Origin of the sequence: Gordonia gummivorans, assembly GCF_022513585.1 — a bacterium.
Lineage (GTDB): Bacteria > Actinomycetota > Actinomycetes > Mycobacteriales > Mycobacteriaceae > Gordonia.
The window spans coordinates 1-52349 of sequence record NZ_JAKWBF010000035.1 but is presented as its reverse complement, the minus strand read 5'-3'; the positions used below and the strand labels follow the sequence as shown (position 1 = coordinate 52349).

47 protein-coding genes are annotated in these 52349 nt (G+C 67.1%); 30 read left to right on the top strand and 17 right to left on the bottom strand.

Annotation, left to right across the window (positions count from 1 at the left end; translation table 11 throughout):
• Nucleotides 1-205: 205 nt before the first annotated feature.
• Nucleotides 206-826 (bottom strand): TetR/AcrR family transcriptional regulator, encoded by a 621-nt coding sequence (locus MKW15_RS20835; protein WP_240861641.1) that lies wholly within the window; start codon nucleotides 824-826, stop codon nucleotides 206-208.
• 88 nt (nucleotides 827-914) lie between these two features.
• Here MKW15_RS20835 and MKW15_RS20830 point away from each other — a divergent pair, with 88 nt between their 5' ends.
• Complete coding sequence (locus MKW15_RS20830) at nucleotides 915-1463, top strand: ester cyclase (protein ID WP_240861639.1); 549 nt, start codon at nucleotides 915-917, stop codon at nucleotides 1461-1463.
• On the opposite strand, the gene MKW15_RS20825 is transcribed toward MKW15_RS20830, so the two are convergent.
• Nucleotides 1450-2091 (bottom strand): cysteine hydrolase family protein, encoded by a 642-nt coding sequence (locus MKW15_RS20825; RefSeq protein ID WP_240861635.1) that lies wholly within the window; start codon nucleotides 2089-2091, stop codon nucleotides 1450-1452. The genes MKW15_RS20830 and MKW15_RS20825 overlap by 14 nt on opposite strands.
• 76 nt (nucleotides 2092-2167) lie before the next feature.
• Between MKW15_RS20825 and malQ the strand changes: the two genes are divergently transcribed.
• Complete coding sequence (gene malQ, locus MKW15_RS20820) at nucleotides 2168-4291, top strand: 4-alpha-glucanotransferase (protein ID WP_240861633.1); 2124 nt, start codon at nucleotides 2168-2170, stop codon at nucleotides 4289-4291.
• 10 nt (nucleotides 4292-4301) lie between these two features.
• Here the strand turns inward: malQ and MKW15_RS20815 are convergent, their stop codons facing one another.
• On the bottom strand, nucleotides 4302-5483 hold the full coding sequence (locus tag MKW15_RS20815; protein ID WP_240861632.1) for an MFS transporter: 1182 nt from the start codon (nucleotides 5481-5483) through the stop codon (nucleotides 4302-4304).
• A 71-nt stretch (nucleotides 5484-5554) separates the two neighbouring features.
• Between MKW15_RS20815 and MKW15_RS20810 the strand changes: the two genes are divergently transcribed.
• The 3 genes from MKW15_RS20810 to MKW15_RS20800 all read left to right on the top strand — a co-directional run bounded on the left by MKW15_RS20810 (nucleotide 5555) and on the right by MKW15_RS20800 (nucleotide 9360).
• The gene (locus tag MKW15_RS20810) at nucleotides 5555-6748 is read left to right on the top strand and encodes an ATP-grasp domain-containing protein (protein ID WP_240861631.1); all 1194 of its coding nucleotides are present in this window, start codon (nucleotides 5555-5557) and stop codon (nucleotides 6746-6748) included.
• Between the two features lie 91 nt (nucleotides 6749-6839).
• Nucleotides 6840-8327: a flavin-containing monooxygenase gene (locus MKW15_RS20805; RefSeq protein WP_240861629.1), complete on the top strand. Its 1488-nt coding sequence runs from the start codon at nucleotides 6840-6842 to the stop codon at nucleotides 8325-8327.
• A 10-nt stretch (nucleotides 8328-8337) separates the two neighbouring features.
• Nucleotides 8338-9360, top strand: coding sequence for a zinc-binding alcohol dehydrogenase family protein (locus tag MKW15_RS20800; protein ID WP_240861628.1), 1023 nt, complete (start codon nucleotides 8338-8340; stop codon nucleotides 9358-9360).
• A gap of 3 nt (nucleotides 9361-9363) precedes the next feature.
• Here MKW15_RS20800 and MKW15_RS20795 read toward each other — a convergent pair whose 3' ends face one another.
• The 3 genes from MKW15_RS20795 to ybaK form a co-directional block, all read right to left on the bottom strand.
• Nucleotides 9364-9810: an SRPBCC family protein gene (locus MKW15_RS20795; RefSeq protein WP_240861626.1), complete on the bottom strand. Its 447-nt coding sequence runs from the start codon at nucleotides 9808-9810 to the stop codon at nucleotides 9364-9366.
• Between the two features lie 92 nt (nucleotides 9811-9902).
• On the bottom strand, nucleotides 9903-10658 hold the full coding sequence (locus MKW15_RS20790) for an SOS response-associated peptidase (RefSeq protein ID WP_240861624.1): 756 nt from the start codon (nucleotides 10656-10658) through the stop codon (nucleotides 9903-9905).
• Between the two features lie 32 nt (nucleotides 10659-10690).
• The gene (gene ybaK / locus MKW15_RS20785) at nucleotides 10691-11188 is read right to left on the bottom strand and encodes a Cys-tRNA(Pro) deacylase (RefSeq protein ID WP_240861622.1); all 498 of its coding nucleotides are present in this window, start codon (nucleotides 11186-11188) and stop codon (nucleotides 10691-10693) included.
• Between the two features lie 73 nt (nucleotides 11189-11261).
• Between ybaK and MKW15_RS20780 the strand changes: the two genes are divergently transcribed.
• Both MKW15_RS20780 and rsrA read left to right on the top strand, forming a co-directional pair.
• The gene (locus MKW15_RS20780; RefSeq protein WP_374247701.1) at nucleotides 11262-12107 is read left to right on the top strand and encodes a sigma-70 family RNA polymerase sigma factor; all 846 of its coding nucleotides are present in this window, start codon (nucleotides 11262-11264) and stop codon (nucleotides 12105-12107) included.
• Complete coding sequence (gene rsrA, locus MKW15_RS20775; RefSeq protein WP_240861619.1) at nucleotides 12104-12442, top strand: mycothiol system anti-sigma-R factor; 339 nt, start codon at nucleotides 12104-12106, stop codon at nucleotides 12440-12442. The genes MKW15_RS20780 and rsrA overlap by 4 nt, the downstream gene beginning before the upstream one ends.
• A 104-nt stretch (nucleotides 12443-12546) precedes the next feature.
• On the opposite strand, the gene MKW15_RS24695 is transcribed toward rsrA, so the two are convergent.
• Nucleotides 12547-12621, bottom strand: a complete 75-nt coding sequence (locus MKW15_RS24695) for a 50S ribosomal protein bL37 (protein WP_374247711.1) — start codon at nucleotides 12619-12621, stop codon at nucleotides 12547-12549.
• Between the two features lie 96 nt (nucleotides 12622-12717).
• Here MKW15_RS24695 and MKW15_RS20770 point away from each other — a divergent pair, with 96 nt between their 5' ends.
• Nucleotides 12718-12939, top strand: a complete 222-nt coding sequence (locus tag MKW15_RS20770; protein ID WP_240861617.1) for a biotin/lipoyl-binding carrier protein — start codon at nucleotides 12718-12720, stop codon at nucleotides 12937-12939.
• 24 nt (nucleotides 12940-12963) lie between these two features.
• Complete coding sequence (locus MKW15_RS20765; RefSeq protein WP_240861615.1) at nucleotides 12964-14469, top strand: sensor histidine kinase; 1506 nt, start codon at nucleotides 12964-12966, stop codon at nucleotides 14467-14469.
• Between the two features lie 71 nt (nucleotides 14470-14540).
• Here the strand turns inward: MKW15_RS20765 and MKW15_RS20760 are convergent, their stop codons facing one another.
• Nucleotides 14541-14795, bottom strand: a complete 255-nt coding sequence (locus tag MKW15_RS20760; RefSeq protein WP_005170735.1) for a WhiB family transcriptional regulator — start codon at nucleotides 14793-14795, stop codon at nucleotides 14541-14543.
• A gap of 420 nt (nucleotides 14796-15215) precedes the next feature.
• Here MKW15_RS20760 and MKW15_RS20755 point away from each other — a divergent pair, with 420 nt between their 5' ends.
• Nucleotides 15216-16337: an MFS transporter gene (locus MKW15_RS20755; RefSeq protein ID WP_240861648.1), complete on the top strand. Its 1122-nt coding sequence runs from the start codon at nucleotides 15216-15218 to the stop codon at nucleotides 16335-16337.
• Here MKW15_RS20755 and MKW15_RS20750 read toward each other — a convergent pair.
• Complete coding sequence (locus MKW15_RS20750; protein ID WP_240861646.1) at nucleotides 16271-17224, bottom strand: diacylglycerol/lipid kinase family protein; 954 nt, start codon at nucleotides 17222-17224, stop codon at nucleotides 16271-16273. The two genes, MKW15_RS20755 and MKW15_RS20750, sit on opposite strands and share 67 nt — an antisense overlap.
• 68 nt (nucleotides 17225-17292) lie before the next feature.
• On the opposite strand from MKW15_RS20750, the gene MKW15_RS20745 reads away from it, so the two are divergent.
• Entirely contained in the window at nucleotides 17293-17733 is a 441-nt protein-coding gene (locus MKW15_RS20745) for a hypothetical protein (RefSeq protein WP_240861613.1), read from the top strand.
• Between the two features lie 56 nt (nucleotides 17734-17789).
• Nucleotides 17790-18581: a ParA family protein gene (locus MKW15_RS20740; RefSeq protein WP_240861610.1), complete on the top strand. Its 792-nt coding sequence runs from the start codon at nucleotides 17790-17792 to the stop codon at nucleotides 18579-18581.
• A 118-nt stretch (nucleotides 18582-18699) separates the two neighbouring features.
• Here the strand turns inward: MKW15_RS20740 and MKW15_RS20735 are convergent, their stop codons facing one another.
• Entirely contained in the window at nucleotides 18700-19962 is a 1263-nt protein-coding gene (locus MKW15_RS20735; RefSeq protein ID WP_240861607.1) for an Rv3212 family protein, read from the bottom strand.
• Between the two features lie 43 nt (nucleotides 19963-20005).
• Nucleotides 20006-21664, bottom strand: a complete 1659-nt coding sequence (locus tag MKW15_RS20730; RefSeq protein WP_240861605.1) for a DEAD/DEAH box helicase — start codon at nucleotides 21662-21664, stop codon at nucleotides 20006-20008.
• A gap of 203 nt (nucleotides 21665-21867) precedes the next feature.
• Here MKW15_RS20730 and MKW15_RS20725 point away from each other — a divergent pair, with 203 nt between their 5' ends.
• On the top strand, nucleotides 21868-22587 hold the full coding sequence (locus MKW15_RS20725) for a ferritin-like fold-containing protein (RefSeq protein ID WP_240861601.1): 720 nt from the start codon (nucleotides 21868-21870) through the stop codon (nucleotides 22585-22587).
• Nucleotides 22588-22694: 107 nt separating this feature from the next.
• A complete protein-coding gene (locus MKW15_RS20720; RefSeq protein ID WP_240861599.1) occupies nucleotides 22695-22925 on the top strand; it encodes a DUF3107 domain-containing protein in 231 nt (76 codons plus the stop codon).
• 15 nt (nucleotides 22926-22940) lie between these two features.
• Here the strand turns inward: MKW15_RS20720 and MKW15_RS20715 are convergent, their stop codons facing one another.
• Complete coding sequence (locus MKW15_RS20715; protein ID WP_240861597.1) at nucleotides 22941-23597, bottom strand: TetR/AcrR family transcriptional regulator; 657 nt, start codon at nucleotides 23595-23597, stop codon at nucleotides 22941-22943.
• A gap of 66 nt (nucleotides 23598-23663) precedes the next feature.
• On the opposite strand from MKW15_RS20715, the gene MKW15_RS20710 reads away from it, so the two are divergent.
• The 8 genes from MKW15_RS20710 (at nucleotide 23664) to MKW15_RS20675 (ending at nucleotide 33540) form a co-directional block, all read left to right on the top strand.
• Nucleotides 23664-24701: a DUF3152 domain-containing protein gene (locus MKW15_RS20710; RefSeq protein WP_374247690.1), complete on the top strand. Its 1038-nt coding sequence runs from the start codon at nucleotides 23664-23666 to the stop codon at nucleotides 24699-24701.
• Between the two features lie 58 nt (nucleotides 24702-24759).
• Nucleotides 24760-25971, top strand: a complete 1212-nt coding sequence (gene moeZ / locus MKW15_RS20705; RefSeq protein ID WP_240861645.1) for an adenylyltransferase/sulfurtransferase MoeZ — start codon at nucleotides 24760-24762, stop codon at nucleotides 25969-25971.
• 58 nt (nucleotides 25972-26029) lie between these two features.
• A complete protein-coding gene (locus MKW15_RS20700; protein ID WP_240861593.1) occupies nucleotides 26030-26884 on the top strand; it encodes a TIGR02569 family protein in 855 nt (284 codons plus the stop codon).
• Between the two features lie 216 nt (nucleotides 26885-27100).
• Complete coding sequence (locus MKW15_RS20695) at nucleotides 27101-28558, top strand: MFS transporter (protein WP_240861587.1); 1458 nt, start codon at nucleotides 27101-27103, stop codon at nucleotides 28556-28558.
• Between the two features lie 53 nt (nucleotides 28559-28611).
• Entirely contained in the window at nucleotides 28612-31176 is a 2565-nt protein-coding gene (nirB, locus tag MKW15_RS20690) for a nitrite reductase large subunit NirB (RefSeq protein ID WP_308221077.1), read from the top strand.
• Entirely contained in the window at nucleotides 31173-31601 is a 429-nt protein-coding gene (locus MKW15_RS20685) for a nitrite reductase (NAD(P)H) small subunit (RefSeq protein ID WP_240861585.1), read from the top strand. The genes nirB and MKW15_RS20685 overlap by 4 nt, the downstream gene beginning before the upstream one ends.
• Nucleotides 31598-32794 carry a uroporphyrinogen-III synthase gene (locus tag MKW15_RS20680; RefSeq protein WP_240861583.1) on the top strand — a complete coding sequence of 399 codons (1197 nt, stop codon included), beginning with the start codon at nucleotides 31598-31600 and terminating at the stop codon, nucleotides 32792-32794. Before MKW15_RS20685 ends, MKW15_RS20680 begins: the two co-directional genes overlap by 4 nt.
• Nucleotides 32791-33540, top strand: coding sequence for a sirohydrochlorin chelatase (locus tag MKW15_RS20675; RefSeq protein WP_240861580.1), 750 nt, complete (start codon nucleotides 32791-32793; stop codon nucleotides 33538-33540). The genes MKW15_RS20680 and MKW15_RS20675 overlap by 4 nt, the downstream gene beginning before the upstream one ends.
• Before the next feature lie 295 nt (nucleotides 33541-33835).
• Here the strand turns inward: MKW15_RS20675 and MKW15_RS20670 are convergent, their stop codons facing one another.
• Together MKW15_RS20670 and MKW15_RS20665 are read right to left on the bottom strand one after the other, a co-directional pair.
• On the bottom strand, nucleotides 33836-34141 hold the full coding sequence (locus MKW15_RS20670) for an MGMT family protein (RefSeq protein WP_240861578.1): 306 nt from the start codon (nucleotides 34139-34141) through the stop codon (nucleotides 33836-33838).
• Between the two features lie 16 nt (nucleotides 34142-34157).
• Nucleotides 34158-34949 carry an alpha/beta fold hydrolase gene (locus tag MKW15_RS20665; RefSeq protein WP_240861575.1) on the bottom strand — a complete coding sequence of 264 codons (792 nt, stop codon included), beginning with the start codon at nucleotides 34947-34949 and terminating at the stop codon, nucleotides 34158-34160.
• Nucleotides 34950-35009: 60 nt separating this feature from the next.
• Here MKW15_RS20665 and MKW15_RS20660 point away from each other — a divergent pair, with 60 nt between their 5' ends.
• From MKW15_RS20660 to MKW15_RS20630, 7 genes are all read left to right on the top strand, one after another.
• Entirely contained in the window at nucleotides 35010-38396 is a 3387-nt protein-coding gene (locus MKW15_RS20660; protein ID WP_240861574.1) for an ATP-dependent helicase, read from the top strand.
• A complete protein-coding gene (locus tag MKW15_RS20655) occupies nucleotides 38389-41739 on the top strand; it encodes an ATP-dependent helicase (RefSeq protein ID WP_240861573.1) in 3351 nt (1116 codons plus the stop codon). The genes MKW15_RS20660 and MKW15_RS20655 overlap by 8 nt, the downstream gene beginning before the upstream one ends.
• A gap of 55 nt (nucleotides 41740-41794) precedes the next feature.
• The gene (locus tag MKW15_RS20650) at nucleotides 41795-42862 is read left to right on the top strand and encodes a potassium channel family protein (protein WP_240861570.1); all 1068 of its coding nucleotides are present in this window, start codon (nucleotides 41795-41797) and stop codon (nucleotides 42860-42862) included.
• Between the two features lie 7 nt (nucleotides 42863-42869).
• Nucleotides 42870-43805, top strand: a complete 936-nt coding sequence (gene nudC / locus MKW15_RS20645) for an NAD(+) diphosphatase (RefSeq protein WP_240861567.1) — start codon at nucleotides 42870-42872, stop codon at nucleotides 43803-43805.
• 39 nt (nucleotides 43806-43844) lie between these two features.
• Nucleotides 43845-44129 carry a mycoredoxin gene (locus tag MKW15_RS20640; protein ID WP_240861564.1) on the top strand — a complete coding sequence of 95 codons (285 nt, stop codon included), beginning with the start codon at nucleotides 43845-43847 and terminating at the stop codon, nucleotides 44127-44129.
• Between the two features lie 184 nt (nucleotides 44130-44313).
• Nucleotides 44314-46467, top strand: a complete 2154-nt coding sequence (locus tag MKW15_RS20635) for an ATP-dependent DNA helicase UvrD2 (protein WP_240861562.1) — start codon at nucleotides 44314-44316, stop codon at nucleotides 46465-46467.
• Nucleotides 46468-47002: 535 nt separating this feature from the next.
• On the top strand, nucleotides 47003-47293 hold the full coding sequence (locus tag MKW15_RS20630) for a WhiB family transcriptional regulator (RefSeq protein ID WP_240861559.1): 291 nt from the start codon (nucleotides 47003-47005) through the stop codon (nucleotides 47291-47293).
• Between the two features lie 81 nt (nucleotides 47294-47374).
• Here the strand turns inward: MKW15_RS20630 and MKW15_RS20625 are convergent, their stop codons facing one another.
• The 3 genes from MKW15_RS20625 to MKW15_RS20615 all read right to left on the bottom strand — a co-directional run bounded on the left by MKW15_RS20625 (nucleotide 47375) and on the right by MKW15_RS20615 (nucleotide 51058).
• Nucleotides 47375-48688 (bottom strand): ABC1 kinase family protein, encoded by a 1314-nt coding sequence (locus tag MKW15_RS20625; RefSeq protein ID WP_240861554.1) that lies wholly within the window; start codon nucleotides 48686-48688, stop codon nucleotides 47375-47377.
• Nucleotides 48685-49614 (bottom strand): hypothetical protein, encoded by a 930-nt coding sequence (locus tag MKW15_RS20620; RefSeq protein ID WP_240861552.1) that lies wholly within the window; start codon nucleotides 49612-49614, stop codon nucleotides 48685-48687. The genes MKW15_RS20625 and MKW15_RS20620 overlap by 4 nt, the downstream gene beginning before the upstream one ends.
• A 79-nt stretch (nucleotides 49615-49693) precedes the next feature.
• Nucleotides 49694-51058 carry a zinc-dependent metalloprotease gene (locus MKW15_RS20615; RefSeq protein ID WP_240861550.1) on the bottom strand — a complete coding sequence of 455 codons (1365 nt, stop codon included), beginning with the start codon at nucleotides 51056-51058 and terminating at the stop codon, nucleotides 49694-49696.
• A gap of 111 nt (nucleotides 51059-51169) precedes the next feature.
• Between MKW15_RS20615 and MKW15_RS20610 the strand changes: the two genes are divergently transcribed.
• The gene (locus MKW15_RS20610) at nucleotides 51170-52237 is read left to right on the top strand and encodes a YlbL family protein (RefSeq protein WP_240861547.1); all 1068 of its coding nucleotides are present in this window, start codon (nucleotides 51170-51172) and stop codon (nucleotides 52235-52237) included.
• Nucleotides 52238-52349 lie beyond the last annotated feature (112 nt).

Here is a 52349-nt window from a genome sequence, read left to right as displayed (position 1 = left end):
AATCTAGGGGAAGAACTTCTTCCCCCAAATTCCAAGTCGTCCCCGCGAAAACTCGTGGGGAGGACTCCAAGGGTAGGGGAAGAAGTTCTTCCCCTACTTTTGGTGTCCGACCGGCACCAATGCGTCGCCGCCGCCCGCTCCCTGAGCCGGTGGGGCTTCGAGGCTCACGTCGGCCGGTAGTAGGGGCACCGGCCGCATGTGTGGTTCAGGGCAACAGCGCATGACACAGCATGTCGGCCAGCCAGGTGGCGATGTCATCGGCGGTCCAGCCTCGATCACGCAGTAGCCAGCGCGGCTCGTTGGAATTCAGCACCCACAGGATGTCGGTGGCCTTCTCGACGTCGAGATCGGCTCGTAGCCAACCCTTCTCGTGCAACGTCTGCACCCACATCGCGCTACCGTTGCGCCGTTCCTGATCGATAGTGTGGGCAAATGAGGAGAGCGCGGCGTCGGTGTCGCGTGCGCTCAGGACGACGCGGAGGAGGGGGTCGATGCGAGTTCCGATGCTTTGCGCGAGCTTTGCGTAGGCGAGGACCATCTCGTCGGGACTCGTCGCGTTGAAGACGGCGAGGGCCTCGGGTCGTTGTGCGAGCGGCACGTCCTCGTCGTCGCCCACGAGTGCGGTGTCGTAGACCGCCTTGAGTAGTCCGGCCTTGCCGGCGAAGGATTTGTAGATCGTCTCCTGCGACACCTGGGCTTCGTGTGCGACGTGCCGGATCGTGGTGCCGCCGAACCCGTTGTCGAGGAACGACGTTCGGGCGGCGGTGAGCACGCGTGCGCGTGTTGCGCGAGCCGCTTCGGTTCGCGAGCTGTTGTCGTAGGCCACATGTTCTCCTCGTCAAAGGGTTGTGCGAGATTTGGATACAGTTTACTGTAGTAATTAAATCCAGTTCACTGTATCGAAAGGTTTCATCATGTCCGCCACCCTGACTCATGCCGATCTCGCGCATCTCGCCGAACGTGCGATCCACGCCGTACTCTGGGGTTCGATCGCCGACCTCGCCGAGATCAACCACCCCGACGCCGTCAATCGCGAGGCGATCGCGGAACCGCCGGCGACCCGAGGGACCGGCCCGGTTGCGTTCTTCGCAACCGGGGAGTGGCTGCGCGCAGGATTCAGCGATCTCGCGTGGACCACCGAGAACTCGGTCGTCGAGGGCGATCTCGTCGTCATCCACGGCACCATGTCCGGGCGGCAGACCGGGGACTTCGTCGTCTGGACACCGGAGGGCACTGTCGAACGCGCCTTCGCGCCGACCGGTGCGTCATTCACCGTGCGGCAGGCTCACTTCCAGCGCGTCGTCGACGGTCTCGTCGTCGAGCACTGGGCTGTTCGAGATGACCAGGGAATGGCGATGCAACTCGGCTGGGTTCCGCCCAGTCCCTGGTTCCTCTGGCGCTGCTACCTGGCGACCAGGCGTGCCCGACGCGTCGCGCGGTCGGCGTCGGTCACTGGTGAGTGACCACCGGTGTGCGTCCGAGGGCATCGGCCACCTGCGCCGATTCGACCGGTTCGGAGAACATCGGGTAGTCGAAGCTGATCGCGTTGTCGTGCTCGGCCACCGATGTCGCCGCCGTGCAATCGGTCAGCGTGAGCACGCGGTAGCCGTTCTCGTAGCCGGTGCGCATCGTCGATTCGACACAGCAGTTGGTGAGGAATCCGCCCAGGATGATGGTGTCGATGCCCTTGCTGCGCAGGATGAAGTCCAGATTGGTGCTGGCGAAGGTGTCGAGGCCGCGCTTGCCCTCGACGAGGATGTCGCCGTCCGCGGGTGTGAGATCGTCGACGATCGCGGCTCCCCAGGTGCCCTTCACGAAAGCGTTGCCGTCGACGACGCCCTTGAGGATTCCGTACGGATGGCGCGTCAGTTCGCCATAGCCGGGGGCAAAGGTGATCGGAACGTGCATGATCGTGACACCCGCCGACCGGGCCCTGTCCACGAGGGAAACGGTGTTGGCGAGCATGCCGGTCTTGTCCATCACCTCGGCGACCGCGTCGTGCAGAACGCCGCCGTCGCTGGTGAATTCGTTCTGGTATTCGATGAGGACCAGGGCGGTGGTCGCGGGATTGAGCGTCAGTGAATCGGCCATGAATCCAGTGTGACCCAGATATCTCGACTCGATGGCAAGTCGCGCGGATCCACCGAAATCCTGAGACGATGCTGACGTGGATGAGCGGCTGATCGAACTGGCCCATCGTTGGGGCATTGCCACCGAATACGTCGGCTGGGACGAGCAGACGCATGACGTCAGCGAGCGGACCCTGGTGTCGACGCTTCGTGCTCTCGGCGTCGACGCCGAAAGCCCAACGGCGATCGAGGCCGCGCTGGTGGCGATCGATGAGCGGGAGTGGCGGGAGTTCCTGCCGCCGGTCGTCGTGGTCGTCGAGGGCGGCGGCACGTTCTGTGTGCATGTGCCGCATGGGGATCCGGTCCAGGTACACGTCACCACCGAGTCCGGTGAGCAACGAGTTCCCGAGCAACTCGACATCTGGGTGAATCCCCGCGAGATCGACGGCGCACTCGTCGGCCGCGCGACCTTTGCGGTGCCCGGCGATCTCGAGCCGGGATATCACCGGATCAAGGCACTCAATCCGAGCAGCACCGAGGCTGCGAGCTGCTCGCTCATCGTGACGCCGCGCCGCCTCGCCACCGCCGACCGACTGCTCGGCCATCAGCGATGGGGTCTCGCGGTGCAGCTGTACTCGGTGCGGTCGGCGAGTTCGTGGGGTGTCGGAGACTTCGCCGATCTCGCCGGCATCTGCGAGGTCGCGGCCAGCAGCTACGGTGCCGACTTCGTTCAGGTCAACCCATTGCATGCCGCGCAGCCGCAGCCGCCGCTGGAGAACTCGCCGTACCTGCCGACCACTCGCCGGTTCGTCAATCCGCTCTACATCCGCGTCACCGACATCCCGGAGATCGCGGGGCTCCGGAAGAAGCATCGGAGGTGGATCGCGGAGCTCGAACGGGCGTTCTTCGCCGAGGATCTCTCGGCCGACAAGATCAAACGCGACAAGTCCTACCGCGCCAAGATGGAAGCGCTCGAACTCATCTACGCAGTGCCGCTCGGCGGGCGCAGGCGGGCCGCGTTCCGCGCGTTCCGGGAACGGGAGGGCAAGGGGCTCAAGCGGTTCGCTACTTGGTGCGCGTTTGCCGAGCGCTATCCCGAGGACAATCCTCGGTGGCGCAAACAGTTGCGCGACAAGGAATATGTGAAGGCGAAGCGCGAAAAGCTCAAGCGCCGCATTGATTTCTACATGTGGCTGCAGTGGATCTGCGACGACCAGCTCGCGGCCGCGCAACACGCCGCGATCTCGTCGGGGATGAGTATCGGGGTGGTCGCCGACCTCGCCGTCGGGGTCGCACGCCACAGCGCCGACGCCTGGATGCTCGGCGACGTGCTGGCCACTGGCGCGACGGTCGGGGCTCCGCCCGACGGATTCAATCAGCAGGGCCAGGGGTGGGATCAGCCGCCGTGGCATCCGCGGCGGCTCGCCGAGGCGGGCTACGAACCGTATCGAGACATGCTGCGGACCGTGTTGCGCCATGCCGGCGGACTGCGCGTCGACCACATCTTGGGCCTGTTCCGGCTGTGGTGGATTCCCGACGGTGATCGGCCGTCGGCGGGCACCTATGTGCACTACGACCACGACGCACTGATCGGCATCCTCGCGCTCGAGGCGCAGCGTGCCGACGCCGTCGTCATCGGTGAGGACCTCGGCGTGTTCGAGCGTTCGGTGCAGGAGACGCTGGCCGAGCGGGGCGTCCTGGGCACATCGATCCTGTGGTTCGAGCACGGGCCGTACGCCCCGATTCCGCCGGAGGAGTACCGGGAACTGTGCCTGACGTCGGTCACCACTCACGACCTCCCGCCCACGGCGGGTTATCTCGCCGGCGATCACATCGAATTACGTTCTCGGCTGGGCCTTCTGGAGACGGACGAGGAATCCGAACGCGTGCGGGACGAGCGTGACCGCACTGCGATTCTCGAGCTGGCGCGTGCGCGCGGGTTGCTCGATCCGGCAGTTCCCGTCACCGATCCGGCAACCATCAATGCGCTCTACGCGCTGATTGCCGCGAGCCCGTCGGTGCTGTTGTCGGTCGCACTGGTGGATGCCGTGGGGGAGAGACGGATTCAGAATCAACCGGGTACCGATGCCACGCAGTACCCCAACTGGTGCATTCCGCTCGCCGACGACGAGGGCAAGGTTGTCCTGGTGGAAGACCTCATCAGCAATTCGCGGTTCCGTTCGTTGGTGACCGCTTTGGAGAAGGCCGGCGTCGGACGCTGACGGTGCGTCGTTACCGGCGCCGGAACTCGACGACGGTCAAAGCCAGCGCGACGAGTGCGAGAACCGCGACACCGATGTTGAACACCACGCCGACGCTGCGCAGACCCCAGTGGGCGGCGGCGATGCCCTGGCCGACGATGGGGATCGAGATGGCGACATAGGCGACAACGAAGTACGTGGACGTCACCTCGGCCCGACGATGGACCGGGCTCGCGGCGACCACCGCGGCCAGACCCTTGCTGAACGACAACCCCTGCCCGATGCCACACACGATCGCGCCGAGGACGAGCAGTGTCATCGACGCGGCGAGGAGACCGCCGACCATGACTCCCATGCCGACCACCAGCGTCGCGCACCCGGCGACGAGCGCCGACTCGGTGGGGATGCCGCGTCCGACGATCTGGGTGAGCGCCGACGACAAGAACAACAGCGCGACCACACCGCCGGCCACCGCGTGACTGTCGATGCCGATGATGTGCGAGATGAACGAGGGCGTCACACCGGTGAAGGTGCCCATGACCGCGAAACCGGCGAAGGCCGCGATCGCCGCGCGGGTGAACACCGTGCGGACCTCTGCTGGGACCGACAACCGTTGCACCGACAGCCGAGCACCCGGGCGCACGACGACCGGTTCGGGGATGAACCACACTCCGACGAAGGCGACCGCAAGCAGCGCCAGATCGAGCAGGAACGGCGTCCGCAGCGGCGCCGGACCCCATTCGGCGAGCACGCCGGCCACCACCGGACCCAGCCCGAGGCCACCGATATTGGCCGCGGTCGCAACCGCGGGCGCTCGTTGCTGCCACGACGGCGGGGCGAGTTCGATGACTGCTGCGGTCGCGGTGCCGGTGAAGATGCCGGCCGACAGGCCCGACAGCACCCGCCCGAGGATCAACTGCCACTCCGGTCCGGCGGTCAGGAAGACCACCGCACTTGCCGCGGACAGCAGGGCGCCGGCGATGAGCAGCGGCCGACGTCCGACGACGTCGGACCACCGTCCGAATCCGATGAGCGCGGCGATGACTCCGGCGGCGTAGACCGCGAAGATGACCGTCGTGGTGGTGACGCCGAAACCCATCTCGCCGGCGTAGATCGCGTACAGCGGGGTCGGCAGGGTGGTGCCGAGCATGACCACCGCGAACGCGTAGACCGCGGAGAAGAAGGCCAGCCCTCCGGAGGTGTGCATGCTCATGTCCAAGCCCCGGACGCCATGTTGTATTCCAGGCCTCGTCGTATTCCGGATGTCCGATATCGTCGGGGCTTATGACCGACACCGCCCCGAGGGTCCTGGCGACCACGTCGCGAATGCCGTTCGCCGTCGACGAGATTCACAAGCTCGGCGAGACAGGTCGGGACGTCACCGCGGCCGACACCTTCGCTGCGTCCCCGGGCAGCCACTCGCGCGGTGCGAGCCGACATGTGGTGGTCCCGGCGCCCACCCAGCGGACCGCGGAGTTCATCGCGGCGGTCATGGAGGTGATCCGACGCGAACGCATCACGTGGCTGCTGCCGATGTTCGAGGAGGTGTTCTACCTCGCGCGGCATCGTGACCTGCTGCGCGACGCGGGCGGCGAGCACCTCGAACTGTTCTTCCCCGACTTCGACACCTTGGCCAAGGTGCACGACAAGGTGGCGTTCACCCGGTTCTGCCGGGAGTTGGGGTTGTCGGCGGCCGAATCCGCGACGGCGACGACGCGTGACGAACTGCGCGCCGCCACCCAGATGTGGCCGCACTGGTTCGCGCGGGCGGCTTACGGCCGCGGCGGCCTCGACGTGCTCACCAACACCGGACCGCTGGCGGGTGAGTCGTCGATCGACGAGGTCACACCCACGCCCGACGAGCCATGGCTGGTGCAGGAGTACCTGGAGGGCGTCGACCGCTGCAGTTGGAGCGTTGTGCACCACGGCGAAGTGGTCTTGCATTCCTGCTACGAACACCCGCTGACCATCGATGACCGCGGCGGCATCGTCTTCGAGTCCGTCGACTCGCCGGAATCGCTCGCCGCAGCGCAGACAATCGCCCGCGAGCTGAACTGGCACGGCCAGCTCAGCTTCGACTACCTCGTCACCGACGACGGCGTCCACCACATGGTCGAGTGCAATCCGCGTCCGACGGCGGGCTGCACGCTGGCGACATCCGAGGAGTTCGACACCGCGCTGTTCGCACCCAGCGGCCTGGTCGTGGTGCCCGCCGGGCGGAAGAAGATGATCAAGGCCGCGGTCCTGCGTGACGCCCTCAAACACCCTTCGCATCTACGACGAAACCTGGCCGCCGCCAAGGGCGCGAGCGGCGTGTACGACCAGGCCAAGGACCATATGCCGCTGATCTATTCCGCGTTGTCGTTGCAGCACATCCTCGCCTATCGCAAGGTGTTGGGCATCGACCGCAACAAGCGCGAAGAACTCGTCGCCACACAGTTCTTCGACGTGCTGTGGGACGGTTCGCCGATCCCGTGACCGACGGGGTGGCCGAGGTGCCCTCTGGTCCGAATCCGTGACATGGGTTACTGTGTCGTCGAGTAACGGATAGTCGATCAGGAGGACTGCGATGCCTGGCCAGCCGGATCATGACGCGATCATCGTCGGCGCCGGTTTCGGCGGAATCGGCGCGGGCATAGCGCTCAAACGCGAGGGTCTCGACAACCTGGCGATCCTCGAGCGCGAGGACGATCTGGGTGGAACGTGGCACGTCAATCACTACCCCGGACTGGCCGTCGACATCGCGTCGGTGACGTACTCGTTCTCCTTCGAACCGAACCCGGACTGGTCGCGCCTGTTCGCTCCCGGCGCCGAGCTCAAGCAGTACGCCCACCACGTCGCCGACAAGTACGACCTCAAGCGGCACATGGAATTCGGCACCACGGTGACCACCGCACACTGGGACGACGCCGAACACCTGTGGCGGGTCTCGACCGACAGTGGTCCGACGCGTACCGCCCGCTATCTCGTGACCGCGACCGGGTTCCTGTCCCAGCCCTACACCCCCGACTTCCCGGGAATCGGCAGCTTCGCCGGACGCATCATCCACACCACCGCGTGGGAGGACGGCCACGACTTCACCGGCGAACGTGCCGCGGTCATCGGCACTGGTGCGACGGCCGTCCAGCTGATCCCCGAGATCGCCCGAACGGCAACCGAACTCACCGTCTTCCAGCGTACGCCGATCTGGGTGGTACCCAAGGTCGACTTCGCGATCCCACCCGCCGTTCGCTCCCTGTTCCGTCGGATACCGTTGACGCAGAAGACGGCTCGCATGGTCAACACCTCCCTGTTGGAGGCGCTGATGGTGTTCGGTGTGCTGCATTTCAAGCAGGCCAAGCTCGGAAACAGATTCGCCGCACTGCTCGGCAAGGCGCACCTTCGCGCGCAGGTGCGCGACCCGGACCTACGACGAAGGCTCACCCCCGACTACGACTTCGGTTGCAAGCGACCGACGTTCTCCAACACCTACTTCGCGTCGTTCAACAAGCCGAACGTGGCATTGCAGACCGAGTCGATCGTCCGCGTCGAGCCCGACGGCATCGTCACCGCCGAAGGCAAGAAGACCACGATCGACACCCTGGTGCTCGCGACCGGATTCAACCTCTGGGACGTCAACTTCCCCGCTTTCGAGATAGTCGGGCGTGAGGACCGCAATCTGGGACAGTGGTGGCGGGACAACCGCTTTCAGGCCTACGAGGGCATCACCGTACCGAAGTTCCCGAACTTCTTGTCCCTCAACAGTCCCTACTCCTACAGCGGGCTCTCGTACTTCACCACCATCGAAGGGCAGATGCGCCACATCAAGCGGCTCTTCGGTGAACTGCGGCGTCGTGGCACGGACACCTTCGAGGTCACCGAAGCTGCCAACACCGAATTCCTCGACGCGATGACCGACAACCTGCAGTCGTCGGTGTTCTACAGCGGGAACTGCGCGACCTCACGCAGCTACTACTTCAACCAGCACGGCGAGGCGACGCTGCTTCGGCCCACCTCGACTCTGCGCACCCTGCGCGACATGGAGCGATTCCCGCTGAGCGCCTACGAGTATCGGTAGAATCTGGTTCATGCGCGCATGGGCGGTCACCACACCGGGTCCGATCGAGACCGGACCGATCGAGTTGCGTGAGAAACCGGATCCGATCGCACGGGAAGGCGAGCTGCTGGTCCGCGTGCGCGCATGCGGCGTCTGCCGGACAGATCTGCACGTCACCGAGGGCGACCTGCCGGTGCACCGTCCATCGGTGACGCCCGGTCACGAGATCGTCGGCGAGGTGGTCGGTCTCGGCGACGGCGTGACGGATTTCCGGATCGGTGAACGAGTGGGCGTGGCCTGGCTGCACAGCACTGACGGTGTGTGCGCCTATTGCCGACGCGGGTCCGAGAATCTCTGTCCCGCTTCGCGATACACCGGGTGGGACACGGATGGCGGTTATGCTGAACTCGCCACCGTGCCGGCGGAATTCGCCTACCGACTGCCCGACGACATCGACGACGTGGAGATCGCGCCGCTGCTGTGCGCGGGCATCATCGGGTATCGCGCGTTGCTGCGGACCGGGCTGCTCGACGACGGAAATGCCGATCGGGCAGTGCGCCGGCTGGGGATGTACGGCTTCGGTGGCAGCGCCCATCTGTGTGCGCAACTCGCGATCGCACTGGGGATCGAGGTGCATGTGTTCACGCGCGGCGACAAGTCGCAGCAACTCGCCCGCGACCTCGGGGCGGCATCGGTGGGGGAGACCTACGACGATCCACCCACTCCGTTGGACGCCGCGATCACGTTCGCGCCGGTCGGCGAGATCGTGCCGACCGCCATGCGTGGCCTCGACAGGGGTGGCGTCCTCTCCATCGCGGGCATTCATCTGAGCGATATCCCGACGCTGAACTACGAGCGGGAGTTGTTCTACGAGAAGGAAATACGGTCGGTGACTGCGAACACGCGCCACGACGGCACGGAATTTCTGGTGCTCGCCGCCCGACACGGCGTCCGGGCGACGACGCATCCGTATCCGATGAGTTCGGCCCTGCAGGCGCTGATCGACCTCAAGGCCGGGGCGTTCGACGGCGCAGCGGTGCTGGTGCCCGACTGATCGTCAACGTGCAGCCAGCAAGCCCGCTGCCCGCTGCAGGTCGGCCCGCAGCACGGTGGGGGCCAACGCGTTCAGGCCGATCAGCACGGGTGTGAAGAGTCGGGGAACGGTGAGCGTGGCCCGGGCCCGCACCTGGCATCCGTCGTCGTGGGGCCCGACATCCAGGCGGAGTCGGGCATCGACGACATGCCAGTTCCCGATTTCGACCCAATACTGTTGGGGCACACAGTCGATCACCTCGAGCCGCGGAGCGATACCGGGCACCGTCGTCACGTCGACCCAGCTGGTGCCGACGTCTCCGGGCCGGTCGCCCACCGATCGGAGGTCGGTGATCCGACGCAGACTGGATTGCCATTCGGGGCGTCGGACCGGGTCGGTCAGGTAGTCGAAGGTCGCGGCAGCCGAAGCCGGGAATTCGACGACGGTATCGGCGATCTGTCTGCTGCCCATGGGAGCCTTTCGATGTCGTGGTGTTCGACTGACACACAGAACTACCATCTACACACGGGATCCCCTGTGTAGATGGTAGTTCTGTGTGTGCATCACACGGGCTCGAGCAGTTCGGGTCCGTTGTTGGCAACCCGGTTCACGAGCGGTGCGACCTCGCGGATCTCGATGGCCGCCGCGATGTCGGCCGCGGGCGGCGCGAACAGTTCCGACGGGGCCCGGTGATCCGGATCGAGCCAGGCGTCCCACTGTTCGAAAGGCATGATCAGCGGCATCCGATCGTGCACGTCGGTCAGCTTGCCCACCGCGTCGGTGGTGAGAATGGAGCAGCTCAGGAGTGGTGACGAGTCCTCGGCGTCGTCCTTGGGGTGCCACACCGACCACAGTCCGGCCATGAACAACCTGGTTCCGTCGGTCGGTGACATGAAGTACGGGATCTTGGTCGGCTTGCCCTTGTCGTCGGCCGGTTCCTTCTTCCACTCGTACCAACCGTCCATCGGAACCAGGCAGCGTTTGGACCGTACCGACGAGCGGAACGAGCTCTTCTCACCCGCGGTCTCGGCTCGCGCGTTGAACAGCAGCGGCCCCTTGCCGACCTCCTTGGCCCACGGCGGTACAAGTCCCCACCGCATGGCCCGCACCCGCAGTTTCGCGTCGTCCTCGGGTTCGTCATGGTCGTGGCGTTTGACCACGGTCATCACCGTCGTCGTCGGCGCGACGTTGTAGTTTGGGCCGGGGGACCGTGGCGCGGTGTCGAGGTCGGTGGTGTCGGGAGACTCGACCTCGTTGACCGCATCGATCTCCGCAGCCAGCTTCGCCGGGTCGGTGGTCACCGCATAACGTCCGCACATGCCATCTATGCTGCCTGAACGCTCCGACAAACTCAGGACACGACGTCGGCCGTCACCGCGCCGGTGATCGTCACCAGGTCGGCGGGTGCGAGTTCGATCTCGAGGCCGCGTTTGCCCGCGCTGCACAGCACGCGCGAGTGATCCAGTGCCGAGATGTCGATCACGGTGGGCAACGCGCTGCGCTGCCCGACCGGCGACACCCCACCCAGGACATACCCCGTGGTCCTGGTCACGTCGCGTTCGGTGGCCATCGCCGCTTTGGCGCCGCCGAGCGCGGCGGCCGCGGCCTTGAGCGACAGGCGCCGTGGGACGGGGATGACCGCCACGGCCAGGTGATTGCGGGCACCGCTGCCCGACACCTCGATGACCAGTGTCTTCAGAATCTGCTCGGCGTCGACGCCGACCAACTCGGCCAGCGCCGACACCGCCTCGGCGCCGTAGGCGTCGGTGCGTGGATCGTGCGCGTAGCGATGGACGGTGTGGTCGATGCCGGCCCGGGTGAGTGCGGTGATCGCGGGAGTGGACGCCATGACGGAACAATTGCCCGATTCGCGATGTTGTGCAAGAGCGACGACGCAAGTGGCGAAGGAGGGTGATCCGACGATGACAGCATCGGTGATGAACGATCCGGCGGTCGGGACATCGATCCCACCCGTGGTGATTCGTGCGCTGGATGCGCCTGTGGACCCGACGCGACACCGGGTGGAATCCACACCGGTAAACTGGGCCGAGCGTGTCCCCCTGCATTCCATCACCGAAGGGATCGTAGTGGCCGAGTCCCAGTCGACCGATCGTGCTGAAACAAGCGCGGCGCCGCGGCGCGCCGACCCCAACGAGACACCCGAGCAGCTCACCGAGCGCTTCGAGCGCGACGCGCTGCCGCTGCTCGACCAGATGTACGGCGCAGCTCTGCGCATGACGCGCAATCCGGCCGACGCCGAGGACCTCGTTCAGGAGACCTACGTGAAGGCGTTCACCGCGTTCGCGTCGTTCCGTGAGGGCACCAATCTGAAGGCGTGGCTCTACCGGATCCTCACCAACACCTACATCAACGGTTACCGCAAGAAGCAGCGTCAACCTGCGCAGTATCCGACCGACGAGATCACCGACTGGCAGCTGGCCGCGACAGCGGAGCACACCTCGACGGGTTTGCGTTCGGCAGAGATAGAAGCACTCGACGCGCTGCCCGACGACGAGATCAAGGCCGCGCTGCAAGAACTTCCGGAGGAATTCCGGATGGCGGTCTACTACGCGGACGTGGAAGGTCTGCCGTACAAGGAGATCGCCGAGATCATGGACACACCCATCGGCACCGTGATGTCGCGTCTGCACCGTGGGCGTCGTCAGCTGCGTGAACTGCTCGGCGACGTTGCGCGTGAACGCGGTTTCAACCGGTCGAGTCGCAGTGGCGAATCGACCGAGGTATCGGATGCGGGGGTGGCGCGATGAGCGGCGACCGTGATCCTCAGCAGATCCGCGACGCGGCCGACGCCGAATTCGTCGACCTCGACTGCTCGGCGGTGATCGCCGACGTGTGGCTGTTGCTGGACAACGAATGCGACCCCGGCGCACGCGCTCGGCTTCAGGATCATCTCGATGCCTGCCCGGCCTGCCTGGCGCACTACGGCATCGAACAGCAGCTCAAGGCGCTCATCAACCGCAAATGCGGTGGCGAACAGGCACCCTCGGGACTCCGCGAACGACTCCGCGTGGAGATCCGTAAGACCGTCATCGTGCACGAGACCACCGTGCGGACCGACGAACTCGGCGACGCCGACCGCTGACCCAGTACTGACACGACAACGCCCGGGTGGCCGACGCCGTGCTGGCGTTGTGACCGGTCCCGGGCGGGTCCTGACTCGCTGAGCCCCCACACAAGGGGAGAGACTCAGGAGTTGGGGCGCTTGCCGTGGTTGGCGGCGCTCTTCTTACGAGCGCGCTTCTTGCGTCCGCGCTTTCCCATGACGCATCTCCTTCAGTACTGAATAGCGGGCACACCATTGTTTCACGACGGTGGGCGCCGACCCCAATCGGTCTGCGTGTGGGCTAGTTTGAGTGCATGGCAGAAGACGTCGTTGCAGAGATCGTCGCGACCGTGCTCGAGGTCAAGGCCGTGCCCGGCCAGCAGATCGACGTCGGCGACGAATTGATCCTGCTGGAGTCGATGAAGATGGAGATCCCGGTCCTCGCCGAGGAAGCCGGAACCCTGGCCGACGTCAAGGTCAAGGTGGGCGACGTGATCCAGGCGGGCGACATCATCGCCGTCTACGAACAGTCGTAACCCACCTCAGTTCGCCGGCGCCAGATGTCGACACTTGCCGATCTGCTCGCCGAGCACACCACCCTCGCCGACACCGCTGCCGCACACCTGCAGCGGCTGGTGGCCGAGTGGCAGTTGCTCGCCGACCTCTCCTTCGCCGACTTCCTACTGTCGGTGCGCACCGAATCGGGTGACATCGTCACCGTCGCCCAGTGCCGCCCCAACACGGCGTCGACCGTGTTTCCGAGCGACGAAGTGGGCCGCGTCATCGACCCGTCGGTCAACCCGCAGGTTCCGCGCGCCTTCGTCGAGGCACGGATACTGCGCGACGAGGACCCAGCCTGGTTCGGTGCCATGGCAATTCGTCGCGAGGCGGTCCCGGTGGAGTTCGACGGATCGGTCATCGCCGTGCTCACCCGGGCCGTCGACCTGACCCACCCTCGGTTGCCGTCGCCGCTGGAACTGGCGTACCAGGATTGCGCCAACGATCTCTGTCAGATGGTGGCCGACGGCACCTTTCCGGTAGAGGAGGGCAATCCGCGCGGATTGTCGACACCCCGCGCGGGCGACGGGTTCATCCGGCTCGACGAGAGCGGCCTGGTCACCTACACCAGCCCGAATGCGTTGTCGGCCTTCCATCGGATGGGGTGGACAGCCGAACTTCACCACGCGCGGCTCTCGGAAGTGGTCACCGAACTGCTCACCGACGCGTTCGAGGCGGCCGATGTGGCGTCGATGATCGACGTCGCCGCCGGCGCTGCGCTCCCACCGACGGTGCCCTACCGCGATATCGGGATGCGGGTGGAGGCCGACGCGCGACGGGCGACCGTCCTCATCCGAGCGGTGCCGCTACGACCGCGGGGCGAGGTGGCCGGCGCGGTGGTGCTGATCCGCGACGTCACCGAGGTGAAGCGGCGAGATCGGGCGTTGATCAGCAAGGACGCGACGATCCGGGAGATCCATCACCGCGTCAAGAACAACCTGCAATCGGTGTCGGCGCTGCTTCGGCTGCAAGCTCGCCGGACCGCCAACGAGGATGCCCGGTTGGCACTCACCGAGGCGGTACGACGAGTGGCGTCGATCGCGCTGGTGCACGAACTGCTGTCCGGCAGTGTCGACGAGGAGGTCGACCTCGACGAGGCCGTCGACCGGTTGGTGCCGATCCTGGTGGACGTTGCCTCAGGTGACGGTGCCGTCCGGGTGCAGCATCGACACCGGCTCGGTGTCCTCGCGGCCGAGTCGGCGATGCCGTTGGTGATGGTGCTCACCGAACTCATCCAGAACGCGATCGAGCACGGATTCGACGGTTCGCAGGAAGACGCCCTGATCGACATCGTGGTCGACCGGGATGTACGAAATCTGCGAATCGCCGTCCGCGACAACGGCTCCGGGCTACCCGACGGGTTCGATCTGGCCACCTCGGAACACCTCGGACTGCAGATCGTGCAGACCTTGGTGTCGATCGAGTTGAGTGGCGAACTCGGTGTCGGGCCCAACCCGGAGGGTCGGGGCACCGAGGTCGTCATCGTGATCCCCTTGCGCGGGGCATGAAAAAACCCGGCCGGTGGCCGGGTCTCTCATGGCCGCCGGGCTGACTCGTCAGCGCTCGGGGCCGCCGAGCGCTAGACGCTGCTCCGGGTACGCGTGCGTGCGGTACGCCGCTTCAGTGCGCGTCGCTCGTCTTCGCTCATCCCGCCCCAGACACCGGCATCCTGCCCGGACTCCAGCGCCCACGACAGGCATTCGGCGGTGACGGGGCACCGCGCGCAGACGAGCTTCGCATCAGCGATCTGTGCGATGGCCGGTCCACTGGTTCCCACTGGGAAGAACAGCTCCGGATCCTCGTCGCGACAGATGGCCTTGTGACGCCAGTCCATTCCTTCTCCTTCAGGCGCGCCGTTTTTGCGCACCACTCGATACTTGATGAATGCTTGTGTTGGCTGTAACCCCTGGTTCACGCGGGCACACCAAATGTTTCCGCGCTGTTGCTTGTGAATACTTTCACGAATCCAGCCGAAGTCAATGGTGTTGCGTTAACACGTGTGCAATATCACGTCACCGACCTAGCATCTCCAGTTGTGCGGTCAAGTGGGGGGGACTTGCACATGGTCACTCGCCGATGTACTAGTCTACGCTTCTTTGGTTACTTACGTTAAGGGTTTCCGCAGGTCGCCGATGGTGGTTACCATCCTTATATGCGCCATCGATGTTGATCCTCCTCACGACGCCTGAAAATCGCCGCGGTCACCGCGGCGTTGTGCACCGATCTCATCCCGCTGTACCCGGTGTACGCGGTGATGTTCACCGACCGGTCGGTGACCGGAGCTGGGCTGTCGGGTGCGCAGCTTTCCGCGCTGTTCATCATCTGGTCCGCCACCTCGTTTGTGGCCGAGATTCCCAGCGGGGTGCTCGCCGACCGCTTCTCTCGTCGCCGTCTGCTGATCGCGTCACCCCTGGTGACCGGTTGCGGCTTCGCGCTGTGGACCGTCGCGCCGTCGTTTCTGGCCTTCGCTGCGGGATTCGTACTCTGGGGCGTGGGTGGCTCGTTGCGGTCGGGGACCGCGCAGGCGCTGCTCTACGACGAACTCGCGGTACTGGGCGAGGAACGCAGCTACGCGCGGGTGGCCGGCCGCGTGCGGGCGGCCGAGGCGGTCGGTGTCGTGGCCGGTACCGCGTTGGCAGCGCCGCTGCTCGCGCTGGGCGGCTACGCGGCCGCGGGGTGGGCAAGCGTCGGCGCCTGCGTCGTGGCGGCCGGTGCGGCCGCCGCCTTACCGGAGGTGTCTCGCCGGGCTGAGGTTCCCGACGACGAAGATGATGAGACAAGCTGGCGGACAGTGATCCGCGATGCCCGTCGGTACGTGTCTGCGCAGCGGGCGGTGCGTCGGCTGCTCGGGCTGGTGATCGTGCTGACGTGGGTCGCCGCGCTCGACGAGTATCTGCCATTGCTTGCGGAATCTCTTTTGGGACAAGATGATTCGCCGTCGACGATCGCCCTGATGATGCTGGTGGTGTCGGTCGGCGACATCGTCGGTGGACTCGCCGCCGCCCATCGGGTGGCGGTCGGCAAGCTGGGCGCTCCGCTCGCCGTCGCGGCCGCGGCGCTCATCGTCGGCGCATGGTCGGGACACCCGGCGGGCATCGTCGCGGTGGCCGTGGCGTTCGGCGTGTTCGGGTGGGCGCTCGTGATCGCCGACGCGGCGCTGCAGGATCGGTTGTCCTCGGCCTCGCGCGCCACGGTCACCTCGGTGGCCGGCGTCGGGGAGGAAATGGTGGCGATCCTCGCGTTCGGCAGTTGGGCGCTCGGCTCGCAGTGGTGGGGTCCGGCGACGCTGTTCGCGGTCGCCGCGGTGCCTTACTTGGTGGTGTCGGTGGTGCTCGTCGCCAGGGGAGCGACCACGTCGAGGGCGGCGCGTCGGTGACCGAACCGGATGTCGGTGAACGCGCCGATGTAGTCGCCGTCCATCTGCACGTCGATGGGTTCGGCGGCGACAAAACGCACCGCCTCGACATCGTCGTCCCGGAACAGATGCCTGGCCTTGGGGTCGGCCTGGGCCAGCAGTCGGACGGCAAGCGGGATGTTGCGCAGGGCGCCCGACGACGTCGCGACAAAGACACCGAGCCGGCTGTCGAAGCCGGTGTTGGGATTGGTGCGGATCTCGCGTTTGCCGAGATAGGTCCACGGGCTGGTGTTCGACACGAAGCCGAACCGGGCGCCGGTGATCGGGTCCCGGCCGGGGATCTCCACGTCGAAGGTCGCCGAACTGCCCGCGTTGCGCAGGAAGCTGCTGACCGTCGTCCACAGATACCGCATCGGCGTCGCCGCCTTACCGGCGTGGCGCTTGTCCTCCATCGCGTGGACCACCACCGCATCCATACCCATTCCGCAGTTGAACAGGAACCAGCGGTCGGCGGCGTGGCCGAGCCCGATGCGCCGGCACTGCCCGGAATCGATGAGGCCGATGATCTGGCGGGTCGCGGCCAGGGGGTCGGCGTCGATCCCGAGCGTCCGCGCGAACACGTTGGCGCTGCCACCGGGGATGACGGCCAGAGCAGGACGACGGCGGGTGGGGTCGGACGCATTCGGGGGATCCAGCAGGCCGTTGGCCGCCTCGTTCACCGAGCCGTCGCCGCCGTGCACGATCACGACGTCGAACTCCTCGGCCAGCGCACGCTGTGCCAGCTCCCCGGCGTGGCCGCGGTGTGTGGTGTGCTCGACGTCGAGGTGAAAGTGGGCGCTCAGGGTATGGACCAGCGCATCGCGACCCGCCGGACTGGTGGCGGTGGCGAACGGGTTGACGATGAGCATGACGCGCACGACATCCGAGGATATGGGGTAGCGCCAGGCCGTGCGTAATCGATCCCTAGGCTGGACGCGTGAGCAGGGAGCAAGAGCAGCCGGTCGTCGCCGATCCAGGCGACCGTCCACCGACAGCCATTCGGGTGGCGGGGGTGGTGACGGCACTCGAGGGCGCGATCGCCGTGATCGTCGCCGCGGTGTTGGTGATCCGGGGTCTGGCCGGCCATGAGGAGGTCGCGATCAGCGGCTACGGCACGGCCGCGTGGTTCGGGATCATCGGCGGTGGCGTCCTCCTCGGTGGGGTCGCACTGCTGACCGGGCGCCGGTGGGGGCGGGCCATCGCGATGGTCGCGCAGATCCTGCTGCTGCCGGTCGCCTATTACCTGTTCACCAGCCATCAGCCGACCTTCGCGGTGCCGTTGGGGCTGGCCGCCCTCGTGGTCCTCGGATTCTTGTTCAGTCCGGCGTCGGTGCGATGGCTGGCCGGTGAGCTCGGGGGAACCGAGTCGGACGATTAGGCCCCGACTGGCGGCCAATGCGGGCCCTCTCGGCGCCGTGGCCGTACAGTAGTTGCATGACGCGCATCCTCGCGATTGCCAACCAGAAGGGCGGGGTGGCCAAGACCACTACGGTGGAGTCACTCGGGGCCGCTCTCGCCGACCTGGATGTCTCGGTTCTGGTGGTGGATCTCGATCCACAAGGGTGCCTTACGTTCTCGCTGGGCCACGACCCGGATCAACTCGAGACCTCGGTCCACGACGTGCTGCTCGGCGACGCGGAGATCACCGACGTCCTGCTCGACACCGAGGACAACGTGACGCTGCTCCCGGCCACCATCGACCTGGCCGGCGCCGAGGCGCTGCTGCTCATGCGACCGGGTCGGGAGTATGCGCTCAAGCGCGCACTGGCCGAGGTGTCGGAGGACTTCGACGTCATCCTCGTCGACTGCCCGCCGTCGCTGGGGGTGCTCACGCTCAACGGACTCACAGCGGCCGACGAGGTGATCGTGCCGCTGCAATGCGAGACGCTGGCCCACCGTGGCGTCGGGCAACTGTTGCGTACGGTGTCCGAGGTACAGCAGATCACCAATCCGTCGCTCACCATGCTCGGTGCGGTCGCGACGCTCTTCGACGCGCGCACCACCCACAGTCGCGATGTGCTCTCCGATGTGTCCGATCGGTACGACCTCGCGGTGCTGTCCCCGCCGATCCCGCGGACCGTGCGCTTCGCCGAGGCGTCGGCCTCCGGAACGTCGGTGATGCGCGGACGAAAGAACAAGGGCGCCACCGCATATCGCGAACTGGCCGAGAACCTCTGGAAGTACTGGGACGCCGGCCAGCAAGTCCAGACCTTCGACTTGGTCTGACCCACCACCGGGCCCCTGAGTCACGACCGCTCCCGACGCACCGCTCCTCAGGGCGGCGCCTCAGCCATCGGGAGGGGTTGCTTGCTCGGCGGCGATCGGGAGGAGACTCGCAACGGGCTCAGGGAGCCGGGACGAAGGCCTCGATCATGTCACCACGTTGCTCGACGACGACCTGCCCGATCACCCGCAGGCTCACGGTGCCACCGCGGAAGTCTGTGCGGGTCAGCGCGATGGTGCGGATCTCGCGTCCGGTCTCGACGTCGCGGACACTGATCCCCGACGGGCTCGGCAACAGGAGTTGTCGGTCCATCAGTGCTCCCGGGCCCAGTGTGCCGGGGACCTGGTACTTCGGCCGGCCGGTGCCGGCGTCGAGCACGACGGTCGCCTGCCCGGTCCAGTAGGTGACCACCGGGTCGTCGTCGATCGGCACGCTGTCGGCTCGTGGGGTGCGCTCGCCCTTGACGTCGTGGGTCGAGCCGGGGACGCCGTCCTGATTGAACAGCCGGATGCGGGGCGGCGTCGGCGAGCCGGGATTGGTGCTGCCGGCGTCGTAGATGGAGATGGTCGAGGAGTTCATCGCGACGAGGACCGGCGGTGCCTGCAGGGTGTCGATGGTGAGCAGCGACGAACCGTACTCGGTGACCTTCTCCTCCGAGTTCAGCAACGCGCCGAGAACGGTGAGCCGATAGCCCGGTTCCTCGCCACAGTGCTCGATGACCGCGACCCGATCACCGGAGATGGCAGAGGAGAAGAGCCGGCAGTTCGCCCGGCCGGGCTGGACGTCGGGGTTCACCGGGGCGTCGACGCGGCCGTACTCGATTCCGCGGACCAGGTTGGAGCCCCAGGTCTCCAGGCGGGTAGGGCCTTGTGCGACAACGTAACCCGAGTCGCTGACGAGGTGCAGGGTGTTGTCGGCGTCGCTTGACCGGGCGGCCGTGCGACGCCCGGTCTTGCCGTCGAGAGCGGTGACCTCGGAGCAGCCCCGCGAGTTGCGGTACACCGCGAGTACCGAATCGCTGCTGCCCGGCCACACGGCGTCGGTGGTGCAGAGCGCGAGGTCGCGTCGATACGACCACACCTCGTGGCCGGTGAACGGATCGTGCGCGACGACGTCGCCCCCGTCACCGGTGACCACCACGGCGTCGCCGAGCGCGGGGATTCGCGTGGCGGATGAGCGAGCGTGCCAGCCGGCGACGAGGCGGTCGGGGATCGCGGTGGCCGCGGGGACCGTCGGAGCCGCCTTCTCGGCAGCGTCGCTCTCGGTGTGCCGGACCGGGCTCACCGCCCAGGCGATGACCCCGAGCGCCACCACGACCACCACGATGACCGCGGTGACGACAAAATCGATCGGTGTGCGGCGTTCAGGTCTGAGTCGGGCCACGTGTCGTGTCGTCGCTGTGTCGTCGCTGCAGTGGACCGGCCGGCTATTCGGCGGGAGCCGAGGTAGCCGACGCGGCCGAGGCGGGCGAACCGTTCGAGGCTCCGCCGCGTCCGCGCCCACCACGGCGACGACGCCGGCGGCGCGGCCCATCGGAGCCGTCACCCCCGTCGGTTTTCGTGTTGCCGTCGGCCGTCGTGTCGCCGGAGGTCTTTGCGGTGGCGGTCTTCGTGGTTGCGGAGGCCTTCGGGGCGTCTGTCTTCGCGGTGGTGGAGGTCGTGCTGGTGGACGACTCGGCCGGTGCGTCACCGACCGGCTTGCCGCCCCGAGTGCGTCGACGGCTGCGGTTGGCGGTGCGTTCGCGCGGCTTGCGTTCGGTGCGTTCGGTCCGTTCACGCTCGGCAGGCTCGCGTCGCGGAGCCGAGATACGGCCGGTCGCCGACTCCGGGATCGACAGGTCGGAACGCAGATGCTCTGAGGTTGAGTAGGTTTCGGCGGGCTCCGGGATGTCGAGGCCGAGTGCCTTGTCGATCAGTTCCCAGCGGTGCAGCTCATCCCAGTCGACGAGGGTCACCGCGATGCCGGTGCGCCCGGCCCGACCGGTGCGACCGATGCGGTGCACATAATTCTTGTCGTCTTCGGGGATCTGGTAGTTGATCACGTGGGTGACGTCGTCGATGTCGATGCCGCGGGCCGCGACGTCGGTCGCGACCAGGACGTCGATCTCGCCGGACCTGAACTTCTTGAGTGCCTTCTCGCGGGCCACCTGACCGAGGTCGCCGTGCACTGCGCCGACCTTGAACCCGCGTTCGCCGAGATCATCGGCAACCTTCTGCGCGGTCCGCTTGGTGCGGGTGAAGACCATCGTGGCGCCGCGACCGTCGGCCTGCAGGATGCGGGCCACCAACTCGGCCTTGTCCAGTGCGTGCGCGCGGTAGACGAACTGTGTGGTGCGCTCGTGCACGGCCGAATCGTTGGCGTGCTCGGCGCGGATGTGCGTGGGCCGATTCAGGAAGGTGCGGGCCAGGGTGACGATCGGCCCGGGCATGGTCGCCGAGAACAGCATCGTCTGGCGCGGCGTGGGCAGCGCGCTCATGATGCGTTCGATGTCGGGCAGGAAGCCGAGGTCGAGCATTTCGTCGGCCTCGTCGAGCACCAGGATGGCGACCTTGCCGAGGATGAGGTGGCCCTGCTGCGCGAGGTCGAGCAGTCGGCCCGGGGTGCCGACGACGACGTCGACGCCGCTGCGCAGTTCGGCGATCTGCGACTCGTACGGGCGTCCACCGTAGATCGACGTGATCTTCAGCGGACGTACGGTGCCGTCACTCAGGGTGACGTCGGTGAGCTTCTTGGCGGCGACCTCGAAGTCGCCGGTGACCTGCAGACACAGTTCGCGCGTCGGCACGATGATCAGTGCGCGCGGCGTGTTGTCGAGGGCACGCAGGCCCGACTCCTCGGCGTGCGCGAGACGATGCAGCAGCGGGACACCGAAGCCGAATGTCTTGCCCATGCCGGTGCGGGCCTGGCCGATCAGGTCGTCGCCACTGAGTGCGAGCGGGAGTGTCAGCTCCTGGATCGCGAAGGTGTGGGTCTTGCCGTCGTCGGCCAGCGCGGCCACGATGCGGTCGTCCACGCCGAGCTCGGCGAAGGTCGGGGAGGTGTGGGTGTCGTCGACGATGGTTGTCTGCACGTCGGAATCGGTCATGTGCGGTTGTGCCTTTCTGGCTGTCTGTTCCTGCACGCACCAAGGTGTCTGCACGAAACGAGACGGGTCGAAAGTGCGCGCGCAATGTCAGGTGACCGGGGAAATCGTGGACTCCCGCACCGGTACACCGACGACCAGTGTACTTGGTGATCAGCAACACCCGGTGGTTGGTCTGGTTCCGTGGGCGCGCCTACGATCGCCTCATGACGCCCGGAGCCCCCTCCTCCCACTCCCAATCGTCCCAGCCACCATCGTCGAATGCGGTGTCGATCAGCGACATCGATCCGGATCATCCGGCGCTCACCAAACTGTTCGCCGTCCTCCTTGCCGGCGAGTTCGCGGCCTTCTACCGATTGATCGACGAGTCGGCGATGGCACCCGACGTCGAGAGCCGTATCGCGATCGCCAGGATGGCTGCGTCGGAGATCGGCCACTTCGATCAGCTCGCCGAACGGGTGGGTGCCGCCGGCATCGATGCGGCTGCCGCGGTTCGCCGATACCGGTCGGTGTTCGACCAGTATCACCGCGTGACCACACCCAAGACATGGCTGGAGGCGCTGGTCAAGGCGTATGTGGGGGATGGGTTGGCCGCCGACTTCTACAACGAGCTCGCCGGGGTACTGCCGCCGCAGGCCCGTGACCTGGTCGCAGATGTGATGGCAGAGACGGCCAACTCGCAGTTTGCTCGCGAGCAGGTCCGCGCGGCCGTCGACGCCGACCCCAACCTCGCCTCACCGCTGACGTTGTGGGGGCGACGACTCCTCGGTGAGGCGATCACCCACGCCCAATGGGTGCTCGCAGCCGAAGAGGAGGTCACCGACCTGCTGTTCGAAGGGGCGACCTCGCTGCAGGGGGTGGCGAACTTCTTCGATTCGGTCGCCGAGAAGCACGCGCAACGGATGGCCGACCTCGGGTTGGGCTGACGCGATCCGTCGGGGGTTTTCGCTCTGAGCGGAGTGCCTGTCGGTCCCGTCGAGCACTGAACTAGCCTGGTGCGGCAAGCGTTTGAGGAGAACGGAGAAGGGTGGCCATGGCCGTTGAAGTGAAGATCGGCATCACCGACAGCCCACGGGAGCTGACCGTCTTGTCGGCGCTGACCAGCGACAAGGCGTATGCGGCAGTCGAGGCGGCGCTCGGCGGTAAAGAGCAGCTGCTCAGCCTGACCGACGAGAAGGGTGCGCGCTTCTTGATCCCGGTGACCAAGATCGCCTACATCGAGGTCGGTGCGGCAGAGAACCGCCGAGTGGGTTTCGGTAGCTAGACCGGTTCGACCCGGTTAGACCTCAGCCTCGGGCTGGGTTTCCCCGTCGCCCTGCAGTGGGACGTGCGACAGTCCGCCCCACAGCAGGGCGACGGTGGTGTCTACGGCGGTTGCCTTGTCGACCGGGCGTTTCGCCTCCAGCCAGTAGCGTGCGTTGACCTGGCTCGCGCCGACGAGACCGGCGGCGAGCATGCGCGACCGATAGGGATCGAGGCCGGAATCATGCATCACCAGCCCGTACACGGCGTCGACGCACGCCTCGGTGGCGCCCTCGATGCGGCGGATAACCGCTGGATCCATCGCGTCGGAGGAGAAGATCAGCCGGTAGCCGGAGTTGTCCTCATCGATGAAGTTGAAGAACGCCTCCACGGCGGCGCGCACACGCTGACGGTTGTCCGTGGTGGTGCGCAGCGCGGTGTTGACGTCGCTGACGAGTTTCTCCGCATGCGAGTCGACGACCGCGATGTACAGATCCAGTTTGGAAGGAAAGTGCTGGTAGAGCACGGGTTTGCTGACCCCGGCGTGCACTGCGATCTCGTCCATTCCGGCGGAGTGATAACCACGTTCGACAAAGATCTCGCTGGCGGCGTCGAGAAGCTGCATGCGTCGTGCGCTGCGTGGCAGACGGGTGTTACGCCCGGGCACGGCAGACGCATTTGCGGCGGTCGACATGAATGAGAGCGTACTCGTGGGCGCTCGTTACCCGGTATCTGCGGTGTGCTGTGAGAAAGTTGTCTGGTGAGCCGCACAGAGGACGGCGCGCCTGACGCTATGAGTAGTCGGGTTCGTGCCAAGGATGTGGGCCCGAGGTCGTCGGGGCGTCCCAAACCGGATCAGCCGCTGCGTGCGCGTTGGGATCCGACCGACGACAGCGGACGCCCACGCGTCGACCGCGACGGTCAGCCGGAACGCAAGAAGCAGTCCGCGCTGGGCCGCTTCGTGTCGACCTACGGTTGGCGGGCCTATGCCATTCCCGTCCTCCTGGTGCTGACCGTCGTGCTGATCGTGGTGACGGTGCGCGACAGCCGGTCCGAGGCGATGTCCGATCAACAAGGGGTGAGTCCCGCCGCGTCGCGCAACACCGACGTGAGCAAGGAGACCCGTCCCATCGGCGCCCCGGTCGGGGACATCACCGCACCGCTGCCCGCGGGCACCCTGCCCGACGGCGGACCCTACACGCAGAAGGGGCGGGAGACGTTCCGCACGGTGCGTGGCACCGGCCAGCGGGTGGGAACCGGTGGGCAGGAGTACACCTACATGGTCCAGGTCGAGAACGGTCTGCGGCCCTCGGACTACGGCGGCGACCAGATGTTCGCGCGGATGGTCGACACCACGCTGGCCAATCCGCGCAGCTGGATCGGCGACGGCAAGGTGTCGTTCCGCCGGATCGACAGCGGTGAACCCGATCTGCGGATCTCTCTGACCTCGCCGGGCACGGCAAAGGAACTCTGCGGGTATCAGATCAAATTGGAGACGTCGTGCTTCTACCCGCCGAACAAGCGGGTGATCCTCAACGAGGCTCGGTGGGTGCGCGGGGCCCTGTCCTACGAAGGTGACGGACTCGGCTACCGGCAGTACCTGATCAACCACGAGACCGGCCACGGCATCGGTTACGAGGCACACGAACCGTGCAAGCAGGACGGTGCGCTGGCGCCGGTGATGATGCAGCAGTCCTTCGGTGTCGCGAACAAGCAGATCATGGCGCTCGACCCGGGCATGGAGGCCAACCCGACCTACGTGTGCCGTCCCAATCCCTGGCCGTTCCCCAAGCGCTGATCCGGGAATGCCCCGCGGCGACCTGTCGTTGATTCGCGTACAGCCCGAGAACAAACGTATGGAGGCGGACGTGTCCAACAGGGGTTCAGCACCGCAGGGGTCACTTCCCCCGCTGGTGGAACCGGCAGCGGAACTGAGCAACGACGAGGTCGCGCGCTACAGCCGGCATCTCATCATCCCGGACGTCGGGATGGACGGTCAGAAGCGTCTGAAGAACGCACGCGTCCTGGTGATCGGCGCGGGCGGCCTGGGTTCTCCGACACTCCTGTATCTGGCGGCCGCCGGTGTCGGCACCATCGGCATTGTCGAATTCGACGTCGTCGACGAGTCGAATCTGCAGCGTCAGGTCATCCACGGGCAGTCCGACGTCGGGCGTCCCAAGGCCGAGAGTGCGCGCGATTCCATCCTCGAGATCAACCCGTATGTCACGGTGAACATCCACGACCAGCGCCTCGAACCCGAAGGTGCGATCGAGTTGTTCTCGACCTACGACCTGATCCTCGACGGCACCGACAACTTCGCCACCCGCTACCTCGTCAACGACGCGGCGGTCCTCGCGCACAAGCCCTACGTGTGGGGGTCGATCTATCGCTTCGAGGGCCAGGCGTCGGTGTTCTGGGAGGACGCACCCGACGGCCGGGGCATCAACTACCGCGACCTCTATCCGCAGGCGCCGCCACCGGGGATGGTGCCGTCGTGCGCCGAGGGAGGCGTGCTCGGGATTCTGTGCGCATCGATCGGATCGATCATGGGCACCGAGGCGATCAAGCTGATCTGCGGTATCGGCGAGCCGCTGCTCGGCCGGCTGATGGTGTACGACGCACTGGACATGACCTACCGCACCATCAAGATCCGCAAGGATCCGGAGGGTGAGCGGATCACCGGTCTCATCGACTACGACGAGTTCTGTGGCGTGGTGTCCGACGAGGCAGCAGCCGCGGCCGCCGATTCGACCCTGACGGCCGTCGAGCTCAAGCAGAAGCTCGATTCGGGCGACAAGGTCGCGCTGATCGACGTGCGCGAGCCCGTCGAGTGGGAGATCGTGCACATCGACGGTGCGACGCTCATCCCCAAGGGCGACATCCTCTCCGGCGTGGGTCTGGCACAAATCCCGCAGGACCGGCCGACGGTCCTCTACTGCAAGACCGGCATCCGGTCCGCCGAGGCACTGGCAGCTCTCAAACGCGCCGGGTTCGCCGACGCCAAGCATCTGCAGGGCGGTGTCACCGCATGGGCGAACCAGGTCGACAAGGAGTTGCCGGTCTACTAGGGCCTCTGACCGCGTGGCTCACCGGATCGGGGGCTGCGGCTCGGTAACCTCTGCAGACGTGAACAGCGTCGAGCCGCCCGAACATGTCCTGAACACGTTCGGGCTCACCGCCCAGCCGCCCATCCCGATGGGTGACTCGTGGATCGGTGGGTGGCGCGTGGGCGAGGTGGTGCTGTCGCTGGTGCCCGACCACGCCCGAGCGGCCTGGTCGGCGACAGTCCGGGAGTCCCTCTACGTCGAAGGGCTGCGTATCGCGCGTCCCTTCCGGGCCACCGACGGCCGTTACGTGGTGTCCGGTTGGCGTGCGGACACCTACATCGCCGGTTCCCCGGAACCGCGGCACGACGAGGTGGTGTCGGTCGCCGACCGCCTGCACGAGGCCATTGCGGGCCTCGAACGTCCGCGTTTCCTGCTGCAGCCGCCGGCGCCGCCACACACCGATGTGGACGTGTTCACCGCGGCCGATCGGGCGGCATGGGAGGACGTTCCCTTGCGTGCGGCGCGAGCCGCCGGGATGGGCGAACCGACCTCACCGGATGGCGTCCGCAGCGTCGAGATGCTCAAAACCCTTGCGACACTTCGTAAGAACGTGGACCTGCCGTCGCAGGTGGTGCACGGCGACCTGTTCGGGACGGTGCTGTTCGCGGGCGCTGCAGCACCTGGCATCACCGACATCGTCCCGTACTGGCGACCCGCGCCGTGGGCCGCGGCGGTGGTGGTGGTCGACTCCCTCGCCTGGGGTGGCGCCGACGACGAACTGATCGACCGCTGGTCCGACCAACCGGAGTGGCCGCAGATGATGCTGCGGGCGACGATGTTCCGTCTCGCGGTCCACGCCCTGCACCCACGGTCCACCTCGGGCGCACTGCCCGGTCTGCAACGAGTGGTCGATCAAGTGCGCCTGATGGTATAACTGCAGCTCAGGGCCCTATACGTCGAATCTGGAGTTCTCACAGCGCCAGTGTGACGATGTGAGCACAACGTGACGGTCGGGTCATCTGAACGAAAATCCGCGCAACACGCGCTCTTTACCTTTGGTCTCAATCGCACGACGACGCTGTCTGCGGTGTCGTAAATCGACCACCACCGCCGACGCGCGGTATCCACAGCATTGGACCGGGGTAGACACATGGCATTTTCTTCAGTGAGGGAGAACCTCAAACGCGATCACACGATCCGGGATTGGGATCCCGAGGATCGGCAGGCGTGGGAGAACGGCAACGCGGAGATCGCCAAGCGCAATCTCTTCTGGTCGGTCTTCTGCGAGCATGTGGGCTTCTCGGTGTGGTCGCTGTTCTCGGTGATGGCCCTGTTCATGGGTCCGGCCTACGGGATCAGCCTCGACCAGAAGTTCGTCATCGCGGCCACCGCGACCTTCGTGGGCTCCTGCCTGCGCATTCCCTACACCCAGGCCACCGCGATCTTCGGCGGTCGTAACTGGGCGGTGTTCTCCGCGATCGTGCTGCTGATCCCGACCGGGCTCACCATGATGCTGATGATGAACCCCGGTGAGTTCGGGTTCGGCTGGTTCTTGGCCGTGGCCGCGATCACCGGTTTCGGCGGCGGCAACTTCGCGTCGTCGATGACCAACATCAACGCCTTCTACCCGCAGCGGCTCAAGGGATGGGCGCTCGGCCTCAACGCCGGCGGCGGCAACATCGGCGTGCCGGTCGTCCAGCTCATCGGTCTGCTGGTGATCTGGCTCGCGTCGGACAAGCCCGAAATCGTCTGTGCCGTCTACCTTGTCGCGCTTGCCGTGGCCGGCGTCGGCGCTGCGATCTACATGGACAACCTCGATCACCAGACCGCCAGTGGGCGTGCCATGATCGACTGCCTCCGCTACCGCGACACCTGGCTGATCTGCCTGCTCTACATCGGCACCTTCGGTTCGTTCATCGGCTTCGGTTTCGCCTTCAGCCAGGTCCTCAACATCAGCTTCACCGCGGCCGGTGCCGCCAAGCCCGCGCTCGCGGCCGCCCAGATCGCCTGGATCGGCCCGCTGCTCGGTTCGATCAGCCGCCCGTATGGCGGCAAGCTGGCCGACCGCGTCGGCGGCGGCAAGGTCACCCTCTACACCTTCATCGCCATGATCTTCTCGGCGTCGATCCTGGTGGTTGCCGGAACCATCGCCGACCACAACGACAAGAAGATCACCGGCGGAGTGCTGGCCGCGTTCATCGTCGGGTTCATCCTGCTGTTCCTGCTCTCGGGTCTGGCCAACGGTTCGGTGTACAAGATCATCCCGACGATCTGGGAACACAAGGTGGCGAACATGTCCGGGCTCACCGCGCTGGGCAAGGTCAAGTGGTCGCGCAGCATGGCGGGCGCGCTGATCGGTATCGCGGGAGCTGCCGGCGGTCTCGGCGGTGTCGGGATCAACCTGGTCCTGCGAGCCAGCTACAAGTCGAATCAGTCTGCGACGATGGCGTTCTGGGTGTTCACGAGCTTCTACGTGGTGGCCGCGCTCGTCACCTGGTGGTTCTATGCACGCCGTCCGATGGTGATCGGTGAGACCACGGATCTGACCGTGGCCGATGCCCCGGCCGCCAAGAGCGACGCCGGGACCACCGACAAGGCGATGGCCTGATCGGGCCGGCAATCCGCCGATATTGAGCCCCGAGATCGAGCAAGGAGCACCCAGTGACCAGCGAAGTCAAGACAGTGGTCGTGGCCGGACACGGCATGGTGGGACACCGTTTTGTCCAAGCACTACGCGACCGCGACACCGACAATCAGTGGCGTGTCGAGATCGTGTCCGAGGAAGCGGACCCGGCCTACGACCGGGTGGGATTGTCCTCGTATGTCGGTGCGTGGACGCGTGATTCGCTGGCACTGGCCGGCAACACCTACGACGGCGACGCTTCGGTGGTGACACACCTGGGCGACACCGTCACCGCGATCGACCGTTCGGGACGACGGGTCACGACCAGTGGCGGGCAGCAGATCGATTACGACGCACTGGTTCTCGCGACCGGATCGTATCCCTTCGTGCCGCCGGTGCCCGGACACGATCACGAGAAGTGTTTCGTCTACCGGACTCTCGACGATCTCGATGGGATCCGGTCGGCTGCCGAGGCGGCCGGTCCCGGCGCGCACGGCGTCGTCGTCGGTGGCGGGCTGCTCGGACTCGAGGCCGCCAACGCCCTGAAGCTGATGGGGATGGTCCCGCACGTCGTGGAATTCGCTCCACGGCTGATGCCGATGCAGGTCGACGACGGTGGCGGTGCCGTCCTCAAGAAGCTCGTCACCGAACTCGGGCTGATCGTGCACACCGGGGTCGGCACCGCCGGGATCGCCGACGGCGACGACGGTGGCCTGCGAATCACGCTGAGCGACGACTCGCAGATCGACGCGTCGCTGGTGGTGTTCTCTGCGGGGGTCCGCCCCCGTGATCAGCTGGCGCGCGACGCCGGGCTGGCGGTCGGGGAGCGGGGCGGTGTCCTGGTGGACTCCGGCTGCGTCACCGATGACGAGGCGATCTACGCCATCGGTGAGGTGGCCGCGGTCGAGGGTCGTTGCTACGGCCTGGTCGCGCCGGGTTACAGCACTGCAGAGGTCGTCGCCGATCGGCTGCTCGGTGGCGCCGGGACGTTCCCGGGTGCCGACATGTCGACCAAACTGAAACTGCTCGGAGTCGACGTCGCGAGCTTCGGTGATGCGATGGGCGCCACCGAGAACTCGCTGGAGATCGTCTATCACGACCCGGTGGCCGGCAAGTACGCCAAGGTCGTGGTCTCCGACGACGCCACGACGCTGCTCGGCGGCATCCTGGTCGGTGACGCGTCGGCGTACGCGATGCTCAAACCGATGGTCGGCCGGGAGATCCCGGGCGATCCGGCGGCGCTCATCGCGCCGGAGGGCGGTGGCGGCGGCGTCGGTCTCGACGCACTGCCCGACGACGCCGAGATCTGTTCGTGCAACGGCGTGTCCAAGGGCACGATCTGTTCGGCGATCGCCGACGGAGCCTGCGACATCGCGGCGGTGAAAGGCTGCACGTCGGCGGGCACCACCTGCGGCGGCTGCGTGCCGAGCATCAAGGCCCTACTCGAATCGTCGGGCGTCGAGCTCAGCAAGTCGCTGTGTGAGCATTTCGCGCAGTCGCGGGCCGAACTCTTCGAGGTCGTGGCGGTGACCGGTATCCGCACGTTCTCCGAGCTCATCGACCGGTACGGCACCGGTCAAGGGTGTGAAATCTGCAAGCCGACCGTCGCGTCGATTCTGGCGTCGACCTCCAGCGATCACATCCTGTCGGGTGAGCAGGCCGCCCTGCAGGACACCAACGACCACTTCTTGGCGAACATGCAGAAGAACGGGTCGTATTCGGTGGTGCCCCGCATGCCGGGCGGTGAGGTCACACCCGAACAGCTCATCGTCATCGGCGAGATCGCCCGCGATTTCGGCCTGTACACCAAGATCACCGGTGGTCAGCGCATCGATCTGTTCGGTGCGCGGGTTGATCAGCTGCCCGAGATCTGGCGCCGCCTCGTCGACGCCGGGATGGAATCCGGGCACGCCTACGGCAAGAGCCTGCGCACCGTGAAGAGCTGCGTCGGCTCGACGTGGTGCCGCTACGGTGTGCAGGACTCGGTGGGCATGGCGGTGTTCCTGGAGAAGCGCTATCGAGGGCTGCGGTCGCCGCACAAGCTGAAGTTCGGGGTGTCCGGGTGTGCCCGCGAATGCGCCGAGGCGCGCGGCAAGGACGTCGGCGTCATCGCCACCGAGCACGGCTGGAATCTGTACGTCGCCGGCAACGGCGGACAGAGTCCCAAGCACGCCCAGCTGCTCGCCGGCGGGGTGGATGACGACACGCTCGTCGCCTACATTGATCGGTACCTGATGTTCTACGTCCGTACCGCTGACCGGTTGCAGCGCACAGCCCCGTGGCTGGAATCGCTCGAAGGCGGACTCGAGCATCTGAGATCGGTGGTCTGCGACGACAGCCTGGGTCTGGCCGCCGAACTGGAGGCCGCGATGGACCAGCATGTGGCCGGTTACACCGACGAGTGGGCCGCGGTGCTGGCCGACGAGGACAAGCTCAAGCGGTTCGTGTCGTTCGTGAACGCACCCGATGTGGTGGACCCCACCATCAAGTTCGACGGTGACGGTGATCGCAAGGTTCCGGTCCTGCTTGACATGCCCGCCATGCCCGACCGGGCAGGCGGCGACCAGATCGCTTCAGATCAGAGAGAAGGAGTGCCGACATGAGTGTCGCCGCCACCGGCGATTCGACGCCGGTGACCGAGAGTGTCCCCGAGGCAGCCGTACCGGGTGTGTGGGTGCGGGCGTGCGCCATCGACGACCTGATCGTCGGTCGTGGCGCGGCCGTGCTGGGGCCCGACGCCGTCCAGGCTGCGCTGTTCCGCATTCCGGCGGCCGAGACCGATCGGGAGGCCGCGCCCGGCCGGACCCGCTTGTATGCGATCGGCAACATCGATCCCTACGGTCGTGCCGCGGTGCTGTCGCGCGGCCTCACCGGCGATCGCGCGGGCGAACCGACGGTGGCGAGCCCGCTCGGCAAGCAGGTCTTCGCCTTGCGCACCGGGCTCTGCCTCGACGACGACGCGATGTCGGTGCCCAGCTACGCCGTGCGTGTGGTGGAACGAGTGGTCGAGGTGTTCTTTCCAGCGTGAACACCACATCTTCAGTGTCGGGGCCGGCGGGATCATCGAGTGACGGTGACGGTCCGCTTCCGCTGGCCGGTTTCACCATCGGCGTGACGGCGGCTCGTCGGGCCGAAGAATTCGCCGCGCTGCTGACCCGCAGAGGCGCACGTGTGATCCATGCGCCGACCATCCGAATCCTGCCGCTGGCCGACGACACCGAACTCGAACGGGTCACCGCCGAGCTCATCGCCCATCCGGCCGACATCATGGTCGCCACGACCGGCATCGGCTTTCGTGGGTGGGTGGAGGCCGCGGAGGGTTGGGGCAATGCCGAAGATGTCCTCGAGGCGCTCGGCAAGAGCCGCCTGATCGCCCGCGGACCCAAGGCGAAGGGCGCGATCCGCGCAGCCGGCCTCCGCGAGGAGTGGTCGCCAGAGAGCGAGTCGTCCTCGGAGGTGCTCGACCGGCTCCTCGACGAGGGTGTCGACGGCGTGCGGATCGCCGTGCAACTGCATGGGGCGACCAGTGAGTGGGAACCGTTGCCGGACTTCTGCACTGTGCTGCGCGCGGCAGGTGCCGAGGTGGTCGCGATCCCGGTCTACCGCTGGAACATGCATCCCGACGTCGACGCCATCGACAAGATGATCTGGTCGGTGTTGCGCGCCGACCTGGACGCGATCACCTTCACCAGTGCACCGGCCGCCGCGTCGATCCTCACGCGGGCAAAGGAACTGGGCAAGCTGCAGCAGTTCGTGCACGCGCTGCGCACCGCGGTGCCGGTGATGTGCGTCGGCTCGGTGACCGCGAGTCCCCTTGAGGCCCTACAGATCCCGACAACCTACCCGCGACGCTTCCGGCTCGGCGCGCTGGCCCGAATGATCACCGACGAGTTGCCGCGACGCACGCACACCTTGCGGGTCGCCGGCCACGACGCCTCGATCCACGGTCAGGCGGTACTCGTCGACGGCCAGGTGCGCGACCTCTCGTCGACCAGCATGATCCTGCTGAAGATCCTCGCCGCCGGAGTGCCCGGACGGGTGGTGTCGCGGCAGGAGTTGCTCGGTGGGCTGCCGGGCGACAGTTCCGATACGCACGCGGTCGAGGTGGCGGTGGGGCGTCTGCGTGCGGCGCTCGGCGATCCCAAGATGATCCAGACCGTGGTCAAGCGGGGCTATCGCCTCGCAGTGGACCTCGAATACGACAGCGAGGGGGACGAATGACGAATCACGACGGTGGTGTGGTGCTGCCCTTCGGTGACCGGCTGCGTGACGTCAGTCCGGTGCTGGTGGCGCACGGAACCCGAAACCCACACGGGGTCAACGTGATCGCCGACATCGCCGCATTGGTGAGTCGTCGGATCGGAACCACCCGCACCGCGTTCGTGGATGTGCTCGGCCCGACACCGGCCGAGGTCATCGCCGACGTCGAACGTCCCGCTCTGCTGGTGCCGGCCTTCCTGGCGTCGGGCTATCACGTCCGCAAGGACATCCCCGAGCACGTCGCGGCGGCCGGTCGTCGGGACACGATCGTCACCCGCGCGCTCGGCCCGGACCCGGCGATCGCGGCGGTCGCACGACTGCGACTCGTCGAGGCCGGTTGGCAGCCGGGCGACGCCGTGGTGCTCGCCGCCGCCGGAAGTTCCGATCAAAGTGCGTGCGGTCAGGTCTATCTCGCGGCGCGACAGCTCGAGTCGCTGATCGGTGGCCGCATCGAGGTCGGCTTCATCGCCACCGCGACGCCCACGGTGCCCGAGGCGATCGCCCGGGCTCGGCGCAGCGGTCGGCGGGTGGTTGTCGCCAGCCATCTGCTCGCACCCGGCCTGTTTCATCAGCGACTGGAAACCTATGGTGCCGACGCAGTTTCGGCACCCTTGGGCGCCGACCCCCGCATCATCGACCTGATCGTCACCCGTATGCGTGCTGCCATCAGTCCCTACCGTCGAACGGCCGCCGTCCACCTCCGTTGACCGTGCGCCCCAAAACCGGACGCCGTCGAGTCGGTCTGACTGATCCGAAGAATGACGTGACCAAGTCTCTGAACTGGGGAAATGCGTCTGCGCGGTGCAGCAAAAACCTAGGGGAGGAACTTTCTTCCGCGAGGTTCGGAGTCGTCCCCCAGAAAACTCGCAGGGAGGACACCAAGGGTAGGGGACGAGTTTCTTCCCCTATTTTCTTGGTGGCCGGCGGGTGGGTCGCTGATCCCTGGCATTCGCTGCACAGTCAACGATATGCGACGCACGGTCAACGGTTTTCGCTGCACGGTCAACGGGAGGGGATGTCCCATCGGCACTCCCGCAATCGAATTCGACCGTCGACGATCGGTACACCCTCGGCCCGGAGTCGCTCGAGTTGGCGACGGGCGAGGTGTTGGGCGGGCTTCCCCGACGCCGGGACGACGCGATGCCACGGCAGGTCGACGGTGTCGGTGCGCATGATCCAGCCGACGATGCGCGGCGACGAAAGTCCCGCTGCGGCAGCGAGATCCCCGTAGGTACTCACCTGACCCAGCGGGATCGCGGCAACCAGTCCGCGCACGTCCTCCACCTGCTCGTCGCTGACCGCAGCCATCAGAACTCCGCAGCCATCAGAGCACGGACCGGATCAGCGACGCACTCAACTCGGGCTGCAGGAACGGCACCATGTGCTCGCATGGGGAGCCGTGGACCGTCACCGTGTCCGGGCGCGCAGCGGCGCAGGCCTCGAGAAACGCCGGACGCACGAACGGTGGATCGACGCGGTCGGCGACCACGACGTGGGTGGGGATACCCGGCGGCGGAAGGACTGCCGGACGCACCAGTTCGCCCCACGACGCGGCAGCGGCGGGCGCACTGACCCGCCACCCGACGCGTCCGTGTGGCCGACCCACCAGATGTTCGGCGATCTCCGCCTCGAGGATCTCGTCGGGCACGTCTGCCCAACCCTCGGCGCGTTTGGCCGCACGCGCAGCATCGGCGTCGGCGTAGTCCCAGTGATCGAGGCTCGCGGTGGCGACTTCGAGCGCGAACTCGGGGTCGAGACCCTGCGCGGGGTCGAGAAGTACCAGTCCCTTGACGACGTCCGGGCGGAAGCCGGCCAGGTGGAGCGCGAGCCCACCGCCGAAGGAGTGGCCGACGACGACGATCGGCTGTGCGGCCGACGGGATGTGGGTGTCGATCACCTCCGACAACGCGCGCACGTGATGCTCGATACTCCATGGCGGACGCCACGGCGACCGCCCATGGCCGATGAGGTCTGGGGCGACGATGCGGACATCCGGGAGAAAGCCTGCGCTCAGCGCTGCCCAGCGTCGTCCGTGGCCGGTGAGTCCGTGGATCGCGAGGACGGTGGGAGTGGTGGTCTCGGTCGGACCGAAGACATAGGTGTTGAGCGCGGGCACGCCCATCATCCTGCCGTAGGGGCGCAGAGAGTGTCGGCGGCGCGTGATTCGATGGAGCCCATGGCCACGAGACCCGGTGAACACGCAGCGCGCTCCGCGTTGCGCACGCGGCTTGTCGCGGCACCCGAGGTGGCCGACGCGAAGCGTGCCTGGCCGCCGCATGTCGATCGGGTGATCACCCACGGTGTCGATACGGCTGGACCGCAGGACGGCGCGTGGCGGCCGTTCCGCGTGCACGGCGGGCCGGGTAGCGGGAAGACCGCGCTGATCGTCGACGCGGCGGTCGCGCGGTTGCTGGCACCCGACGTCGATCCGGAGTCGGTTCTTGTGCTGGCATCGAGCCGGCAGGCGGCGGCGACGCTGCGCGAGGAGATCACGAGGCGAGTACTCTCCGCCGATTCCGAAAACCAGCGGGCGTTGGGTGGTGCGCTGCGCGAGCCATTGGTCCGCACGGTGCACTCCTATGCCTTCGCGATCCTGCGGCTGCAGGCGTCCGCACACGGCAATCCGCCGCCACGACTGATCACCGGTTCCGAGCAGGACGTGGTGTTGCGAGAGCTGCTCGCCGGCGACATCGAGGACGGTGCCGGGTATTGGCCGGCGCATCTGCGGCCCGCGCTCGGTACCGACGGATTCGCCCAGGCGCTCCGCGATCTGATGATGCGGGCGGCCGAGCGCGGCGCCGGACCCGAGGAACTCGCGGCACTCGGGCGCAAGCACCGCCGGCCGGAGTGGGTGGCCGCGGCACGGGCGTATGCGCAGTACGAACAGAACATGCTGCTGCGCGGCGCCGTCGGACTCGAGACGCCCGGCGCGTCGGCACCCGCGGTGGATGCCGCCGAACTCGTCGGGTCGGCTTTGTCGGCCTTCGCGACCGACCCGGATCTGTTGACCGCGCAACGTTCCCGCATCCGACACCTGCTCGTCGACGACGCGCAGCATCTGGATCCGCAAGCCGCACAACTGGTCCGGTTGGTCGGGACAGGTACCGCATCGACCATCATCGCGGCCGACACCGACCAGTCGGTCTTCGGGTTCCGGGGAGCCAGCCCGCGTTTCGCCGACGACCTCGCCGAGTCCGGTTCGGATCGAGATGTCGTGCTGGAAGAGAACTTTCGCAGCAATCCGGAGATCGAGCGGGTGGGGAAGGTGCTCGCGTCGCGGCTGCCCGGTGCGCGCCCGCATCCCTATCCCAGCGCGTCCGGTCCCGACATTCCGGGCGCGGTCGATGTCAAGGTGTTCGGCTCGGCGGCCAAGGAGGCCACCGCTGTTGCCGATCTGCTCCGCCGCGCCCACCTTTTCGACGGGATCGCGTGGTCGCGGATGGCGGTGGTGGTGCGGTCGGTCTCGCTGGCGCTGCCCGCGCTGCGTCGGGCGTTCCGGTCGGCGGGGGTACCGCTCACCACCCCGGCGAGCGGGCTGCCGCTGCACCGCCAGCGTGCGGTGGCGGCGCTGATGCTCGCGCTGCGTGCGGTTGCGGCGCGTGCGGCCACCCCCGACGACGCAGATGAGTTGTTCACCGTCGAAGATGCAGCGGCCCTGTTGTCGGGGCCCGTCGGCGCCGCCGACCCGGGCTCGCTGCGCAGGTTGCGCCGTGGGATTCGGCGCATCGACGAGAAGAATACGAATGGCGATGCGGATCAACGGGATTCGTTGACCGCGTTGCGTGACGCGATCGTCGACGATGCCGTCGGGTCCCATTACTGCGAACGCCTCACCGAGGCCGAACGTGCGCCGTTGCGACGGGTGCTCGACGTCGTCGAATCGGCATACGCGGCACATTCGACTGGCCGGGGGATCGAGGAAACGCTATGGGCCGCATGGCAGCGGACCGGTCTGGAACGACGCTGGGCGTCGGCCGCGATGCGCGGCGGACCGGCGGGCGAACAGGCCGACCGTGACCTCGACGCGGTGATGGCGATGTTCGAGGCGGCGGGGAGTTTCGCCGACAACCTGCCCGCGGCCGGGCCGGGAGGGTTCGTCCACTACCTGGGACAGTTGCAGATCCCGCGGGACAGCCGGGCCGCCGCCGCGATGACCGACTCGGTGACGGTGTGCTCGGCGCATGCGGCGGTGGGTCGCGAGTGGGATGTGGTGGCCGTCGCCGGCGTGCTGGACGGTCTGTGGCCGTCGCTGCGCAGTCGTGGAAGCGTACTCGGCACCGGGGCGCTGGTCGACCTGCTCGACGGGGTGGATCCCGATGCGCTCGACAAGCTCGCACGCCCGGTCGCCGCGCTCGCCGACGAACGGCGGCTGTTGCTCGTCGCGTGCACGCGGGCACGGCGGCGGCTGCTCGTCACGGCGGTCGAGGACGGGAGCGGTGACGCCTCGCCATCGCGTTTCGTCGGTGAACTCGCCGATGCGGTGACCAGATCCGACGGGCCGGCACACGACCCCGGTGAGGAGGGCACACCACTCGATCCCGGTGTGCAACGGGTGCTTTCGCTTCCTTCGCTGGTTGCCACCCTGCGATCCGTCGTCGTCGCGGGTGGAGCCGAACCCGACGAGCGCACGCGGGCGGCCGTGCGGCTGCTTGCGCAGCTGGCCGACTCCGACATTCCCGGCGCGCATCCACGCGACTGGTTCGGGTTGGCCCCGTCGAGCACGGATCATCCCCTGTGGACTCCGGAGAAGGGGCCGGTAGTTCTCTCCCCATCCAACGTCGACGCACTGAGCAAGTGTTCGCTGCGTTGGTTGCTGGAACGCAGCGGCGGCCGCGACGGCGACGCCGCACCCGCGGTCACCGGAAGCCTGGTCCATACGCTCGTGCAGGCGGTGGCCGGCGACCTCGACCCCGACGAGGTGACCGCGGCGCTGCGCGGCATCTGGGACCGCATCGACACCGGCGCCGCCTGGTTCTCCGCGCGTGAACTCGAACGTGCGGAGTCGATGCTGGTGCATTTCCGGGACTGGCTGCGCATCTCGCGCGCCGACCTCACCGAGGCCGGTGTGGAGTTGCCGGTGGATGCGACGGTGCCCGCCGACCCCGGGCCGCCCGATCCCGACCGGCCCGGTTCCGACCTCGACGTGCGTCTGCGCGGCCGCGTCGACCGGCTCGAAACCGATTCCGCCGGAAGGCCGGTCGTCGTCGACGTGAAGACGACCAAGTCGGCCATCACGAAGGCCGACGCGGAAGGCCATGCCCAGATGGCGGCCTACCAGGTGGCGATCGCCAACGGCGGTGTCGCCGCTCTCGGCCGCACCGAACCGGGCGGAGCACGACTGGTGTACGTGTCCTCTCCGCATCGCAGCACGGGCGCGGCGGAACGCACCCAGCCGCCGCTGTCGCCGGAACTGCTCGACGAGTGGATCGGCGTCGTGCGCCGCGCGGCCCGGGCCAGTGTCGGTCCGGAATACGCGGCAACCCCCAATCCGGGGTGCGTGCACTGTCGTCTGACGACGAGTTGCCCGGCCCAGATCCAGGGCAAGGCGGTCACCGATGATTAGCGCGAGTTCGCTGGCCGCCGCGCTGGGTCTGCCCAATCCCACGCCGGAACAGGTCGCGGTGATCGAGGGCCCGGTGGAACCGATGCTCGTGGTCGCCGGCGCCGGTGCCGGCAAGACGGAGACGATGGCCTCCCGGGTGGTGTGGCTCGTCGCCAATCAGATCGTCGGCCCCGACGAGATCCTGGGACTCACCTTCACCCGCAAGGCGGCCAGCGAACTCGGCGCGCGCATCCGGCGTCGGCTGTCGATGCTGTCCGGATCGCCTGCGCTCCGGTCGTGGGATCCGGACGGTTCGCTGACGGCCCGGCTGCGGGGCGCCGACCCCGAAGTCAGCACCTACCACGCGTATGCCGGCCGGCTCATCGGCGATTACGGTCTCCTGCTGCCCGTCGAGCCGCATTCGACGCTGCTCAGCGAGACCGAGCTGTGGCAACTGGCCTTCTCGGTGGTCGCCAACTGGCCGGGCGAACTGCACACCACCAAGACACCCGCGACCGTCACCGAGATGGTGCTCAAGCTCTACGGCGAGATGGCCGAACACCTCGTCGACGTCGACGACCTGCGGCGCGCGGGGTCGGATCTGTACGACATGGTGATGACGCTGCCGAAGGGGCCGCGCCAGCGCGGCGGGCCCAATCAGTCGCTGTTGCGGGTGCGGGAGGTGATCGACGAACGGCGGGAGCTGATCCCGATGGTGGTCGCGCTCGCCGACACGATGCGCGAACAGGCAGCGCTCGACTTCGGCAGCCAGATGTCGATGGCCGCGCGGCTCGTCGTGGCCAATCCGGAAGTGGTTGCCGCCGAACGCACGTCGTTCCGCGCGGTGCTGCTCGACGAGTATCAGGACACCGGACACTCGCAGCGGGTGCTGCTGTCGACGCTGTTCGGCGCCCGTGGGGCCCGCGCGCATCCGGTCGCGGTGACCGCGGTCGGCGATCCGATCCAGTCCATCTACGGCTGGCGTGGGGCGTCGGCCGCCAATCTGCCGCGCTTCGCCGCGGACTTTCCCCGTCCCGACGGCAGGCCGGCGGAACGTCGTGAACTGCTGACGAGTTGGCGCAACTCGGTGAACGGGCTTCGCCTGGCCAACCACATCTCCGAGGAACTACGCCGCCGGGGCATTCCGGTGAGCGTCCTGCGCCCTCGGCCCGACGCCCCGTCGGGCACCGCGTCGATCACGCTGACGCAGACCGTGCTCGACGAACGCGCCTGGGTTGCCGACGCGATCGAGGCGCACTACCGCGCCGCCGAGGATTCCGGGGAGGCGCCACCGACCGCCGCAATTCTGGTGCGCCGCAACGAGGATTCGGCACCTCTGGCCGCCGAGCTGGAGGCGCGGGGAATTCCGGCCGAGGTGGTGGGTATCGGTGGGCTGTTGCACGTGCCGGAGATCGAGGACATCGTGGCGACGCTGCGGGTGATGGCAGATCCGATGGCCGGCACCGCCGCGATGCGACTGCTCACCGGCGCCCGATGGCGGCTGGGCGCGGCCGATCTCGCCGCCCTGTGGCGGCGCGCCACCGAGCTGGCCGCCGAAGAGATCGCAGCGGCCGGCGGCACCGTCACCAGCCGCGAACAACTCGACGCCGCACTGGACGCGGTTCTGCCCACCGAGGTGGTCGATCGCGCCGGGATCGCCGACGCCGTCATCGATCCCGGCGAGCCGACCCGCTACAGCCCCGACGGATATGCCCGCATCCGTGCCTTCGGTGCGCAGTTGGAGTCGCTGCGACGCCGCATCGGTGCGCCTCTGCCGGAACTGGTCGCCGACGTCGAAAACGTGATCGGCGTCGGGGTCGAGGCGCAGATCCGGGCGCGGCGGATGCGTGGCGCGATCACCGGTCGCGAGCACCTGGACGCCTTCGCCGAGTACGTCACTCACTACGCCGACCGTCCCGGAGCCAATCTGCCTGGCCTGCTTGCCTTTCTGCAAGCGGCCGAGGCCATCGAGAAAGGTTTGGAACCGGGCCGGATCGAGGTGGCGGCCCAGCGGGTCCAGATCCTCACGGTGCACGCCGCCAAGGGCCTCGAATGGGATGTCGTGGCGATTCCGCATCTGTGCAAGGGAATCTTCCCGGGCGGCAAGGCTGATTCGACGTGGCTGGGCAGCGCGCGGGAACTCCCGGCCAAGCTGCGCGGAGATCTGGCGGTCGCCGCGGAACAGGGCAACGATCATCCCGAAGGCTTTCCGACGCTCGATCTGCACACGGTCGGTGACCGAAAAGAACTCGAGGACAAGCTGACCGAGCACAAGGAGGCAATCGCGCAGCGGCGGCTCGAGGAAGACCGCCGACTCCTCTATGTGGCGCTGACCCGAGCGCGCCACGACGTGTACATCTCGGCGCACCAGTGGTCGGAGACCGGGGACAAGCCGCGCGGCGGATCGGACTTCTTCGCCGAGTTGCTCGCCGAGATCTCCTCGACCATCGCCGACCCCACGGCGAACTCCGACGGCCTCACGGTCGACACCATCGCACCCGACCCGGAGGACGGCGCAGCCAATCCGCTCGCGGAGCATGTGGTGGCCGCGCCGTGGCCGGCGGATCCACTGATCGGACACCGGGATTCGGTGCAGACGGCCGCCGACCTCGTGCTCGCCGAGATCGCCGGCCGCGATCTGCCCACGCTGTTCGACGACGCACCGTCGGCCGAGAGCGGGGCACAGACCGACGATGACGAGGTGGCGGCGTGGGAGGCCGAGGTGTCGGCGTTGCTGGCCGAACACCGGGCCGGGAATCAGGCACTCGTGGAGGTCGAGTTGCCGACCCATCTGTCGGTCAGTCAGCTCGTCGAACTCGACATCGATTCCGATGAGTTCGCGCGCCGGTTGCGGCGTCCGACCCCCTTCCGGCCCAACCCGACCGCACGGCGCGGCACCGCTTTCCACGCCTGGGTGGAGCGATGGTTCGGCGCCACCCGACTCCTCGACATCGACGAACTGCCCGGAGCCGCGGACGCCGCTGCCGCCCCCGACACCGACCTCGAGGCCCTGCGTGAGGCGTTCCTCGCCTCGCCGTGGGCGTCGCGCAGCCCGAGCGAGGTGGAGGTGCCGTTCGAGACAGTGATCGGCGGGATCGTCGTCCGGGGACGGATCGACGCCGTGTTCGCCGAGCCCGACGGCGGCTGGACGGTGATCGACTGGAAGACGGGAGCGGTTCCGGAACCGGCCCGACGCGAATCGTTGTTCGTCCAGCTCGCGGCGTATCGCATCGCGTGGGCGCAGTTGGCCGGGGTGCCGATCGATCGCGTGCAGGCGGCGTTCCACTATGTCCGTTCGGGTCATACCCTGCAAGCCGACCACCTGCCCGACGAAACCGCTCTCGCGGCGAAGCTCGCACCATGAGCTCGATGCGTTAGATTCCTCAGTGTGAGCGAACCGTTCGAGCACCGATGCGGCCATGCGTAACCGCCTGCGCCGACGATTCGCCGGCGAACAACTCGCCGATCGGCCCGATTACGACCTGGTCGGGGTCGTCCGCATCCCGGAGCTGCAGCAGAGCCCTGGCCGTGCCATCGGCAAGCGGGTGGTGTTCGCCATCGTCGCGCTGTTCTTCACCGCAGGCCTGGTCTACCTCGACCGCGACGGCTACCGCGACGTCCAGGACTCGCCGCTGTCCTTCCTGGACGCCATGTACTATTCGGCGGTCACGCTCTCGACCACCGGCTATGGCGACATCACGCCATATACACCCGAGGCCCGGCTCATCAACCTGCTGATCATCACCCCGCTGCGCGTCCTGTTCCTGATCGTCTTGATCGGTACGACACTGGAAGTGCTCACCGAGCGATCGCGGCAAGCCCTCAAGATCCAGCGTTGGAGGAACAACGTGCGCAATCACACCGTCGTCATCGGCTACGGCACCAAGGGCCGCACCGCGGTCGACGCCATGGTCGGGGACGGGATCAAGCCCGCCGAGATCGTGGTCGTGGACGCCAACCCGGACGTACTCGAAGCGGCCGCTGCCGACGGCCTGGTCACCGTGCGCGGCGATGCCACCAAGTCCGATGTCCTGCGTCTGGCCGGTGTCGCCCACGCGTCGAGCATCGTCGTCGCCGCCAATCGCGACGACACCGCTGTGCTCGCCACGCTCACCGCCCGCGAGATCAATCCGCGCGCCAAGATCGTCGCGTCGATTCGGGAATCCGAGAACACCCATCTGATGCGCCAATCGGGCGCCAACTCGGTGGTGGTGTCGTCGGAGACCGCCGGACGGTTGCTCGGGATCGCGACGATGACCCCGTCGGTGGTCGAGGTGATCGAGGATCTCCTGACTCCGGATGCCGGATACGCGATCGCCGAACGTGAGGTCGAACCGTCGGAATCCGGTGGATCGCCCTCGCACACCCGCGACATCGTGCTCGGTGTCGTCCGCAACGGCACACTGCATCGGGTCGACGACGCCGAGGTCGAACAGATCGAGGTCGGCGACCGACTGCTCTATGTGCGCAAGGGGTCGGCGGAGTGAGTCGACGATGAGTGGCGCCGAGTTCAGCCTTCGTCAGCCGCCGCTGCTCTCGCGCGCGGGTTTCGATCGGGCCGACGAGATCCGCGACGATCCGGCGCGGATGTCCGCCGGTTGGCCGAACGCCCGCGTTCTGCTGATCGACGCGGATGGACGCTACCCGGTCAACGACAGCGGGGGACTGCACTGGATCCCCGCCGCTGACCTTGCGGACGCGCCACCGGGCGACGCGATTCTGCTGGGCGTGGCCGGCGGCGACCTGTGGGCGCGCCGCGTCGACCACATCGACGGGCCGACCGACGACGCCCGACGCGGGGCGGTGCGGCTGTCCGCGGACGAGGCGGGGCTGCTTGCAACTGCTCTCGGCATCCTGAATTGGCATGCGACGGCGAGCTATTCGCCGGTCGATGGGGCAGCGACGGCGCCGGCGCGTGGCGGCTGGGTACGCCGCGGTGTCGACTCCGGACGCGACGAATTCCCGCGCACCGACCCGGCGATCATCACCGTCGTGCACGACGGAGGAGATCGCGTGCTGCTCGGCCGGCAAGCGGTGTGGCCCGAGGGTTGGTATTCGACGCTCGCCGGATTCGTCGAGCCGGGAGAGTCGTTGGAGCAGTGCGTGATTCGCGAGGTCCACGAGGAAGTGGGCATCACCGTCACCGAACCGCGCTACCTCGGCAGCCAGCCGTGGCCGTTCCCGCGATCGCTGATGCTGGGTTTCGCCGCGATCGGCGACCCCGAGCACGAACTGCACTACCTCGACGGCGAGATCGGGCACGCGCAGTGGTTCCACCGCGACGAGGTCCGCGCGGCGCTCGCCCGCGGCGACGATTGGGTGCGACCCGAGGCCGGCGCCGAGACACCTGCAACTGACACCCATCGGCTCCGGCTGCCCGGTTCCATCTCGATCGCGCGGGCGATGATCGAGTCCTGGGCCGCGGGTTGAGGTGGGAACAGTGCGGCACCGCGTGGTGTTATTGACCACATGAGCAATGTGATCGACGACGAGGCCGGCGCGCGGACCTCGGACACTGGTGAACTGACCATGTACACCACCTCGTGGTGCGGCTTCTGTGCGCGACTGAAGACCGGCCTGCGCAGCAGCGGCATCCACTGGCAGGAGATCGACATCGAGCTCAACCCCGACGCGGCCGAGTTCGTGGGCAGCGTCAACGGCGGCAACCACGTGGTCCCGACCGTCCTCTACGCAGACGGCACCACCGCCACCAACCCGTCGATCGCCGAGGTCAAGGCCAAACTGGGCGTCTGATCGTCCCGACCTTCTCCCTCAACCCACCGCTCCCTGAGGTGCTCGAGGCGCTGGGCGAGAGCCTCGAAGGGCCTGGTGAGACAACAACTCCACCTCGCCATGGGCTTCGAGGCTCGCAGGCTCGCACCTAGCCAGCGGTAGGGGCGCCTCGCGCCTTCGCCGGCGGAAGAACGGTGGAAGCAGCATGGCGGGTAAGACGTCGGTGGTGGGTGAGATAGTGGACGGCGTGTCCGATCCGAGTCGTCTTCGCAATGCGCCAACGCAGGCCGCAGGCCTCGATCCCGAGCAGAGTGCTGCGGTCCTCGCGCCTCGCGGTCCGGTGTGTGTTCTGGCCGGTGCCGGAACCGGCAAGACGCGTACGATCACCCGGCGGATCGCGCATCTGATCGAGAGCGGCCAGGTCAATCCGGGCCAGGTACTCGCGGTGACGTTCACTGCTCGCGCCGCGGGTGAGATGCGGACGCGGCTCCGCTCGCTCGGAGTGGGTGGCCCGCGCGGCACCGACAGCGTTGCCGCCCAGACCTTTCACGCCGCAGCGATGCGCCAACTGCGTTACTTCTGGCCGCGAGCGTTCGGCAGCGCGCGGTGGGAACTGCTCGACAACAAGTTTCCGGTCGTCTCACGGTCGGCGCGACGCGCCCGACTCGACACCTCGACAGACACCGTGCGCGACCTCGCGTCGGAGATCGAGTGGGCCAAGGCGTCGCTGATCGATCCCGAGCACTATGCGGAGGCGGCGTTGCGCGTCGGCCGCGACACCCCGGCACCGCCCTCCCAGGTGGCTGCGGTGTACGGGCATTACGAGGATGCCAAGGTGTCGGCGGACGGTGACCGGATGCTCGACTTCGACGATCTGCTGATCTACATGACGCAGATCCTGGCCGCCGATCCTGGTGTGGCAGAAGAGTTCCGGTCACGCTACCGGTGTTTCGTCGTCGATGAGTACCAGGACGTGACCCCGGTACAGCAGGGTTTGCTCAACGCATGGCTGGGCGACCGGGACGACCTGACCGTCGTCGGCGACGCCAACCAGACGATCTACACGTTCACCGGCGCGACGCCGTCGTACCTGCTGGATTTCGGCCGTCGGTTCCCGGATGCGACGGTGGTCCGCCTGGAACGCGACTACCGGTCGACGCCGCAGGTCGTCGATCTCGCCAACCAGGTGATCGGGGCTGCGCGCGGGCGGATCGCCGGTACACGGCTCAAGCTGGTCGGGCAGCGGCAGGCGGGCCCCGAGCCGCAATTCGCTGAGTACGACGACGAACCGGCCGCCGCATCGGCGGTGACCGCTGAGATCGCGCGCCTGGTGGATTCGGGGGTGTCACCCGCCGAGATCGCAATCCTCTACCGCGTCAACGCCCAGTCGGAGAGTTATGAAGAGGCGCTGACCGAGGCGGGGATTCCGTATCAGGTGCGCGGCGGGGAGGCGTTCTTCACCCGGACCGAGATCCGGCAGGCGATGCGGCAGCTCACCGTGATGGCCGGACGTGAACTGCCGGCCGACGCCGAGGTTGCCACCGTCGTGCGCGCGGTTCTCGCCGAGCTCGGTTTGTCCGACGAAGAACCGGCCGGTGCGCAGGCACGTAGCCGGTGGCAGTCGTTGCGCGCCTTGGAGATGCTGACCGCCGACATGGTCACGGAGAATTCCGACCTCACGCTGCCTGAACTCGTCGCCGAACTGTCGGTGCGTGCGCAGGCGCGGCAGCCGCCGACCGTCCAGGGCGTCACCTTGTCGTCGTTGCATGCGGCCAAGGGACTCGAATGGGATGCGGTGTTCCTGGTGGGACTGACCGACGGTTCGCTGCCGATCAGCCAGGCGATCAAGGCCTCGGCCGACGAGATCGAAGAGGAGCGGCGCCTGTTCTACGTCGGGGTGACCCGGGCGCGCGAGCATCTGCACCTGTCGTGGGCACTGGCCCGTAACGAGGGCGGCCGCCCGCGACGCCGTTCGCGTTTTCTCGCCGACCTGGTGCCCGACGACTCTCCGGCCTCCCGTGTTGCGCCGGAGCGTAAGTCACGGCGAGGCCCGGTGTGCCGCGTGTGCGGGACTCGGTTGATGGATTCCACCGCGACGCTGCTGGGCCGATGCGCGGACTGTCCGTCCGACCTCGACGAGGGTCTGCTGGTGGCGCTCAAGGAGTGGCGCCGCGATCGGGCGCAGACGAAGAAGGTGCCGGCCTATGTGGTGTTCTCCGACAAGACGCTGACCGCCATCGCCGAGCAACGTCCCACCGACACCGCCGCGCTGGTGTCGATCTCCGGGATTGGTGCGCAGAAGCTCTCCGAGTACGGCGAGGAGATCTTGGATTTGGTGAAAACCGCAGGTCAAAAATAGGTTGTGCGATCCTGCGGACACCACCTACCCTGGTTGAGTCAGCACGGGGTGACAGGTGCGTGTCCATCGCATCGCAGGAGCTCACGTGGAAGCCATCGAGAAGGAAAGGAGCGGACAAGTGAACGGAATCAATATGTATCTGGCCGGCGGTAGCTGCCTGCCTGTGGCCAAGCCGTGTGCGGCACCCATCAGCGGTGTTGCGGCTGTCGATACCCGGATTCGTCGCGACCGCTCCTGGGCGGTCGCAGTACCGCGTTCGATGGCCCTCCATCTGGCGGCAACGCATGCAGCGTTCGCCGGAGCACCGGCCGCCGAAGCACGAGCGCTAGAGCGGTTCCCCGTGCAGCATCGAAGTTCATGGAGTAGTTGACTCCACGACATTCGGGCCACGGGCGAATCGCAGAAGCGAACCCGTGGCCCTTTTTGTGAAGCCCCACACGGTTCTCATCTCACGATGAGAAGCGAAGCGGCTCTCCCACATTGAGGACTCGGGTCGGAGAACACCCAAGTATCACGAGCAGATGTGGAGAGCAGAATGACTGTCGAATGCGTTCTCGAATCCTGTCTTTCGGCGAACCGCGTGTCGGTTGGCCGATTGGACCTGCCCTGCCAGGTGGCCGATGCAGACCTGTGGTTCGCCGAGGACCCGCGCGACCTCGAGCGCGCAAAGGAACTGTGCGCCGAGTGCCCGTTGCGGACGCAGTGCTTGCAGGCTGCGATGGATCGGGCCGAGCCCTGGGGTGTCTGGGGCGGGGAGATCTTCGAGCGCGGCACCGTCATCGCGCGCAAGCGGCCGCGTGGCCGCCCGCGTAAGACGGTCGCGTGAGAAGTGAAGAATCGGTTGCCATGGCGCTCGGAAAGCGAGCGCCATGGCAACCGATTGCTATTCGTCGAGGTTCGGGCGACGTCAGGCCAGGCCCGGAACCCACTTTTCCATGATGGCGCGGTACGGTGCGTTTGCCTCGAGCTGTGATGCGATGCCCACGCAGCCGCCGAGTACCCGGAAAACCATGACGAAACGCTTGGGCACGTTGAGATTTCGCGATGTCTTGTACACGTCACCCCGGACGTCGGTGGCCTTGCCCGCCGCGCGCTGCATCCACTTGCGGGTGAAGTGGAACGACTCGGTGTACAGCGGATCGACGTAGGGCTTCAGGTAGGCCTCGATGTCGGCGGCCTCCACCTTGTCGGCGCGGGACGCCAGAATGAAGTCCGACTCCACCATCAGCTCTTTGAGTTCGGCGTACTTCTTGTCGCGGGCCAGTCGCAGGATCGGTCCGGTCTCCGGCGGCAGTCCGCCGGGGTAGTGGCCGACCGCGCCGAAGTCGAGCACACCGAAGCGGCCGTCGTCGGCGATGAAGAAGTTGCCGGGATGCGGGTCGCCGTGGAGCAGACCCAACCGGAATGGTGAGCTCACCTCGAACTCGGCCATCCGTGCGGCGGCGGCATCGCGCGTCGCCTGGTCGCCGGTGGTGATGATCTTCGACAGCGCAGTGCCTTCGACCCATTCGGAGACGACCACCTTGGGCGCGCTCGCCACGACCTTGGGGATGAGGAACTGCTCGTCGCCGTCGAACTCTTTGGCGAAAGCACGCTGGTTGTCGGCCTCACCGAGATAGTCCAGTTCGGCCTCGGTCCGGTCGATGAGCTCGTCCATCATCGCCTTGACGTCGGTGCCGGGCGAGAGTTTCTGCAGCAGACCCGACATGCGCGACAGGGTCTTGAGGTCGGCCTTCAAGGCGTGGTCGGCGCCCGGGTACTGCACCTTCACTGCGACGGTGCGCCCGTCGGACCACACGCCCTTGTGGACCTGCCCGATACTCGCCGAAGCGGCCGGGGTGTCGGAGAACTCCTCGAAGCGTTCGCGCCAGCGGGTGCCCAGCTGTTGGTCGAGGACCTTGTGGACCTTGTCCGCCGACATCGGCGGTGCGTCGGCCTGCAGCTTGGTGAGTGCCTCGCGGAATGGCTCCCCGAACTCGTCGGGAATGGCGGCCTCCATGATGGAGAGCGCCTGGCCCACCTTCATGGCCCCGCCCTTGAGTTCGCCGAGAACCGAGAACAATTGCTCGGCGGACTTCTCCAGCAACTCCTGATTGACTTGGTCTTTGTCCTTGCCGACCATGCGCTTGCCGAAGCCTGCGGCCGCGCGGCCGGCCATTCCGATGGGGAGAGACGCCAGCTTCGCGTTGCGCCGACCCTGCCCCCTGGTGATGTCGGTCATAGCATCCTTTCCCCGTCAAGAATAGATGACGGACCCTCATGTTCGGCGCGGGGGCGACATTCGCACAGCGGGTGCGGCGGCCACTGCGTGAACTCGATGCGTGCCGTGTCCGGCCGGAACTCGAGGACCCTGTCGAACAGTAGCGGTCGCGAACCGTCCGACGCCGGACGGACACGGCCCGGGTTCTGCAGGGCTGTGCAGAGTTGCTCGATCTGGACATGCGCGAGTGCTGCGGTGGTGCGGATAGTTGCCGAACTCGCGTAGCCGGGCTGCCGGACGAGTTGCGCGGCGAGCAACGGCCAGTCGGGTTCCATCGTGGTGCGGTGGTGGTCGGCGCACCGCAGGCAACTGGACATGCCGGGGAGAACGAGCGGGCCGACAACACCGACGCCATCACGAACCCGGACCTGGAGGTGGGGAATGCGTAGTCGTGCCAGGGCGCTCGTCAAGCTCGGATCGTGCACCAGGAAGTCGGTCAGGACAACAAGATTCGTGTCCCAGGTCTCGATGGCTCCGGCGCCGGGGCGTCTTGCGGTGTGGCGTGCGGAGATCCCCGTCTCCGACAGCAGCGAACCGATCAGATCGGCCAGTGGCCCTTGCCCGTGAATACGTACGCGCAGTGCGGGTTCGGCGGACGCGGCCGCCGGCACGCGCGCTTTTCCGGCGGACACCAGGCGCGACAGGATCTCGTCGACGTCGGCGGTGTTGAGACCCGCGGCCCGGATACGCATGGCGACGTCCTCCGGGCGGCAGGGCTGCTGCATGGAACGCAGCAGGTCCGCCACCGCGGATGCCTGCACTTGGGCGTCGACGTCGATGACGAGACTGTCGGCCGGATCGGTGCCGATGTGTACCCGATTGGCCGGGCGCACGAGAATCGGTGTTCCGGGCTGGATCATCGGAAGCGTGGCCGGTCGGGTCTCCATGACCAGACTCTGCCAGGCTGCGGCGCGTCGAATCAGTGTGGCGGCGAGTTATCCACAGGCATGGCTCCCGCGTCGACGACTATGGAGTCTTCGGCGGGTCGTCGGACTCGCCCGAGGTGTCGTCGTCGCGTTCGGCCGCCAACGTCCGCTCGAGTTCGGCGATCGGGTCGTCGAGGGCTCCGGTGTCACCACCGATGACCCGGTCGATGAATGCGGCCGGTTGGTCGAGATCTTCGCCGTCGGGCATGAGGTCGGGATGTGCCCAGACGCCGTCGCGGGTCGCGATGTCGGAGGCATCGAGCAGCTTGCGCCACAGATCCGACGCCTCACGCACCTTTCGTGGGCGCAGTTCCAGTCCCACCAGGGTCGCGAAGGTCTGCTCGGCGGGTCCGCCCGACGCCCGACGCCGACGCATGGTCTCGGTGAGCGCGCCGGTACTCGGGATCCGGTCACCGAGTGCCTGACCGACGACCGATTCGACCCACCCTTCGATGAGTGCGAGCAAGGTCTCGAGCCGGTTGAGTGCGGCCTTCTGCTCGGGTGTCGTGGTCGGCTCGAACGACGCCGACGACCCGATCAGCTCCTCGAGTTTGCCGGGGTTGGAGAACAGTTCGGTGGGGTCGATGCTCGACGTCGCGTCAGCGATTCCGCTGAAGTCGACACTGATCCCGCGGGCGTATTCCTCCACGGTGGACAGCAGTCGTTGGCGGAGCCACGGAACGTGCGTGAACAAACGGACGTGGGCGGCCTCGCGCGCGGCGAGGAACACGATGATCTCTTGCGCGGGCTGCTCGAGACCTTCGGCGAACTTCGCGATCGCCTCGGGGAGGAGTACCGCCACACCCTCGGCTGCCAACGGGAGGCCGATGTCGGTGGAGGTGAGCACCTCCTTGGCGAGCTGTCCGAGACCCTGCCCGAGTTGGGTACCGAAGGCCATGCCGCTCATCTGGGTGAGCATGCCCATCATCGGCCCGGCGAACTGTGCGGCCTCCGCGGGCAGGTTGTCCTGCCACGTCCGGGCGAGCTGCTCGGCGACCGGATTGCACAGGCCCTTCCATGTGGGCAGCGTCTCTTCGAGCCACTGCACGGGGGTCCACGCCACCGACTGCGACACTCCGCTGGGCAGGGTGGTCGCGTCGTCGAGCCAGACGTCGGCAAGACGCACGGCGTCGGCGACGGCGCCGGTCTCCTTGGCGAGAACGGGTGTGAACGAACCGATCTGCTGACGAGCCAAGTTGGTCGCGACCTGGTAGTTCACCGGTCCCTGGCCGCCGCCGGTCATGCCGGCGCCCATGCCGCTGAGCATGCTGCCCAGTTGGGAGAACATCTGACCCAGCGCAGCCGGATCCATCGACGACGGGTCGAATCCGGCCGGTCCGTCGGATTCTTTGCGGCGGTCGTCGTCGTCACCGGACGACGAGAAGCCGAAGGGCAGGTCACTCATGCCATCCACGGTACCGCTCGAATACCGCCAGATCGGGGGTGAGGTGTTCGCGTTGAGCGTAGTGCGCTCAAGACATGCGGGGGTGCCGGTGGAATCGCTAACGTGAGCGGAATGACGCTGCAGGCCCAGTACCGCCGGATCGCCACGGTCGCGGTGACCACGCTGGTACTCGTCGTACTTCTCGTGCTCGGCACCCAGGTGCTCGTGCCCTACGTCGCGCTCGGGCCCGGGCCGACGCTGAACACGCTCGGGACCGCGCAGGTGAAGGGGCAGGACGGCAAGGTTCAGACGCTCCCGATCGTCGACATCCAGGGTGCCCAGCTCGACCCGACGACCGGAAACCTGAACCTGACCACCGTGTCGGTGACCGACGGTTTGAGTCTCTTCGAAGCGATGGGCAAATGGCTGTCCGGCGAGTACGCACTGCAGCCACGCGACCGCATCTACGACCCGGACAAGACCACCGACCAGGTGCGTGAGGAAAACGCCCAGCAGATGACCGGGTCGGAGGACGACGCGACCGCAGCGGCGCTGCGGTTCCTCAACCGGCCGACCAAGCTGGTGATCGGCACGATCGTGTCCGGCGGACCGTCATCGACCGTCCTGAAACTCGGTGACCAGGTGAATCGCGTCGGCGGCACTCCTGTCGTGACCGCCGAGGACTTCGACAACGCGGTGGAGAAGGCTCCCGTCGGCAAGCCCCTCACGCTCGACATCGTGCGCAACAACGTTCCGTCGGCAGTCTCGGTGATTCCGCGATCCGACGCGCGCGAACCCAGCAAGGCGAACATCGGGGCCGACGGGGCGGTCGTCAACGCCGACCCCGGGCTCAAGATCACCTACTCCGTCGGCGACATCGGCGGACCGTCGGCCGGAATGATGCTGTCGCTGGCCGTCATCGACAAGCTCAGCCCCGGCGAACTCACTCACGGAAAGTTCATCGCCGGCACCGGCACGATCACCGACACCGGAGTGGTCGGGCCGATCGGCGGCATCACCCACAAGACCCGCGCCGCCCGAGACGCCGGGGCGACCGTCTTCCTGGTGCCCGGCAGCAACTGTTCCGAAGCCGCCTCCGACAAACCGGACGGCCTCGAGTTGGTGAAGGTCGACTCCCTGCAAGGCGCGGTCGACTCCCTCAACGCCCTCGGAGCCGGACGGCCGGTCACGCACTGCTGACGCGGTACGCCGCTACCTGGGTGCTCGGAGAACCACCACCGCTGCCTGAGGTGTGAGGAGCGCTAGCGACGAACCTCGAAGGCCTGGTGAGACGACAATGCCCTCTCACCAG

Coding starts and splice junctions, on each gene's coding strand:
- MKW15_RS20830 (WP_240861639.1), top strand. CDS start 915: ATGTCCGCCACCCTGACTCATGCCGATCTCGCGCATCTCGCCGAACGT.
- MKW15_RS20825 (WP_240861635.1), bottom strand. CDS start 2,091: ATGGCCGATTCACTGACGCTCAATCCCGCGACCACCGCCCTGGTCCTC.
- MKW15_RS20815 (WP_240861632.1), bottom strand. CDS start 5,483: ATGAGCATGCACACCTCCGGAGGGCTGGCCTTCTTCTCCGCGGTCTAC.
- MKW15_RS20810 (WP_240861631.1), top strand. CDS start 5,555: ATGACCGACACCGCCCCGAGGGTCCTGGCGACCACGTCGCGAATGCCG.
- MKW15_RS20805 (WP_240861629.1), top strand. CDS start 6,840: ATGCCTGGCCAGCCGGATCATGACGCGATCATCGTCGGCGCCGGTTTC.
- MKW15_RS20800 (WP_240861628.1), top strand. CDS start 8,338: ATGCGCGCATGGGCGGTCACCACACCGGGTCCGATCGAGACCGGACCG.
- MKW15_RS20795 (WP_240861626.1), bottom strand. CDS start 9,810: ATGGGCAGCAGACAGATCGCCGATACCGTCGTCGAATTCCCGGCTTCG.
- MKW15_RS20790 (WP_240861624.1), bottom strand. CDS start 10,658: ATGTGCGGACGTTATGCGGTGACCACCGACCCGGCGAAGCTGGCTGCG.
- ybaK (WP_240861622.1), bottom strand. CDS start 11,188: ATGGCGTCCACTCCCGCGATCACCGCACTCACCCGGGCCGGCATCGAC.
- MKW15_RS20780 (WP_374247701.1), top strand. CDS start 11,262: ATGACAGCATCGGTGATGAACGATCCGGCGGTCGGGACATCGATCCCA.
- rsrA (WP_240861619.1), top strand. CDS start 12,104: ATGAGCGGCGACCGTGATCCTCAGCAGATCCGCGACGCGGCCGACGCC.
- MKW15_RS20770 (WP_240861617.1), top strand. CDS start 12,718: ATGGCAGAAGACGTCGTTGCAGAGATCGTCGCGACCGTGCTCGAGGTC.
- MKW15_RS20765 (WP_240861615.1), top strand. CDS start 12,964: ATGTCGACACTTGCCGATCTGCTCGCCGAGCACACCACCCTCGCCGAC.
- MKW15_RS20760 (WP_005170735.1), bottom strand. CDS start 14,795: ATGGACTGGCGTCACAAGGCCATCTGTCGCGACGAGGATCCGGAGCTG.
- MKW15_RS20755 (WP_240861648.1), top strand. CDS start 15,216: ATGTTCACCGACCGGTCGGTGACCGGAGCTGGGCTGTCGGGTGCGCAG.
- MKW15_RS20750 (WP_240861646.1), bottom strand. CDS start 17,224: ATGCTCATCGTCAACCCGTTCGCCACCGCCACCAGTCCGGCGGGTCGC.
- MKW15_RS20740 (WP_240861610.1), top strand. CDS start 17,790: ATGACGCGCATCCTCGCGATTGCCAACCAGAAGGGCGGGGTGGCCAAG.
- MKW15_RS20730 (WP_240861605.1), bottom strand. CDS start 21,664: ATGACCGATTCCGACGTGCAGACAACCATCGTCGACGACACCCACACC.
- MKW15_RS20725 (WP_240861601.1), top strand. CDS start 21,868: ATGACGCCCGGAGCCCCCTCCTCCCACTCCCAATCGTCCCAGCCACCA.
- MKW15_RS20720 (WP_240861599.1), top strand. CDS start 22,695: ATGGCCGTTGAAGTGAAGATCGGCATCACCGACAGCCCACGGGAGCTG.
- MKW15_RS20715 (WP_240861597.1), bottom strand. CDS start 23,597: ATGTCGACCGCCGCAAATGCGTCTGCCGTGCCCGGGCGTAACACCCGT.
- moeZ (WP_240861645.1), top strand. CDS start 24,760: ATGGAGGCGGACGTGTCCAACAGGGGTTCAGCACCGCAGGGGTCACTT.
- MKW15_RS20695 (WP_240861587.1), top strand. CDS start 27,101: ATGGCATTTTCTTCAGTGAGGGAGAACCTCAAACGCGATCACACGATC.
- MKW15_RS20685 (WP_240861585.1), top strand. CDS start 31,173: ATGAGTGTCGCCGCCACCGGCGATTCGACGCCGGTGACCGAGAGTGTC.
- MKW15_RS20675 (WP_240861580.1), top strand. CDS start 32,791: ATGACGAATCACGACGGTGGTGTGGTGCTGCCCTTCGGTGACCGGCTG.
- MKW15_RS20670 (WP_240861578.1), bottom strand. CDS start 34,141: ATGGCTGCGGTCAGCGACGAGCAGGTGGAGGACGTGCGCGGACTGGTT.
- MKW15_RS20660 (WP_240861574.1), top strand. CDS start 35,010: ATGGCCACGAGACCCGGTGAACACGCAGCGCGCTCCGCGTTGCGCACG.
- MKW15_RS20655 (WP_240861573.1), top strand. CDS start 38,389: ATGATTAGCGCGAGTTCGCTGGCCGCCGCGCTGGGTCTGCCCAATCCC.
- MKW15_RS20650 (WP_240861570.1), top strand. CDS start 41,795: ATGCGTAACCGCCTGCGCCGACGATTCGCCGGCGAACAACTCGCCGAT.
- nudC (WP_240861567.1), top strand. CDS start 42,870: ATGAGTGGCGCCGAGTTCAGCCTTCGTCAGCCGCCGCTGCTCTCGCGC.
- MKW15_RS20640 (WP_240861564.1), top strand. CDS start 43,845: ATGAGCAATGTGATCGACGACGAGGCCGGCGCGCGGACCTCGGACACT.
- MKW15_RS20635 (WP_240861562.1), top strand. CDS start 44,314: ATGGCGGGTAAGACGTCGGTGGTGGGTGAGATAGTGGACGGCGTGTCC.
- MKW15_RS20630 (WP_240861559.1), top strand. CDS start 47,003: ATGACTGTCGAATGCGTTCTCGAATCCTGTCTTTCGGCGAACCGCGTG.
- MKW15_RS20625 (WP_240861554.1), bottom strand. CDS start 48,688: ATGACCGACATCACCAGGGGGCAGGGTCGGCGCAACGCGAAGCTGGCG.
- MKW15_RS20620 (WP_240861552.1), bottom strand. CDS start 49,614: ATGGAGACCCGACCGGCCACGCTTCCGATGATCCAGCCCGGAACACCG.
- MKW15_RS20615 (WP_240861550.1), bottom strand. CDS start 51,058: ATGAGTGACCTGCCCTTCGGCTTCTCGTCGTCCGGTGACGACGACGAC.
- MKW15_RS20610 (WP_240861547.1), top strand. CDS start 51,170: ATGACGCTGCAGGCCCAGTACCGCCGGATCGCCACGGTCGCGGTGACC.